The sequence below is a fragment of the Rhodobacter sp. 24-YEA-8 genome, assembly GCF_900105075.1.
Classification (GTDB): domain Bacteria; phylum Pseudomonadota; class Alphaproteobacteria; order Rhodobacterales; family Rhodobacteraceae; genus Pseudogemmobacter.
Map to the genome: position 1 here is coordinate 385,001 of NZ_FNSK01000001.1, position 57,298 is coordinate 442,298.

Genomic DNA, 57,298 nt, shown 5'->3' on the forward strand with positions numbered 1-57,298 from the left:
GAGGTCCGAACCAACACCCGTTGAAAAGGGTCTGGATGACTTGTGGCTAGGGGTGAAAGGCTAATCAAACCTGGAGATAGCTGGTTCTCCGCGAAAGCTATTTAGGTAGCGCCTCGGACGAATACCATCGGGGGTAGAGCACTGGATGGGCAATGGGGTCCCACAGACTTACTGAGCCTAACCAAACTCCGAATACCGATGAGTAATATCCGGGAGACACACGGCGGGTGCTAACGTCCGTCGTGAAGAGGGAAACAACCCTGACCTGCAGCTAAGGCCCCTAATTCATGGCTAAGTGGGAAAGCATGTGAGACGGCCAAAACAACCAGGAGGTTGGCTTAGAAGCAGCCATCCTTTAAAGATAGCGTAACAGCTCACTGGTCTAGATAAGCTGTCTTGCGGCGAAGATGTATCGGGGCTCAAGCCATGAGCCGAAGCTCGGGATGCACAGCGATGTGCGTGGTAGCGGAGCGTTCTGTGATATAGAACGCTGTCTCTTGTTGATCCTTATGGGACCAACGCAGAGACACTGTTCTTTCTGTGAAGCCGGGCTGTAAGGCATCCGGTGGAGAGATCAGAAGTGAGAATGTTGACATGAGTAGCGACAAAGAGGGTGAGAGACCCTCTCGCCGAAAGTCCAAGGGTTCCTGCTTAAAGCTAATCTGAGCAGGGTAAGCCGGCCCCTAAGGCGAGGCCGAAAGGCGTAGTCGATGGGAACACGGTTAATATTCCGTGGCCAGGAGGATGTGACGGATCTCGAAGATTGTCTTCCCTTATCGGATTGGGAAGGCCGTTCAGAGGTTCCTGGAAATAGCCCTCCATCAGACCGTACCCTAAACCGACACAGGTGGACAGGTAGAGTATACCAAGGCGCTTGAGAGAACCACGTTTAAGGAACTCGGCAAAATGCTCCCGTAAGTTCGCGAGAAGGGAGCCCCGTCTGTACGCAAGTATGGGCGGGGGGCACAATCCAGGGGGTGGCGACTGTTTACTTAAAACACAGGGCTCTGCGAAGTCGTAAGACGACGTATAGGGTCTGACGCCTGCCCGGTGCCGGAAGGTTAAAAGGAGGGGTGCAAGCTCTGAATTGAAGCCCCGGTAAACGGCGGCCGTAACTATAACGGTCCTAAGGTAGCGAAATTCCTTGTCGGGTAAGTTCCGACCTGCACGAATGGCGTAACGATCTCCCCGCTGTCTCAAACGTGGACTCAGCGAAATTGAACTGTGTGTCAAGATGCACACTACCCGCGGTTAGACGGAAAGACCCCATGAACCTTTACTCTAGCTTTGCATTGGCATCAGGAATGTGATGTGCAGGATAGGTGGTAGGCATTGAAACTTGGACGCCAGTCTGAGTGGAGCCATCCTTGAGATACCACCCTTCGCCTTCTTGATGTCTAACCGCGGCCCGTTATCCGGGTCCGGGACCCTGCATGGTGGGGAGTTTGACTGGGGCGGTCGCCTCCCAAATCGTAACGGAGGCGCGCGAAGGTTGGCTCAGACCGGTCGGAAATCGGTCGTTGAGTGCAATGGCAGAAGCCAGCCTGACTGCGAGACTGACAAGTCGAGCAGAGACGAAAGTCGGCCATAGTGATCCGGTGGTCCCAAGTGGGAGGGCCATCGCTCAACGGATAAAAGGTACTCTGGGGATAACAGGCTGATGATGCCCAAGAGTCCATATCGACGGCATCGTTTGGCACCTCGATGTCGGCTCATCTCATCCTGGGGCCGGAGCAGGTCCCAAGGGTACGGCTGTTCGCCGTTTAAAGAGGTACGTGAGCTGGGTTTAGAACGTCGTGAGACAGTTCGGTCCCTATCTGCCGTGGGTGCAGGAGGCTTGAGAAGAGTTGACCCTAGTACGAGAGGACCGGGTTGAACGAACCACTGGTGGACCTGTTATCGTGCCAACGGTAGTGCAGGGTAGCTATGTTCGGACAGGATAAACGCTGAAGGCATCTAAGCGTGAAGCCCCCTTCAAAACTAGGCCTCCCTTGAGGGCCGTGGTAGACCACCACGTCGATAGGCCAGAGGTGTAAGTGCGGTAACGCATTCAGCTGACTGGTACTAATTGCCCGATTGGCTTGATTTGATCCGGTAAAAGCAAGGCAAAAACCTTAGCTCACCGACAGACAGCCATATACAAGCACCAAAAGTCGCACAGACCTGAACAATACATCGATGTTCGCCAGTCAATACTGGCAAGTCTCTGTTCCGGTTTGGTGGTCATAGTGGTGGCTAAACACCCGATCCCATCCCGAACTCGGCCGTTAAGGGCCTCTACGCCAATGGTACTGCGTCTCAAGACGTGGGAGAGTAGGTAACCGCCAAACCTGATCAGAGACTTCTCTCTCCAATACGATGAAAATAAACCCCTCCAAATAACCCGGATGGGGCGCCAAAAAGGCAACAGACGCGGGGTGGAGCAGCCAGGTAGCTCGTCAGGCTCATAACCTGAAGGTCACAGGTTCAAATCCTGTCCCCGCAACCATCTCAAATTGCACACCGCCCGCCCCATCGGCGGGCTTTTTGCGTTCCAGCGCAATCGTCAGAATGCCCGCCAGATCGCCCCGTACTTCGATCTGCAGCTCGCCGCTCACGGGGTCTGGCGTCAGCACGATCTCCTTCACCAGTGAGCGCAGAACATCGGCGGCACTCATGCGCCGTGCCTCGCAATCCTCCTGCAGGGCCGCATAGAGTTCTTCGACCTGAGCGCGGTAGTGATGCGCCATGTTCGGGTGCAGCAGGGGAGGGGGCTGGTCCGCTTCGGTGACTTGTGCTTGCAGCTGCTTTTGCCGGACCTCCAGGTCCTTCATCTGCTTCATCATCCGCGTGGGCGCACCCGCCGCGCAGGAACGCGAAGCCGTGGAAGACCGTCACCGCCGGCGCAATTGCCCGCAACGAAGCGCTGCGGGCATCCAAATACCTCGGACGCGCTTTGTGGCGAAAATGGAGCGGTTGTCACCGCCGGAGCCGCGCCGAAACGAAAATGCACTGTCTGAAGCTCTTGGGGCAGCGCCTCATGGCGCGGGACTTGGATCGCCAAGTCGCTGAGCTACTGGTCCCTATCGCCGTCCTGAACGGCTACACCGCTCTCGGCATACCCGTCACAAAGGCCGTGGGATAAGTCCGTCTCGGGATAGGCGAGGCTCGACCTTCAGCTGATTTGGGCAACACAGCCATGTGGCAGGGACGGAATGATGAAAGCAACAAGCTGACATTGTTAGAGCGCGAAAGTGATTTTCATGGTTGCTCTTGATATCTGCTCAAGTAATAAATTGAATAATGTTGGCGGGGAATCCACCCCGCCGCTGGTGGCCCGCCGGGCTGTCGGCCGCCCGACCGTCAGGAGCAAAGACCCCCGATCCATGACCCACGCCCTCGGTATCCGCGAGAACCTGCGGCCCTTCCTGGAACAGCTTCTGCAGGTGTTCTTCGTCGGCCTGACCATCGGCTTGCAGCGCACGGTGATCCCGGCGCTGGCCGAAACTGAGTTCGGGGTGGCCAGAGGCTCGATGCTGGCGCTTTTCGGCTTCATCGTCTCCTTCGGGATCGTGAAGGGCGCGATGAACTTTGTCTCGGGCCGCATATCCGAGCGGGTCGGGCGCAAGCGGGTACTGATCTGGGGCTGGCTGATCGCGCTGCCGATCCCGTTCATCATCCTCTGGGCGCCGAGTTGGGGCTGGATCGTGGCCGCGAACGTGTTGCTGGGCGTCAACCAGGGCTTTTGCTGGTCGATGACCGTGACCGGCAAGATGGACATCGTGCGCGCCGACCAGCGCGGCATCGCCACCGGGGTCAACGAGTTCGCCGGCTATGGTGCGGTGGCTCTGGCCGGGCTTCTCACCGGCTATCTCGCCAGCAGCTTCGATCCGCGCCTGAGCCTGTTCTTCTTCGGCCTGGTCGTCACACTTCTCGCGCTGGTCGCCGCCGTGCTGGCCTTCACAGAGACCCTACCCTTCGCCCGGGCCGAGGCCGCGCGGCATAAGGCCGGCACGGTCACGGGACCGCGCGCCCGCTATGTCGAGGGACCGGAACACCCGACCTCGGGCCAGATCTTCGCGCTGGTCACATGGCAGAACCGCAGCTTCATGGCGCTATCGCAGGCCGGCAGCGTGGAAAAGTTCGTGGATGCGCTGGTCTGGGCGCTGGTGCCGGTGTTCCTGATCGGCAAGGGCGCAAGCCTGATCGAGATCGGCTGGATCACCGGCATCTACGGCTTCGTCTGGGGCGGCAGCCAGCTCTGGACCGGGCCGCTCTCCGATCGGATCGGGCGCAAGGTGCCGATCGTCCTGGGCTTTTTCATCTGCGCGGCGGGTGTGCTGGCCTTCCCATTCCTGACCGGCGTGGCAGCCTGGGGCATCGCGGCCGCAGTGATCGGGGTCGGCATGGCGCTGCTCTACCCGACGCTGATCGCAGCGATGGGCGATATTGCATCTCCGGCCTGGCGCGGCTCGGCCCTTGGCGTCTACCGCTTCTGGCGAGACCTCGGCTATGCCATCGGCGCCCTGGCGATGGGGCTGATCGCCGATGCCTCGGGGATGCCGGAGGCCGGGTTCTGGTTCACCGGGATCGCCATGGCCGTCTCCGGTCTGTGGCTGGTCCTGGGCATGGAAGAAACCCATCCCCGCATCAATCCCGCGCCCGAACCGGCGCTTTGATCCCCTGAACCGAGGCTTGTCATGAAGCATCTGCTGATCCTGAACGACGCGCCCTACGGCAGCGAACGCAGCTACAACGGCCTGCGGCTGGTGAATGCGCTGGCCAAGCAGGATGCCGGGGGCGAGGTCACGGTGTTCCTGATGGCCGATGCGGTCGCCTGCGCGAAGGCCGGCCAGAAAACCCCCGACGGGTTCTACAATATCGAAATGATGTTGCGGCGTTTCGGTAGCGCCGGGGGGCGCGTGTTGCTCTGCGGCACCTGCATGGATGCACGTGGGCTGACCGAGGCGGAGCTGATGCCGAATACCTCCCGCTCGACCTTGGATGAACTGGCCGCAGTGACGCTGGCCGCCGACAAGGTGATGGTGTTCTGATGGCAGAAGACAGGCTCACCCCCGAGGCCCTAGCCACCGATCCCGACCGTTATGTGCTGATCGATGTGCGCGGCGCGGAAGAGTATGCCGCCGGCCATGTGGATGGCGCCCTGCATATCCCGCTGGCCGATCTGACCGCGCGGCTGGCCGAAATCCCGACGAGTCGCTCAGTCGTCACCGTCTGGGGCAAAGGCGGCGGTCGCTCAGCAGAAGGGGCGGCGATCCTGCGGGATTCCGGCCGATCCGATGCGCGCTGGCTTGAAGGCGGCGCGAACGGGTGGTCGTCGCGGAAGGATCAGACAGACTGAACCGCGCGCCCATCTGCCCTCCACTCGGGCAGGCCGCCCGCCATCCGGCGGGCGGTCAGGCCCATGGCACGCAGCCGTGCCACCGCCTGATCGGACAGAATGCAATAGGGACCGCGGCAATAGGCGACGATCGCGCGCCCGCCCGCGTCACGCACCGCTCCGGCCAGCGCATCAAGCTGAGCATTGCGTGCGCCGGGGATATGGCCTGCGTTAAACTCGTCATCGGGGCGCAGGTCGAGCAGGATGACCCGATCCTCTGCCAACGCCCGTTCCAGATCGTCGCGGTCCATGGCCGTGGGCGGTTCCTCGCCCCCGGAAAGCCCCCTCAGAATCGCCTCCACCTCGGCCAGGTTCCGCTCGGCCACCTGTCGGATCTGGTCCATCAGCACGAGGATGCGGTCGTCGGTCAACCGATAGATCACATGGTTACCGTCGCGGCGCGAGGCGACCAGCCCGGCGCGGCGCAACTGCTGAAGGTGCTGCGAGCAGTTGGCCACGGAAATCCCGATCCGCTCGGCCAGGGCCTCCACCCCGCGCTCGACCTGGGCAAGCTGTTCGAGAATCGCAAGGCGATGCGGCGCCGACATCGCGCGGGCGATCGTGGCGAATTCTTCCAGCAGGGCGGCCTTGGGTGGAGAGGTCATCGGGGCTCGCTGTTCAAGAGATCGCTTGAATCATAGGGGCATGATGGCCGGGCGGCAAGCCGTTGGTCGTCCTGTCGATGCAATGTGGCGATCTGCCGGGGGCGTTGACAAATCGATCTCAAGAAAACTATCACTCAATTTAAGAATTGAATGATGATTCTGAACCCCAGCCCAAGAGATCACGGAGACCCTGTCGATGATCCGCAACCCGATGCACCGGCAGGTGCTTCTCCTCGCCTCGGCGCAGGCCCTTTTCCAGACTGTTTCGGTGCTGGTGATGACCATCGGCGGGCTCGCGGGGGCGCAGATCACCCCGCGCCCGGAACTGGCAACGATGCCCATCGCAGCGATGTTCCTCGGCACCGCGCTGATGACCTTTCCGGCCTCGCATTTCATGGCGAAGGCGGGCCGGCGTGCGGGTTTCCTGCTCGGCGCGGCCCTCGGCATCGCCGGCGGCGTGATCGCGGCGACGGGCATCTGGATGGCGCACCTTTATCTTCTGTCGCTCGGCACTCTCCTGGTCGGAGCTTATCAGGCCTTCGCGCAATTCTACCGCTTCGCCGCCAGCGAGGTGGCCGATGATGCCTTCCGGCCCCGGGCGATTTCGCTGGTCATGGCGGGCGGTGTGGTCGCGGCGCTGCTCGGGCCGCTGCTCGGGCGGATCGGCGGGCCGCTGATGGAGCCGGCCTATGTCGGTTCGTTCCTGATCCTCGCCGTGGTCTCGCTGATCGCGGCGGGGGTGCTGACCGCTCTCAGGATGCCGGATGCCAAGGCCGATCACGTCGATCCCCAGCAGGGCCGTCCGTGGGGCGAAATCGTCACCCAGCCAGGCTATCTGGTGGCACCTTCGAGCTTCTGGGCGACAACCTGCCTAATGTCGGGATCACCACAACCTTCCTGCTCGGCTCGGAGATCAACCGGCTGGCCGAGGTGCTGACCGACCGCACCCGGATCGTGTTCTTCGAGACGCCGACCAACCCGCAGATGGAGATCATCAACATCGCCGAGGCGGTAAAGGTGGCCAAGGCCGCTGGCGCTCTGGTCGTGGTGGACAACACCTTCGCTTCGCCGATCAACCAGTCGCCTCTGGAGGCTGGCGTCGATCTGGTGATCCATTCGACCACCAAATACCTCGGCGGCCACAGCGACCTGACCGGCGGCGTGGTGATCGGGCGGGGCGAGCTGCTGACCCCGATCTGGACCTGGCGCAAGAACCTCGGCCAGATGATGGCACCCGAGGTGGCCTTCCTGCTGATGCGTAGCCTGCGCACCCTCGCCGTGCGGGTGCGGCACCAGAACGACTCCGCGCTGGCGGTGGCGAAGTTCCTGCAAACCCACCCCAGAGTGAAGCGCGTCAATTATCCCGGTCTGCCCGACTTCCCCGGTCACAACGTCGCCGCCACGCAGATGAGCGGTTTCGGCGGCATGATCAGCTTCGTCTATGATGGCGATGCGGCCGCCACGGCGGCGGCGGTGGACAAGCTCAAATGCTTCACCATCGCGGCCAGCCTAGGCGGGGTCGAAAGTCTGGTCACCCAGCCGATCACCACCACCCATCATGGCGTGACCCCCGAGGAACGCGTCCGGCGCGGCATTGCAGACAGTATGGTGCGCCTCTCGGTCGGGCTGGAGGATGCAGAGGACCTGATCGATGATCTGAGGCAGGCGCTGGACTAACCTGTTTCGATGGACGGCAAATGAGAAGGCGAAGCAGGTTATGGCAATCGAGCTTCGCCACCTTCGTTTCTTCGTTTCCGCAGCTGAGCATGGCAGCTTCCGAAAAGCGGGAACCGCCCTCGACCTCTCGCAGTCGGCGATAAGTCGGGGTATCGCCGACCTTGAAGATCAGATCGGCGCATCACTTTTCACTGGCACACTTGGGGCGTGTCACAGACCTATGCCGGTCAACGCTTCCTACGCAGAACCCGTAAAGCCATGAGGACGATCGGTGAGGGCACTCGCGAAGTCGCGACTGCTGGACGGTCAGAAGATGGTTGCGTTGGCATTGGCATCTATTCGTCCATCGCCTCGGGGTTCTTGGCAGAATTGCTCAGCAGCTATGGGCCGTTCCACAGCGGGGTCAGAATTGAGATGATCGACGGCAATCCGTCCGAACATGTTTCAGCGATCCAACAGATACGACTGGACGTCGCTTTCATCACCGGAACTCACGACTGGCGCAGTGAGCTACTCCCCGATGCTTGGACAGTTTTCGAGGATGTTTAAGCTACTGCCTGTGCCTGCCGGTCGGTTTCGATGCTGTTGAAGTATGAGCTACTCCCCGGAAATCGGACAGTGACGGAAGCTACGATCTGACGTTTGCTGGTCTCCACGGACGAGGAGATCAGGCATGCGAAAACGCAGGAACCATGACGCGGGCTTCAAGGCGCGCGTGGCACTTGAGGCCATCAAGGGCGAGCGCACTGTGTCGGAGTTGGCGGCCGAATACGGCGTGCATCCGACGATGATCCATCAATGGAAGAAATCGCTGCTCGACGGGGCTGCGGACATCTTCGAGCGCGGCGGCAAGAAGCCCGCGACGGAGGTGGATGAAGAGACGGTCCGGTCATTGCACGCCAAGATCGGGGAGCTGGCTGTCGCCAACGATTTTTTGTCACGAAAGCTCAAGCCGTGGAGCGGAAAGTGAGGCGTGGGATGATCGAACGGGACCACCCTGCACTGTCGATCGGGGCGCAGTGCCGCCTGCTGTCGATCTCGCGCTCGTCGTTCTGCCACGAGCCGGCTGGAGAGACTGATCAGAACCTCGGCCTGATGCAGCTGATCGACCGGCAGTTCATGGATACGCCCTTCTACGGCGTCCGGCAGATGACCTGGCATCTGCAAAACGAGGGGCACGGCGTGAACCAGAAGCGCATCCGGCGGCTGATGCGGCTCATGCGTTTGATGCCGATTTACCAGAAGCCCAACACCAGCAAGCCGAGAAAGGGCCACAAGACCTATCCCTACCTGCTGGGCGGGCTGCGGGTCGATCGCCCCGGTCAGGTCTGGTGCGCCGACATTACCTATCTCCCGATGCGGCGGGGGTTTCTGTATCTGGTCGCCATCATGGACTGGTTCACGCGCAAAGTTCTGGCCTGGCGCATATCGAACACCCTGGAAGCGGACTTCTGCGTCGAGGCGTTGAACGAGGCCATCCACCGGTTCGGCGCGCCCACAATCATGAACACTGACCAAGGCAGCCAGTTCACGTCCTTCGCTTGGACAGATCGGCTGAAACGCGTCGGAACCCTTCAAGAACGGTTGCCAGGATCGCTGGGGCGGATCTGTCACACGTGACCGAACTCGCCTACGATCCATGATCAGAGCCGCACAAAATACGCGGATGTTTCGACCTTTTCACATTAAGTGACCGCTCGCATCAATATTCCCGTTGCGAATATTTCGATTTCAGGCATTTTGACCCATATAAGAACAGGGCGCCTGAAGCGTCCGAAACACGAGGCAAAACCCGAAGGACTGATCCCATGAACGCACTTCCCGCAGAGGCGTTCTCTGAGCGACTCCCCAGCAAGGTGGAGATCGCAAACGCCGACCAACTGCGCCGCATCCTCGTCGGCACCCTCGACGAAGAAGGCCGCACAACCCTGAACCTCGCCACCGAACCCGGTGAGATTGCCCAGGTCACTCTGACCCCCGCCATCGCCCAGACCTTTCTGGACGTGCTGCGTCTGATTGCCAGCGGCAAGGGTTTCCGCGTGATCCCGGTGAATGCACAGCTGACCACGCAAGAGGCGGCTGATCTGCTGAACGTATCCCGGCCGTTCCTCATTAAGCTGCTTGAGGAGGGGGCGATTCCGTTCACAAAGGCCAACCGTCATCGCCGGGTCAGTGCAGAGGCTCTGCTGGCCTATAAGGCAGAACGCGATGCCAGGCGGGCACAAGCCCTGTCCGACATGGCAGCCTTTGACGCTGAGGAAGGCTTGCTTTGAGCGACCGCGCCGACCGGTTCACCGTTATCCTCGATACGGACGTGCTGGTCGGCGCGCTCGTGCGCAATATCATCCTGAGCTTCGCCGAGGCGGGCCTTTTCCGCGCGCGATGGTCGAGCACCACGATCCACGGGGAGTTGGAACCGGCCATCATGCGAGCAGCGAATCTCGCCCCTGAGAAAGCGGCGCTGCAACGAGAGCGGATCGAGGTGGCATTCCCGGAAGCGGAGATCGCGGAAGATCCTGCTCTCGTGGCGAGCCTGTCCCTGCCGGACCCTGACGACCGGCACATCTTTGCGGCGGCGATTCAGACCAAGGCCGCGCTGATCGTGACGAACAACCTCAAGGACTTTCCGCAGGAGGCGCTCGGGGCGCACCAGATCGAGCCTATCTCGGCAGACAGCTTCATCGCGGATTGCATCGACCTTGCAGGGCCGGAGGCGATTGCCGTCTTGCGCAACCTTCGCGAGCGGTTCAAGCGGCCCGAGATGGACGCGGAAGGCTTCCTGCGCCTCGTCGAGGAACGCGGGCTGAGCCAGACGGCGACCATGCTTCAGGAATACCGCCCGCTTCTCTGATCGCCGGGCGTTTGGGCAAACCCCAACAACAACCACTACTTTTCCGATCTGAAAATCTGGTGAAAACGCCCCCGGTTTGGGGGGCGAATTACCCGTGTGCGGATCTTCACCGGGAAGGACCCGCGCAACCCCAGCCTGATCGTTAAGCGAGTTAAGGCTTTGATTTTGGTTAAGGGGGGCGGCACCTGCGGGGTGCGAATTACCCGCGTGCGAACCCCGTTCTGGAAGGACCCGCGCCATCAGATCCGCAGCCCGGCGCGCAAAAGGTCCTGTTCCTGCACCAATCCGCCCTGGATCATGCAAGCCGCCACCTCAGCGCTGATCCCGGTCGGCGGGATATAGGCCCCAGACTTCACCTTCTTGGCCCAGAAAGCCGCTGCGTCTCGCACTGCATCCGAGCGCGCGGCCACCGGGGTATCTGCCTGGTAGTCCTCCCAGCGGCGCTGATCGAGCCAGTTGTCGGCATAGGCCACATACTGAGCCTTGTTCCCGGCATTCTCTGCCCGATATCGCTCTGCTGCCTGCACGATCACGTCAGGATGGATGCCAGCGGCTACAGCCTGAGTGAACAGCTTCTCAGCCCTCTTCCGATCCCTCTGCCTCGGGTGAGCCTTCCAGAATTTCTCAAAGCCATCTGGCGTGTGTGCGGCATCGCCGCCGACACAAGGTTCCCCTATCATTCGTGTTTTCCGTTTCTTGCTCTGGTACCGTTCTTTCCTGGACCGTGCGCCCGGGGCCGATACTATGCGCGAACCGGAGGCCATGGGCCCCGTGGGCGGCGTATATTGCTTTGAAGTGAAGAACAGCTTTTCCCCGCGGCAAGGGCAGAGTGCCATCCACTGCACCAGGCGTATTGACGCAACTCTGGGGTGCCGCCTTTGGTCCTGAAGTCGTTAACTTTCGGTCCGGCCGTGTCTCAGCGTGCCGGGACGAATTCCGTCAAAGTCCCGAATCATGCAGGCGCTTACTGGTCAGATCGCGATGCCAGGGGGAGGGGGCGCCCGGGATGGAAGAGATCACCCACCACGCAGTCTGCGGCAGTGACACTATCCTGAAACAGGGCGCAGATCTGACTGCGTCAGGCCAACGGGATCCTGCGTAAGGCGAGCGCATGTTCTGCAATGGCAGAACTCGATCGCCGGTCCAGGTGATGGTTGCTTTCTGCATTAGTGCCTGTACTCGCAGGATAGTCGGTTGGCGAGCCAGTATCTCTCAGCAACCCCTCACAGGATCGCCCGTACCTGTGGCGTTCACCTGCGCGACCTTCGCGAGCCAATCAGGAGCATCCCACGAACCGTTACAGCGGCCAGCCACTGTGCAGGTCCGGCAACTGAAGCCATGGCCGCGTCACCAACCGCAATCAGCCTTCGGCAAACCCGGCGCGGTTAAACCCGCCAAGGCCGGTCACTCGCAGCAAGCGTGCGACGCGGGTAGTGGCGTGGCCGAGTGCGATGACAGGTGTGATGCCAAACGGAGCCTTCAGGGCGAGCGAGGGCGGCAATGCGGCATCGCTGTAATCGCGCAGTCGGGCGCGCTTCACTGATCGGACGCCAGACAGGCACAACGGGGCGCGGTGTGCAAAAAGCCGGCCCGACATCGGGCCGGCTTTGAGAATGAGGAGAAAACCCTGCGCCGGAGCGACCCGCGGATCTTTGGAGACCGGGATCGGAATGCTCAGGATGCGCCGTGTTATCTGAGCAAGGCGTAGCAACAGCCGGGCAGCATCTTCGTAGTTACGTCTCAGGCGCTCTCAGACAGGGAGGTCAATAGCCGCTTTTACGGATCAGGAGGTTCAGACGCTTGGTCAGCTCTTCTGAATTACCGACGATGCTCATGTCTGAGCAGACCTGATAGGCGATATAGCTTGCCTGATCGCGCGGCATTTTCGGGCGAACTTCCTGAATGAAATCAATAAAAGCTGTATGGGTCTCGTTGATGATAGCCCAGTGCGGCATCGGGCCGCGATTGCAGGGCTGATCGAAAACCCGGGAATTTTGTGCGACTGCGGGAACAGCAAGGCAGGCGACCGCGGCCGCAACTGTCACGATTTTGTACATTCTGGCACTCCGGTCTCTGGATAGATGTCCGCGAGACTCTTGCGCTCTGGAAGGGAGTGAGTCCAGCAAATTGCTGGTAAATTCATGCTTTCAACGTGGAAACTAACTGGCGCGTGAACGGAAACGGCCAGCGCGCAGGCTATGATGCCGGGGATCCCAGGTGGTTTGCCCTGCCTGCCGGGGCACGTTTGCCCGTGGAACAGGAGGGCTTAGCCTCGCTGCACAACCTTGCGGATGATTGTGGCGCAGATGTGTCATTGTCTGGGCGAGTTTCGGACAGGACAAGACGTCACTGGCGCGGCGGCGTACCCGTCGCGCAGAATGAAATTCCCCAACCTGTCGCGATTGCCGGCAGAATGACTTGAATTTCCGGCTCCGGGCCAGTATCTCGGCGCGAATGGCCGCCAGGACCGGAGCTTTCAAAAGCTTTCTGACCGGGGCGGTTTTGGGAATTATCTCGGGATACCGCAGTCATGGCGACGACCAATCCTCTTCAGTTCCTTCAGCAGGTTCGCGGCGAAGTGGGCAAGATCCACTGGCCGAAGCGCCGTGAGGTGGTGCTGACGACGATCATGGTCTTCATCCTCTCGGCGCTGGCGGCGACCTTTTTCAGCCTTACGGATCTGGCGATCCGCTGGGGGCTGGAGCTGATCATCGGCGTCTGACCGGGGATGGGCGGGCGGCCCGGACGGGCCGCCGGGCAGGCCGGTACGCCGGTTAGGACTTGATCGGGGCGGCGTGAGCGGATATTCCGCGCCGACGTCTCGGTCACGGGCGCGCATCGATTCGGGATGCGCGCTGTTTTTTGTTCGGAGCGGCAGGCGGATCGGCAGTTTGCAGATCGGGTCGGCAACAGGAATTCGGGAGGCAATCCTCCCAGGCAGTCAGAAGGTGGAAGCGAGACCATGGCAAAACGCTGGTATTCGGTGAGCGTCCTCTCGAACTTCGAGAAGAAGGTTGCCGAGCAGATCCGGACCGCCGTGGACGAAGCGGCCCTGCAGGAAGAAATCGACGAGATCCTCGTGCCCACCGAAGAGGTGATCGAGGTGCGTCGCGGCAAGAAGGTGACGTCTGAACGTCGCATCATGCCCGGCTATGTGCTGGTGCATATGGAAATGACCTCGCGCGGGTATCACCTGATATCGTCGATCAACCGCGTCACCGGCTTCCTTGGCCCTCAGGGCAAGCCGATGCCGATGCGGGATGCCGAGGTTGCCGGGATGCAAAGCAACAGCGCCCAGAAGGGCGAAGTCGCGCCGAGGAACCTGATCCGGTTCGATATCGGCGAGAAGGTCAAGGTTACCGACGGGCCGTTCGACGGCTTTGAAGGGATGGTCGAAGAGGTGGATGAGGCGGAAAGCCGTCTCAAGGTCTCGGTTTCGATCTTCGGCCGGGCAACCCCGGTCGAGCTGGAATTCACTCAGGTCGTGAAGTTCTGACCTTCGGGTCCTGAGTGTATCGCGCGGAAGGCGAGCGCCTGTTTCAGAGGGCTGAACCAGGTGACGGACCGGACCGCTAAACGCGCCTCCATGAGGGCGGCGCCGTGAAAAGGAGAAGGCCAGATGGCCAAGAAGATTATGGGCAGCCTCAAGCTGCAGGTGAAAGCGCAACAGGCGAACCCGTCGCCGCCCGTCGGCCCGGCTCTGGGTCAGCGCGGTCTGAACATCATGATGTTCGTCAAGGAATTCAACGCGAAATCCGCTGACTTCCCGCCGGGAACCCCGATCCCGACCATCATCACCTATTACCAGGACAAGTCGTTCAGCCTCGAGCTGAAGACGCCCCCGGCCGCTTTCCTCGTGAAAGAAGCCGCTGGCCTGAAGCCGGTCGGCAAGCGTAACCGCACCAAAGGGTCGGACAAGCCGGGCCGCACCGTGGCCGGTACGATCACCGCAGCACAGCTGCGCAAGATCGCAGAGACCAAGATGAAAGATCTCAACGCCAATTCCGTGGAAGCGGCGATGAACATCATCCTGGGCTCGGCCCGGTCCTGCGGCATCGAAGTGAAGGGCTGATCGACATGGCAAAGCTCGCAAAACGTGTGAAGAAGGCGCAAGAGGCTTTCGCTGGCAAGGATCTGCTGGCTGTTGAAGCCGCGGTCGCGCTGATCAAATCGGCTGCTTCGGCGAAATTCGACGAAACGCTGGAAATCGCGATGAACCTGGGCGTCGACCCGCGTCACGCAGACCAGATGGTCCGCGGCGTGGTTCAGCTGCCGAACGGCACCGGTAAAACCGTGCGCGTCGCAGTTTTCGCCCGTGGCGCCAAGGCTGATGAAGCCAAAGCTGCCGGTGCGGAAATCGTCGGTGCAGAAGACCTGCTGGAGAAAATCCAGGGCGGCATGCTCGATTTCGATCGCTGCATCGCAACCCCGGACATGATGCCGCTGGTTGGCCGTCTCGGTAAAGTTCTCGGCCCGCGCAACCTGATGCCGAACCCGAAAGTCGGGACGGTGACGATGGATGTCGCAACCGCTGTGACCAATGCCAAAGGCGGCGAAGTCCAGTTCAAGGTCGAAAAGGCCGGCGTGATCCATGCAGGTATCGGCAAGGTTTCGTTCACCGAGGAGAAGCTGGCTGAAAACGTCCGCGCCTTCGTTGACGCTGTGACCAAAGCCCGCCCGGCTGGTGCCAAGGGCACCTATGTGAAGAAAGTTTCGCTTTCCTCGACCATGGGCCCGGGCGTCTCGCTCGACCTCGCGACCACCGCTTAAGCCTGAACTGGCGCGAATACTGAATGCAAAGCCGCTGCCCTTTCCGGGTGGCGGCTTTCCCTTTTCCAGCGCTCCGTATCTGGCTGATTGCGGAAGCCTCCGGCGGGGATATTTAGAGACAGATGAAATCGGCATTCATCTGTCCTTAAATATCCCGGGGGTAAGCGGCGCAGCCGCGAGGGGGCAGGGCCCCCTTCTTCCGTTCGCCGCAGGTGGGATGGCAGAAAGCCTGCCACACCATCTTGGCTTCGCAGTCACAACAAGGTAGAGACAGCACCTGTTGGGGCTGCGTGATTCGTCACTCAGCCCCAACACGCTTTGTCCGAGAAGGCTGGTGGCGCGCAAACGCCTTAATTTCCGGCCTGAGATGGAGTTCGGGACGATTTTTTCCGGGGCTTGCCTCGGGTGATTTTGGCTCTCGGGACGACATCATGGACCCGAATGCTCTGGCCGCGAGGACAGGGCTGACTTGAGCCGGGGGAAACCCCAAACTTGGAGTGAAACTGTGGATAGAGCCCAGAAAGAGAAATTGGTCGAGGATCTCGGCCAGATCTTTGAAAGCTCTGGCGTCGTAGTGGTTGCCCATTACGAAGGCATGACGGTTAAGCAGATGCAGGATCTCCGCGCGCGCATGCGTGTCGTGGGTGGGTCCGTTCGCGTTGCCAAGAACACGCTCGCCAAAATCGCCCTCGAGGGGAAAGCCATCGCCAAGATGGGTGACCTGCTTACGGGTATGACTGTGCTGACCTTCTCGGAAGATCCCGTGGCTGCGGCCAAGGTCTCTGAGAGCTATGCCAAGGATAACGAGCGTTTCGTGATCCTCGGCGGCGCTATGGGTGGCACGGTTCTGGACCCTGTCGGTGTCAAAGCCGTCGCATCGCTGCCGTCGCGCGAAGAGCTGCTTGCTCAGATCGCGTCGATGATCGGTGCGCCTGCTTCGAACATCGCCGGTGCCATTGGCGCGCCTGCTTCGAACATCGCTGGTATCCTGTCGACCATCGAGGACAAAGCCGCGGCCTGAGGCCCCGGCATTGCCCAATGTCTTTCGTAGGGTTGATCAACATCGCGTTGGACCCCATCTTAACTGAACGGAATGTGAAAAATGGCTGATCTTAAAGCTCTCGCCGAACAAATCGTTGGCCTGACCCTCCTGCAAGCTCAGGAACTGAAGACCATCCTGAAAGACGAATACGGCATCGAGCCGGCTGCTGGCGGCGCTGTTGTCGTGGCTGGCCCGGCTGCTGCAGCTGAAGCCGTCGAAGAAAAAACCGAATTCGACGTCGTGCTCGTCGAAGCCGGCGCAAACAAAATCAACGTCATCAAAGAAGTCCGCGGCATCACCGGCCTGGGCCTCGTTGAAGCGAAAAACCTCGTTGAAGCCGGCGGCAAAGTCAAAGAAGGCGCTGCCAAAGCTGACGCAGAGGAAATCAAGAAGAAGCTTGAAGCTGCTGGCGCCAAAGTCGAGCTCAAGTAATCTGGCTTGCGGGTTGCCCCGCAGCTTTGATTTTCAGGCAGGGGGCGGAGCAATCCGCCTCCTGCCATTCGCGTCCTGAAAGGGGATTTTACGAAATCCTCTCTCCGGGTGCGGTATCGGTTCGGGAGCCGTCTGACGGGACAGATGGCAGGTATGGAACCGGATATCCCCTCTCGCCAGTTGGCGTGTGCCTGTGCCCCGACGGGTCGCGCGCCGGCGAAACGATGAAAGGTGACCACGAACATGGCGCAAGCTTATGTTGGCCAGAAGCGTATCCGCCGCTATTACGGCAAGATCCGCGAAGTCCTCGAGATGCCGAACCTTATCGAGGTTCAGAAATCCTCCTATGATCTCTTCCTCAATTCGGGTGACGGCGAAAAGCCGCATGACGATGAGGGCATCCAGGGCACGTTCCAGTCGGTCTTCCCGATCAAGGATTTCAACGAGACCGCTGTTCTCGAATTCGTCCGTTACGAGCTGGAAAAGCCGAAATACGACGTCGATGAATGTATGCAGCGTGACCTGACCTATGCGGCGCCGCTGAAGGTGACGCTGCGCCTGATCGTGTTTGATATCGACGAGACCACCGGCAATAAGTCGGTGAAAGACATCAAGGAACAAGACGTCTATATGGGCGATATGCCCCTGATGACGCCGAACGGTACGTTCATCGTGAACGGCACCGAGCGCGTGATCGTCAGCCAGATGCACCGCTCCCCGGGCGTGTTCTTCGACCATGACAAGGGCAAGACCCATTCCTCGGGCAAGCTGCTGTTTGCCTGCCGGATCATTCCCTATCGCGGTTCCTGGCTGGATTTCGAATTCGACGCCAAGGATATCGTCTTCGCCCGTATCGACCGCCGCCGCAAACTGCCGGTGACGACGCTGCTTTACGCGCTTGGTCTCGACCAGGACGCGATCATGAAGGCCTATTACGACACGGTCACCTTCAAATATGTGAAGAACAAGGGCTGGGTCACGCGCTTCTTCCCGGAACGCGTCCGTGGCACCCGTCCGACCTATGACCTTGTCGATGCTGCGACCGGCGAAGTGATCCTGAAAGCGGGTGAGAAAGTCACGCCGCGCATGGTCAAGAAATGGCTGGACGAGGGCGAGGTTACCGAGCTTCTGGTGCCGTTCGACCATATCATGGGCCGCTTTGTCGCCAATGATATCGTGGATGAGGAAAACGGCGCGATCTGGGCCGAGGCCGGCGATGAGCTGACCTGGGAACTGGACCGGGACGGCGAAGTCAAGGGCGGTACGGTGAAAACCCTGCTCGACCAGGGCGTGACCGAGATCCCGGTGCTCGACATCGACAATATCAATGTCGGTCCCTATATGCGCAACACCATGGCCGCCGATAAGAACTGGGGCCGTGATACCGCGCTGATGGATATCTATCGCGTGATGCGTCCGGGCGAGCCGCCGACTGTTGAAGCGGCGTCGAGCCTCTTTGACACGCTGTTCTTCGACAAAGACCGTTATGATCTCTCGGCTGTTGGCCGGGTGAAAATGAACATGCGTCTTGACGTCGACAAGCCCGACACCCAGCGGACGCTGGACCGTGACGATATCATCAAGTGCATCAAGGCACTGGTTGAGCTCCGCGACGGCAAGGGCGAGATCGACGATATCGACCACCTCGGCAACCGCCGGGTGCGCTCGGTCGGCGAGCTGATGGAAAATCAGTATCGCGTCGGTCTGCTCCGCATGGAGCGCGCGATCAAAGAGCGTATGTCCTCGGTCGAGATCGACACGATCATGCCGCAGGATCTGATCAACGCGAAACCCGCGGCAGCAGCTGTCCGTGAATTCTTCGGCTCGTCGCAGCTGTCGCAGTTCATGGACCAGACCAACCCGCTGTCGGAAGTCACCCATAAGCGCCGTCTCTCGGCTCTTGGGCCGGGCGGTCTGACGCGCGAGCGCGCAGGCTTTGAGGTTCGCGACGTTCACCCGACCCACTACGGCCGGATGTGCCCGATTGAAACGCCGGAAGGTCAGAACATCGGTCTGATCAACTCGCTGGCAACCTTTGCTCGCGTCAACAAGTATGGCTTCATCGAGACCCCGTATCGCAAGGTCATCGACAACAAGGTGACCGATGAAGTCGTCTATATGTCGGCAACCGAAGAGATGCGGCACACCGTTGCGCAGGCCAACGCATCGCAGGATGCGGAAGGTCACTTTACCGACGACCTGATTTCGTCGCGTAAGGGCGGCGAATTCATGCTGAACCCGCCGGATGCTGTCGATCTGATCGACGTTTCGCCGAAACAGCTGGTCTCGGTCGCGGCATCGCTGATCCCGTTCCTTGAAAATGACGACGCCAACCGCGCTCTGATGGGCTCGAACATGCAACGTCAGGCGGTTCCGCTCTTGCAATCCGACGCGCCTTTCGTGGGCACGGGGATCGAGGCCGTGGTTGCGCGCGACTCCGGGGCTGCCATCATGGCGCGTCGTTCGGGCGTGATCGACCAGGTCGACGCACAGCGTATCGTTATCCGTGCGACCGAACTCCTGGAGCCGGGCGAGCCGGGCGTCGACATCTACCGTCTGCGCAAGTTCAAGCGTTCGAACCAGTCGTCCTGCATCAACCAACGTCCGCTGGTGAAGGTGGGCGACCGGGTGACCCGTGGCGAGGTGGTGGCAGACGGCCCCTGCACCGATATGGGTGAACTGGCGCTTGGCCGGAACGTGATCGTGGCCTTCATGCCCTGGAACGGGTATAACTACGAGGACTCGATCCTGATTTCCGAGCGGATCCTCAAGGATGACGTCTTCACCTCGATCCATATCGAGGAATATGAAGTCGCCGCCCGCGATACCAAGCTTGGGCCGGAAGAGATCACCCGCGACATCCCGAACGTCGGTGAGGAAGCTCTGCGCAACCTCGACGAAGCGGGCATCGTCTATATCGGTGCCGAAGTGCAGCCGGGCGATATCCTTGTCGGCAAGATCACCCCGAAGGGCGAAAGCCCGATGACGCCGGAAGAAAAGCTTCTGCGCGCCATCTTCGGTGAAAAAGCGTCTGACGTGCGCGATACCTCGCTGCGTCTGCCGCCGGGTGCCTATGGTACCATCGTCGAAGTGCGGGTCTTCAACCGTCACGGCGTCGACAAGGACGAACGTGCGCTGCAGATCGAGCGTGAGGAAGTCGAACGCCTCGCCCGCGACCGCGACGACGAAATGACCATCCTGGAGCGCAATATCTATTCGCGCCTCAAGGCCCTGATCATTGGCCGCGAAGCTGTCAAAGGCCCGAAAGGCGTCCGCGCCGGTTCGACCATTGACGAAGAACTCCTCGGCACTCTGAGCCGTGGCCAGTGGTGGCAGCTTGCTGTCGCCGAAGAGGCCCAGGCGAAAGAGATCGAGGCGCTTCACGACCAGTATGAGTCCCAGAAACGCGCTCTGACCGCACGTTTCGAAGATAAGGTCGAGAAGGTCCGGCGCGGTGATGATCTGCCTCCGGGCGTGATGAAGATGGTCAAAGTCTTCGTCGCGGTGAAGCGTAAGCTGCAACCGGGCGATAAGATGGCCGGTCGTCACGGCAACAAGGGTGTTATCTCGAAGGTGGTCCCGCAAGAGGATATGCCCTTCCTGGCTGACGGCACCCCGGTTGACCTCGTGCTGAACCCGCTCGGCGTGCCGTCGCGGATGAACGTCGGGCAGATCCTCGAGACGCATATGGGCTGGGCCGCGCGCGGTCTGGGTCTGCGCATCGATGACGCGCTGCAGGACTTCCGCCGCTCCGGTGACCTGACCCCGGTCAAGGAAGCCATGCGTTTCGCTTACGGCGACGAGACCTATGACGAAGCCTTTGGTGAGGCCTCGGACGAAGACCTGATCGAGAGCGCTCGCACGGTCACCCGTGGTGTGCCGATCGCGACCCCGGTCTTCGACGGTGCCAAGGAAGCGGATGTGAACGACGCGCTGCGCCGTGCCGGTTTCGACACTTCGGGTCAGTCGGATGTCTTTGACGGCCGTTCGGGCGAGAAGTTCCAGCGCAAGGTCACCGTGGGCGTGAAATACATGCTCAAGCTGCACCACCTGGTCGATGACAAGCTGCACGCGCGTTCGACCGGTCCGTATTCGCTTGTCACGCAGCAGCCGCTGGGTGGTAAGGCGCAATTCGGTGGTCAGCGTCTCGGGGAGATGGAGGTCTGGGCTCTGGAAGCCTACGGCGCCGCCTATACCCTGCAGGAGATGCTGACGGTGAAGTCGGATGACGTCGCGGGCCGGACCAAGGTCTATGAATCGATCGTCAAGGGCGAGGACAACTTCGAGGCCGGTGTGCCTGAGAGCTTCAACGTTCTCGTGAAGGAAGTCCGCGGCCTCGGCCTGAACATGGAACTCCTGGATGCGGAAGAGGAGTGACCGGAATTTTAAGGAAAATTCCGGGCCGGTTTCTTCAAAGAAACCGGCGCCACCCCTCTGACCGCAACCTCCTGATTGGGAAGATCAAATGAACCAGGAACTGACGAACAATCCGTTCAACCCGGTCGCGCCGGTCAAGACGTTTGACGAGATCAAGGTCTCACTGGCGTCGCCGGAGCGTATTCTCTCATGGTCCTACGGCGAGATCAAAAAGCCGGAAACCATCAACTACCGGACTTTTAAGCCCGAGCGCGACGGTCTGTTCTGCGCCCGGATTTTCGGGCCGATCAAAGACTATGAATGCCTTTGCGGCAAATATAAGCGGATGAAGTATCGCGGCGTTGTCTGCGAGAAATGCGGTGTGGAAGTCACGCTGCAAAAGGTCCGCCGTGAGCGCATGGGCCATATCGAGCTGGCCGCACCCGTTGCGCATATCTGGTTCCTGAAGTCGCTTCCGTCCCGGATCGGCCTCATGCTGGACATGACGCTGCGGGATCTGGAACGCATCCTCTACTTCGAAAACTATGTCGTTATCGAGCCGGGTCTGACCGATCTGACCTATGGCCAGCTGATGACCGAGGATGAGTATCTCGACGCTCAGGACCAGTATGGCGCTGACGCTTTCACCGCGAATATCGGTGCTGAGGCGATCCGCGAAATGCTGGCCGCGATTGATCTGGGCCAGCTGGCCGAGACCCTTCGCGAAGAGCTGAAGGAAGCCACCGGCGAGCTGAAGCCCAAGAAGATCATCAAGCGTCTGAAGATCGTCGAAAGCTTCTACGAATCCGGCAACCGCCCGGAATGGATGATCCTGACCGTGCTTCCGGTGATCCCGCCGGAACTGCGTCCGCTCGTCCCGCTGGATGGTGGCCGTTTCGCGACCTCGGATCTGAACGACCTCTATCGCCGCGTCATCAACCGGAACAACCGGCTGAAGCGCCTGATCGAGCTGCGTGCGCCCGACATCATCGTCCGCAACGAAAAGCGGATGCTGCAGGAAGCCGTCGACGCGCTGTTCGACAACGGCCGTCGTGGCCGCGTGATCACCGGGACCAACAAACGCCCGCTGAAATCGCTGTCGGACATGCTGAAAGGTAAGCAGGGCCGCTTCCGTCAGAACTTGCTCGGTAAGCGTGTCGACTTCTCGGGCCGTTCGGTGATCGTGACCGGGCCGGAGCTGAAGCTGCACCAATGCGGTCTGCCGAAGAAGATGGCGCTCGAGCTCTTCAAGCCCTTCATCTATTCGCGCCTTGAAGCCAAAGGGCTTTCGAGCACCGTGAAACAGGCGAAGAAGCTCGTTGAGAAAGAGCGTCCGGAAGTCTGGGATATCCTTGATGAGGTTATCCGCGAGCACCCGGTCCTTCTGAACCGCGCGCCGACGCTGCACCGTCTGGGCATCCAGGCGTTCGAGCCGATCCTGATTGAAGGCAAGGCGATCCAGCTGCACCCGCTGGTCTGTTCGGCCTTCAACGCCGACTTCGACGGCGACCAGATGGCTGTTCACGTTCCCCTCTCGCTGGAAGCCCAGCTTGAGGCCCGCGTTCTCATGATGTCGACGAACAACGTTCTGTCGCCCGCCAACGGCGCGCCGATCATTGTTCCGTCGCAGGATATGGTTCTCGGGATCTATTACGTGACCATGCAGCGCGAAGGCATGAAGGGCGAGGGCGGTCTTTACCGCGATATCGACGAAGTCGAACACGCCCTTGCCGCTGGCGAGCTGCATCTGCATGCCAAAATCACTGCCCGCCTCAAGCAGGTCGATGAGGAAGGCAATATCGTCTGGAAGCGCTATGAGACGACGCCCGGCCGCCTGCGTCTGGGCAACATCCTGCCGCAAAACGCCAAGGCGCCGTTTGAACTGGTGAACCGTCTTCTGCGTAAGAAAGATGTGCAGACCGTCATCGACACCGTCTACCGCTACTGCGGTCAGAAAGAGTCGGTGATCTTCTGTGACCAGATCATGGGTCTCGGCTTCCGCGAGGCGTTCAAAGCCGGCATCTCTTTCGGCAAGGACGACATGGTCATCGCCGACAACAAATGGGACATCGTCAATGCGACGAAAGCCCTGGTTGCCGATTTTGAACAGCAGTATCTCGACGGCCTGATCACTCAGGGCGAGAAATACAACAAAGTCGTCGACGCCTGGTCGAAGTGCAACGACAAGGTGACCGAGGGCATGATGTCCACGATCTCGGCCACCAAATACGACGACAATGGCGCCGAGAAGGAACCGAACTCGGTCTATATGATGGCCCATTCCGGTGCCCGGGGTTCGGTCACGCAGATGAAGCAGCTGGGTGGGATGCGCGGCCTGATGGCCAAGCCGAACGGCGAGATCATCGAGACGCCGATCATCTCGAACTTCAAGGAAGGTCTGACCGTTCTTGAATACTTCAACTCGACCCACGGCGCCCGGAAGGGTCTGTCGGATACCGCTCTGAAGACGGCGAACTCGGGTTATCTGACCCGCCGTCTGGTTGACGTGGCGCAGGATTGCATCGTTCGCGTGCATGATTGCGGCACCGAGAACTCGATCACTGCTTCGGCAGCCGTCAAGGAAGGCCAGGAAACCGCTCCGCTCTCGGAACGGGTGCTGGGCCGTGTCGTGGCGGAAGACATCATGATCCCGGGCACCGATGAGGTGCTGATCGCCAAGGGGGAACTGATCGACGAGCGCAAGGCAGATCTGGTCGGCAAGTATAACGTACCTGTCGCCCGTATCCGCAGCCCGCTGACCTGTGAGGCCGAGGAAGGCGTTTGCGCCCAGTGCTATGGTCGCGACCTTGCCCGCGGTACTCAGGTGAATATCGGTGAAGCGGTCGGCATCATCGCCGCCCAGTCCATCGGTGAGCCGGGCACGCAGCTGACGATGCGGACCTTCCACATCGGCGGTGTTGCGCAAGGCGGCCAGCAGTCGTTCCTTGAAGCAAGCCAAGAGGGCAAGATCGAGTTCCGCAACGCGAACCTCCTTCTGAACGTCGCAGGCGAGCAGGTGGTGATCGGCCGGAACATGTCCATCGCGATCATCGACGCCAATGGCGACGAGCGCGCGGTGCACAAGCTGACCTATGGCGCCAAACTTCACGTGAAGGATGGCGAAGAGGTCAAGCGTGGCCATAAGCTGTTCGAATGGGACCCCTTCAACCTGCTGATCGTGGCTGAAAAGGCCGGTGTGGCGCGGTTCAAGGACCTGATCAACGGCATCTCGGTTCGCGAAGACACCGATGACGCAACCGGCATGACGCAGAAGATCGTGTCTGACTGGCGTGCGGCACCGCGCGGCTCGGATCTCAAGCCCGAGATCCTGGTGGTGAACCCGGAAACGGGCGAACCGGTGCGCGGCGACAGCGGCAACCCGATCCAGTATGCGATGTCGGTGGATGCGGTTCTCTCGATCGAAGACGGTCAGGAACTGCGCCCGGGCGATATCGTGGCGCGTATTCCGCGCGAAGGCACCAAGACGAAGGACATCACCGGGGGTCTTCCCCGCGTGGCGGAACTCTTCGAGGCGCGTCGCCCGAAAGATCACGCAATCATCGCGGAAGCCGATGGTTATGTGCGCTTTGGCAAGGACTACAAGAACAAGCGCCGCATCACGGTCGAGCCGGTGGACGAGACCCTTCAGTCGATGGAATATATGGTGCCCAAGGGCAAACATATCCCTGTCCAGGAAGGCGATTTCGTCCAGAAGGGCGACTATATCATGGACGGGAACCCCGCGCCGCATGACATCCTGCGCATTATGGGTGTCGAAGCGCTGGCAAACTACATGATCGACGAGGTCCAGGACGTCTATCGTCTGCAGGGCGTGAAGATCAACGACAAGCATATCGAGGTTATCGTGCGGCAGATGCTGCAGAAACTCGAAGTGCTGGATTCGGGCGATACCACGCTGCTGAAAGGCGAGCAGGTCGAGCGCCAGGAGCTGGAGGAAGAAAACCTCAAAGCCCGTGGCCGCGGTCTGCGCGAGGCGAAAGCCGAGCCGGTTCTGCTGGGGATCACCAAGGCGTCGCTGCAGACCCGCAGCTTCATCTCGGCGGCTTCCTTCCAGGAGACGACCCGCGTCCTTACCGAGGCGTCCGTTCAGGGCAAGCGCGACAAGCTGCAGGGCCTGAAAGAGAACGTCATCGTGGGCCGTCTGATCCCGGCCGGCACCGGTGGGGCCACGCGCCGCGTGAAGTCCATCGCGTCCGAGCGCGACTCGACGGTGATCGAGGCACGCCGCAGCGAGGCGGAAACCGCCGCCGCTCTGGCCGCACCGATCCCGGCTGCGCAGCCTGATCTGGCCAGCGTGATCGTCGACGATCTGGAAAGCCGGGATTGATCCCCGGCTCACTGGCCCTGGCGCCGGTGAAGTGATCTCTGGCCCCGCCCGGACAACCGGGCGGGGCCTTTTCTGTCTCCACCCTCCGGGCACTGAACCGGGGCAAGACCGGACATCCCGTATTGGCAGGGCCTGACCCTTCGCGCTGCCCGATTGTGGGCCGTGCCCTGGTCAGGTGGTCCCGGCCTTTCCCCCCTGCGGGTATGTGGAACGTGGCGCCGCCGGGGGCTGATATCGCTGCGCTGAGCCCGGTTGATCCGGGCATGTTCATGTTTCCCCGAATTGTCGCATCGCGGGCTTTCATTCCCGGCCAGTCCGCCAGCCATGTTGCACCAGTGCCCCGCCGGCGCAGAGTTGAGCACCGGCCCCTGGCAGTCATGACCCGGGCCGATATAAAGCGGAGGGGTCCGCATCCTGCCCTTCCAAAACGAGCTGAAACCTGACAGAGGGCAGGGCGAGCAGAATTGAGGCGCCCGACATCATGCCAGTGAGTGACAAGACGCGCGGTATTGCCCTGATGTTGCTGGCCATGCTCGCCTTCGCGATCAATGACACGATCATCAAGCTTTTGCTGGCCGATATGCCCTTGCCGCAGGCGATGGTGGTGCGCGGCGTGCCGGCCTGCACCATGCTGGGGCTGCTGGCCTGGCGGGCGGGGGCCTTCTCACACCTGCCGAAGGGGAGGGACCGCAAATTCCTGATCCTGCGCAGTTTCGGCGAAGTGGCGGGAACGCTGACCTTCCTTGGCGCTCTGACGCATATGCAACTGGCCAATGTCACAGCCATCCTGCAATCGGTGCCGCTGGCCGCGACGGCGGCGGCTGCCCTGTTTCTGGGCGAAAAGGTCGGCTGGCGTCGCGCGCTTGCGGTGGCCATCGGCTTCATCGGGGTGCTGATCGTGATCCGCCCGGGCGAGGACGGGCTGGATCCCTGGGCGTTCCTGGTGCTCCTGTCTGTGGCTTGCGTGGTCTGCCGCGATCTGATCACCCGGCAGATCAGCCGCGATGTGTCGGCGGCGCTGGTCGGGCTTGGCGCGGCGATCACGGTATTGACGCTGAGCATCGTCTGGTCGGCCTTTGTGCCATGGCAGCCGGTGACGCCGCGCCATCTGCTGCTGGCGCTTGTCGGCGGGTTCTTTATGACGATGGCATTCGTCTCGCTGGTGGGCGCTTTGCAGTCCGGAGATGTCAGCATGACGGCGCCCTTGCGGTACAGCCAGCTCTTATGGGCAACGCTGCTCGGCTGGCTGGTCTTTGACCATCTGCCCGATATTGTGACCCTTGCAGGGGCGGCGCTGATCGTGGCCTCCGGGGTCTTTACCATCCTGCGCGAGGCCCGGCGCAACAGGTGAATTCTGCCCGGTTCCTTTGGCCCGGGCGCCTGTGCCACGGGCGGGGGCGCAGTTGACACCAGGGGCGATTCCACCTATAGCCCGCTCACCCTTGCGGGGCTGCCATGTGCCGCCAGGGTCAGAGCGTCCTGAAATTCAGGGCCGGACCACGTCCGATCCTCTGCAGAAATACCCGCGTCATCCACCTTATCGGCGGATGAATGCGGTTTTTGTGTTTTGCGATTCGCGCAATGCACTCGAGAAGCGGCGCACCATAAGGCATAGGGTGCGAGTATCGAAACGAGGAACGTGAATGCCGACGATTCAACAGCTTATCCGGAAACCCCGGGAAGATAAGCCGAGCAAGTCCAAGTCCCAGCACCTGGAATCCTGCCCGCAAAAGCGTGGGGTTTGTACCCGCGTTTACACCACGACCCCGAAGAAGCCTAACTCCGCTATGCGGAAAGTGGCCAAGGTTCGTCTGACGAACGGCTTCGAAGTCATCTCCTACATCCCCGGCGAAAAGCACAACCTGCAAGAGCACAGCGTTGTTCTGATCCGCGGCGGCCGCGTCAAAGACCTTCCGGGTGTCCGTTACCACATCCTCCGGGGTGTTCTGGATACCCAGGGCGTCAAAGACCGTCGTCAGCGTCGTTCGAAGTACGGCGCCAAGCGTCCGAAGTGATCCAGGAGAGGTAGAGAGACATGTCCCGTCGTCACGCCGCAGAGAAGCGCGAAATTCTCCCGGACGCCAAATATGGCGACCGCGTTCTGACCAAATTCATGAACAACCTGATGCTGGATGGCAAAAAGTCGGTCGCCGAGTCGATCGTCTATGGTGCCCTGACCCGCGTCGAAGGCCGCCTGAAGCGCTCGCCGATCGAAGCCTTCCACGAAGCGCTCGACAATGTGAAGCCTTCGGTCGAAGTCCGGTCGCGCCGCGTTGGTGGTGCAACCTACCAGGTTCCGGTCGAAGTCCGCACCGAGCGCCGCGAAGCGCTCGCGATCCGCTGGCTGATCATCGCTGCCCGCAAGCGCAACGAGAACACCATGGAAGAGCGTCTGGCAGCTGAGCTGTCCGATGCCGTCAATGGCCGCGGCACTGCCGTGAAAAAGCGCGAAGACACCCACAAGATGGCCGACGCGAACAAAGCGTTCAGCCATTACCGCTGGTAAGGGGGCCAAATGGCACGCGACTATCCGCTTAATCTCTATCGTAACTTCGGCATCATGGCCCACATCGATGCCGGCAAGACGACCACGACCGAGCGTATTCTTTTCTATACCGGCAAGAACCACAAAATGGGCGAGACGCATGATGGCGCCTCGACCATGGACTGGATGGAACAGGAGCAGGAACGGGGGATCACCATCACCTCGGCTGCCACCACCACCTTCTGGGAAAAGACCTACGACGGCACCGCGGCGACCTCGCCGAAGCACCGCTTCAACATCATCGACACCCCCGGCCACGTTGACTTCACCATCGAAGTCGAACGTTCGCTGGCAGTTCTCGATGGCGCGGTCTGCCTTCTCGACGGTAACGCCGGTGTGGAGCCGCAAACCGAAACGGTGTGGCGTCAGGCCGACCGTTACGGCGTGCCGCGCATCGTGTTCGTCAACAAGATGGACAAGATCGGCGCTGACTTCCAGAAGTGCCTCGACATGATCAAAGACCGCACCGGCGCGACCACCGCGCCGATCGCGTTCCCGATCGGTGCCGAGGACCATCTGGAAGGTATCGTTGACCTCGTCACGATGGAAGAATGGGTCTGGGAAGGCGACGATGTCGGCGCATCCTGGGCGCACCGTCCGATCCGTGACGACCTGAAAAAAGAAGCCGAGACCCGTCGCGCGACTCTCGTCGAGCTTGCAGTCGAGCAGGACGATGCTGCGATGGAAGCTTACCTCGAAGGCAAAGAGCCTTCGCAGGACGAGCTGCGCGCGCTGATCCGCAAGGGCACCCTGGCGATGGCATTCGTGCCGGTTCTGGGCGGTTCTGCGTTCAAAAACAAAGGCGTGCAGGCTCTGCTGAACGCTGTTGTCGATTATCTGCCTTCGCCGCTGGACGTGAAACCCTATATGGGCTTCGCACCGGGCGACGAGACCGAGACCCGCAACATCCAGCGTACCGCAGACGATGCCCAGCCCTTCTCGGGTCTGGCGTTCAAGATCATGAACGACCCCTTCGTCGGCTCGCTGACCTTCACCCGTCTCTATTCGGGCGTGATGAAAAAAGGCGACAGCCTGCTCAATTCGACCAAAGGTCGCAAAGAGCGCGTTGGCCGTATGATGATGATGCACGCCATCGAGCGTGAGGAAATCACCGAAGCCTTCGCCGGCGACATCATCGCGCTTGGCGGTCTGAAAGAGACCACCACCGGCGATACGCTCTGCGATCCGGCAAACCCGGTCGTTCTGGAAACCATGACCTTCCCGGTCCCGGTTATCGAGATCGCCGTCGAGCCGAAAACCAAGGCTGACCAGGAAAAGATGGGCATCGCTCTTGCCCGTCTGGCTGCCGAAGACCCCTCCTTCCGGGTTGAAACCGATCAGGAATCGGGCCAGACCATCATGAAGGGCATGGGCGAACTTCACCTCGACATCCTCGTCGACCGTATGCGTCGCGAGTTCAAGGTCGAGGCGAATATCGGTGCACCGCAGGTGGCTTATCGTGAGACGATCTCGCAGCAGCATGAGATCGACTACACGCATAAGAAACAGACCGGTGGTACGGGTCAGTTCGCACGCGTCAAGCTGGTGATCACGCCGACCGAGCCGGGCGAAGGCTACTCCTTCGAGTCGAAAATCGTTGGTGGTGCTGTTCCGAAGGAATACATCCCCGGCGTCGAAAAAGGCATCAAATCCGTCATGGATTCGGGCCCGCTGGCAGGCTTCCCGGTGATCGACTTCAAAGTCGCTCTCATCGACGGTGCTTTCCACGACGTCGACTCCTCGGTTCTCGCCTTCGAAATCGCAGCGCGTGCAGCAATGCGTGACGGTCTGAAGAAAGCCGGCGCGAAACTGCTTGAGCCGGTGATGAAAGTCGAAGTGGTGACTCCGGAAGAATATACCGGCGGCATCATCGGCGATCTGACCTCGCGTCGCGGCATGGTTCAGGGGCAAGACACCCGGGGCAATGCAAACGTGATCAACGCGATGGTCCCGCTGGCGAATATGTTCGGCTATATCAACAACCTGCGTTCCATGTCTTCGGGCCGCGCGGTGTTCTCGATGGAATTCCACCATTATGACGCCGTGCCGGAAAACCTGAGCCAGGAAATCCAGAAGAAACACGCCTGATCCGGCGGGAGGGCGTCCGCGCCCTCCACCCCCCAAATGCCGCGAAACTCGCGGAGCAAGAATTTGAAGGAGTTGCCAAATGGCAAAGGCAAAGTTTGAACGGAACAAACCGCACGTCAACATCGGCACGATCGGCCACGTTGACCACGGCAAGACGACCCTGACGGCCGCGATCACCAAATATTTCGGTGACTTCAAAGCCTATGACCAGATCGACGGTGCTCCGGAAGAGCGCGCCCGCGGCATCACGATCTCGACCGCTCACGTTGAGTATGAGTCGGAAACGCGTCACTACGCTCACGTTGACTGCCCCGGCCACGCCGACTACGTCAAAAACATGATCACCGGTGCTGCCCAGATGGACGGCGCGATCCTCGTTGTGAACGCCGCTGACGGCCCGATGCCGCAGACCCGCGAGCACATCCTGCTCGGCCGCCAGGTGGGTATCCCCTACATGGTCGTCTATATGAACAAGGTCGACCAGGTCGATGACCCGGAACTGCTGGAACTCGTCGAGATGGAAATCCGCGAGCTTCTTTCGTCCTACGAATACCCGGGCGACGATATTCCGATCATCAAAGGCTCGGCTCTGGCTGCGATGAACGGCACCAATCCGGAAATCGGCGAGAACTCGATCCGCGAGCTGATCGCGGCTGTCGACGCCTATATCCCGACCCCGGAGCGCGCTGTTGACCAGCCCTTCCTGATGCCGATCGAAGACGTGTTCTCGATCTCGGGCCGCGGCACCGTTGTGACCGGTCGTATCGAGCGCGGCGTAATCAACGTCGGCGACGAAGTCGAGATCGTCGGCATCCGCCCGACCTCGAAATCGACCTGCACCGGTGTCGAGATGTTCCGCAAGCTGCTCGACCGCGGTGAAGCCGGCGACAATATCGGCGCGCTGCTGCGTGGCGTCGACCGTGACGGCGTCGAGCGTGGTCAGGTTCTGTGCAAGCCGAAATCGGTTCTGCCGCACACCACTTTCGAAGCTGAGGCCTATATCCTCACCAAGGAAGAGGGTGGCCGTCACACGCCGTTCTTCGCGAACTACCGTCCACAATTCTACTTCCGCACCACGGACGTGACCGGCATGGTCAAGCTTCCGGAAGGCACCGAAATGGTGATGCCGGGCGACAACCTGAAGTTCGAAGTCGAGCTGATCGCGCCGATCGCTATGGAAGAAAAACTGCGCTTCGCAATCCGCGAAGGCGGCCGCACCGTTGGTGCAGGCGTCGTTGCGAAAATCATCAAGTGATCTGAAGCCTTCGGGCTTTGTGATCCAGAGGCCGCCCTTCGGGGCGGCCTTTTTCATTGCAAGCCCCGGGCGGGGGGAGCCCGCAGGTGCCAGAGGCTATGCCTCGTTACAATTTAGCGCCAGGATAGCCTGGCCTGATTTTTGTGCGGAGGTTTTCATGCGCCTTTCGATTCTGGCTGTACTGACCCTGTCCCTTATGCCGTTGCCCGTCGCGGCCGAGACCGTGTTGCGGGTGATGAGTTTCAATATCTGGGGCGGGGGCGTGAATGAGGATAAGGACGTCTCGGAGACGGTCGCTGCCATCCGTGCCGCAGGCGCAGATATCGTGGGTCTGCAGGAGACCCGGGCAGAGCCTGAGGATTGCAGTGCCGAATCCTGCGATGCGACCGGTCACTCTGTGGCAAAGGCAATTGCCCAGGCGCTTGGCTGGCACTGGTACGATCAGGAGGGCGGGGCGCCGGCGCTCTGGGCCAATGCGGTGATCTCACGCTATCCGATTGGCGAGGCCAGCCCGCATGAGCTTGGTGTCAGGATTGATGTGGAGGGGAGGGCGGTCTGGCTCTTCAATATCCATCTCGATGATGAACCCTATCAGCCCTACCAACTGCTCGGGATTGAATATGGCCCGGCGCCATTCCTGACCACGGGGGAAGAGGCGGCGGATTGGGCGCGGCGGACCCGGGCCAGCGGGATGGATTTGCTGGAGAAAGATCTGAAATCCGCAGAGGGTGCGCCGGCGGTGTTCGTGACCGGTGATTTCAATGAGCCGTCCTGGCTGGACTGGACCGGGGCTGCGGTGGAGCAGGGCACGCATCCGGTTGTGGTCGAATGGCCGGCGACGAAGCGGCTCGCCGATCTTGGCTTTACCGACGCCTATCGCGCGATCTTTCCCGATCCTGTCGCAAAGCCTGCTTTCACCTGGGCACCGCGTTATGACGAGGCGGCCACGGATGACCACCCGGACCGGATCGACCAATTGCTGGCAAAAGGCGAAGGGCTGCGGGTCATTGATGCTGCCATCATTGGTGAAGATGGGCCGCGCAGCGATATTGTTGTGATGCCCTGGCCCTCGGATCACCGGGCGGTGGTTGCGGAATTCGCCTTCTGACCCCTGCCGGGCGGTGTTCGCCCGGGGGTGGACCCCGGGCAAAGGCTTCGGAGCGAAGCTCAGCTATCGCAGGCTTCGACCGGCGTGCGGACCTCATAAGTCACCTTGCCGGTCATCCCTTCGGGCATCGGCTGCGGGTCAAGCCAGATGTCGATATCGCAGCCATCGGTGTCGATTTCCCATTTCACGCTGCCATCTTCGGCGTGGCGTTCATATTCAAGCCCGTCGATGGGGCGCCCGCCGAGACGCTCGGCCACGGCCTCGCTGGCGAGGATGGTCTGCATCTGCTCGATCCGGTCGAAATAGGGCGGCAGGGCGGCCAGGGCCGGCAGGCTGCCAAGCACGATGACGGCGGCGGCGAGGGGAATGGTGCGGGACATGAATGCTCCTTTGAAAGCGTTCTTTCAGTGATAGCCGCCAGGCCTGTGATTGTAAGGCAGGATTGCGTCAGAAGCGAAAACCCGCCAGCGGGTGCGGCGGGTTTTCAGGGTGAGTTGCGGGTAAGTCAGTGGCCGAGGATCTGGCTCAGGAAAAGCTTGGTGCGCTCGGATTGCGGGTTCGAGAAGAACTCTTTCGGCGCATTCTGTTCGACGATCTGGCCCTGATCCATGAACACAACGCGGTTTGCCACGGCCTGGGCAAAACCCATTTCATGGGTGACGCAAAGCATGGTCATGCCCTCTTCCGCGAGCTCGATCATGGTGTCGAGTACCTCTTTGATCATCTCTGGGTCGAGGGCCGAGGTCGGCTCGTCAAAGAGCATGATCCTGGGGCGCATGCACAAAGACCGCGCAATGGCGACCCGTTGTTGCTGGCCCCCCGACAACTGGCCCGGATATTTCAGCGCCTGATCCGGGATCTTCACCTTGGTCAGGAAATGCATCGCGGTTTCTTCGGCCTGTTTTTTCGGGATCTTGCGAACCCAGATCGGCGCGAGCGTCAGGTTTTCCAGCACCGTCAGATGCGGGAACAGGTTGAAATGCTGGAATACCATCCCGACCTCAGAGCGCACCTTGTCGATATTCTTGAGGTCATTGGTCAGTTCGGTGCCGTCGACGATGATATTGCCGGACTGGTGTTCCTCCAGCCGGTTGATGCAGCGGATCATCGTTGATTTCCCGGACCCCGAAGGGCCGCAGATCACGATCCGCTCGCCGCGTGCCACCGTCAGGTCGATATCGCGCAAGACATGGAACTGGCCGTACCATTTGTTCATCTTGCGGATTTCGATCGCGATTTCGCCCGGGACGTCCGGGATCTTCTGTGCCTGGCTCATGATGCGTCCTTAGCGATGGTCTGTCTTCAGCTTGCGTTCAAGATACATAGAGTATCGTGACATACCAAAGCAGATAATGAAGAAGATGGCGCCGACGAATATATAGGGCTCCCAGTAGATACCCTTCCAGTTGATGTCGGCGCGCACGGTGGTGGTAACGCCCCTCAGCGGGTCGAGAAGACCGACGAAGGAGACCAGGGTCGTATCCTTGAAGAGCCCGATAAAGGTCGAGACAATGCCGGGGATCGAGATCTTCAGGGCCTGGGGCATGATGATCAGGCGCTGCGCCTGCCAATAGGTCAGACCAAGACTGTCACCGGCCTCATACTGTCCGCGCGGCAGGGCGGCGAGACCGCCCCGGATCACCTCGGCCAGATAGGCGGCCGAGAAGAGCGATGCGAGGATGATCACCCGCAGGATCAGGTCGAAATTGGTCTGCGGCGGCAGGAAATACTGCAGAAGCAGGGAAGCAGTGAAGAGGAGGGTGATCAGCGGCACCCCCCGGATGAACTCGATAAAGCCGATCGAGAGCATCTTCATCAGCCACATGTCCGATCTGCGCCCAAGCGCCAGCATGATGCCGAGAGGCAGCGAGGCCGCGATGGCCGTGACCCCGATGATCAGGGCCAGCAAGAAACCCCCGATCATATTGGAGCCGACCGGCGCAATCGTCAGCGGCAGGTCGGTTGCCATATAGGAAACCATCTTCGGTGCCTGGTACAAAAGCCAGCCACCGCCCGCGAGCAGCCCGGCGAGAACGCCGATCACGACCGACCGGTTGCGCGCCGCGACAAAGACCAGCGCGAAGGCAAACAGCGCGCCGAGGCTGATCATCGCCGCCCAGGCGGGCAGGGTCTCATAGCCGAAAAGCCGGGCGAGGTCGGTGAGATTGTAGTTCAGTACCGCGCTGATCACATACATCACCGCGAGCAGGAGCCAGATCGCCGCCGTCAGCAGCATCACGACGAAAGAGGCGAGGGCACCGAAAGCCATGGCCAGGATATTCCCGCCCTGGCCAAAGCCCTGCCAGAAAGTTGCCATGCGCAGCCGCGCAAAGAAATCGGTCGAGATGGCATCGCTGTAATTGATCACCACCGAGGCCACCCAGGCCGCGGCCAGGGCCACGACCAGCGCAAAGGCATCATTCAGCCATTTATTGGGGTTGTTGTAATAGAGCCGGGCCACCAGGGCACCAAGCGCTATGGCCAGCAGCTGCGTGACCGGTGACCAGAACGACCCGCCCCAGATCAGCCAGATCGAGATGAAAGGGAAAAGCCCGGTCACCCAGATCAGCGCCGCCGGGCGCAGGCTCGCCGTTACCCAGATCACCGCGAAAATTGCGGCAGTCGCGGCAAAGGCAAGGCTGTTTGCGGATATCGCGTAAAGCGCGGCAAGGGTCGCGATACCCGCGAAACCGACCATATGGGCGCTCTTGCGGTCTTTCCAGAACAGGATCGGTGCCAGCGCGGCAAAGAGCAGCCCGCCGGTGAGCACCGGGCGCCAGTATTGCTCGGGCGGGAAAAAGCCGAACAGGAACTGGTGCCAGCGCGCTTTGATCACTGCCCAGCAGGCGCCGCTTTCACCGCCCGCTGCCGCGACGATCTCGCGGCATTCCGCCAGCGAATTGGCGTTCCAGACCGAATGCCACCACCAGGGGAAGGCTGTCCAGATCATCCAGATCGTCACCAGAAGCCCGGCAAAGGTCAAAAGCGTATTGACCGGCGAAGAGATCAGGTTCTCGCGCAGCCATTTAACCGCTCCCGCCTCACGCAGTGGCGGCGGCGCCGGGCGCAGCATTTCCTCGCGGACCCAGAGATGCGAAGTCTCGGTCATCTCAGCGCTCCTTCAGCTTTACGGCAGAGTTGAAGGCATTCATGCCCGAGGAAATGATCAGGCTGATTGTCAGATAAATCAGCATCATCAGGAGCATACATTCTAGCTCGCGCCCGGTCTGGTTCAGCGTGATGCCGCCCAGCGTGCCCCGCAGATCAAGGTAAGAGACCGCGATCCCCAGCGAGGTGTTTTTCGTGAGGTTCAGATATTGGCTGATCAGCGGCGGGATGATCACCCGCAGGGCCTGAGGCAGGATCACCAGCTTCATCGTGCGGCCCGGGCGGAGGCCAAGGGCAGCGGCAGCCTCGGATTGCCCGCGCGAAATGGCCTGGATCCCCGCCCGCACGATCTCGGCGATGAAGGCCGAGGTATAGAGCGAGAGCGCAATCAGGAGCGCGGTGAAGGAATGCATCACCTGGATGCCGCCCTGGAAGTTGAAGCCCTGGCTCACGCCCTGATCATTCACCGGAAAGCCCGGCAGCTCCCAATGCAGGCCAAGCGCGGTCAGCAAAATGACCAGGGGCAGGAAGAGGATCAGGAGCGAGATCCACCAGGTCGTCGGGCGGCGGCCGGTCTCTTCCTGAAGTTTGTTGGCGCGCCGGGTGACCGAGCGATTTGCAAGCACCGACACGATGATCACAGCCAGCACCGCCAGCACCGAGAAATTCACCGGCACAGAGGCGATTTCCGTACCGCCGAGCGGGCGGTCCAGCAGCGGCGATGGGATATTGGTGCCGCGATTGGTCAATGCGATGGAATCGAAGAAGAATTTCGAGGCCGCGGGCTCTGTGGGCCCGATGGCGCTGGCCTCGCTTTCGGCCAGAACCGGCGAGAGTGAAGGGCTGAACACGGTCAGGGCCGCGATGATCCACAAAATCGCCGGAACGGCTGTGATCAGCGCCGCCTTACCGGCGTCAAACCGGCTGCGGGCATATTGCCAGGCCGCGCCGGTAATACCGATAAAGGCGAGCAGCCAGAGCAGGAAGGCCGGTGAGGAAACCTGCAGGCCGGAAAGGCGCGCCGCAAGCCCATAGCCACCGGCCCTGGCCTCCAGCCCTTCCAGCGCGGCCCGGCTTTCAAGGATTGCAGGCGTGATCTTGAAGGCCGCCGGCGCCGGCATGGTCTCGGAGATCACCACGAAGGTCAGAAGGATCCACAAAAGCAGCGGCACATTGCGGAAGATCTCGACATAGACCGTCATCAGCCGCGAAATCAGCCAGTTGTTCGACAGCCGCAGGATCCCCACGATCACGCCGATCACCGTGGCCAGAATACAGCCGAAAAACGCCACAACCAGCGTGTTCAGAAGCCCGATGATAACCGCGCGGCCATGGGTGGAATCGTTGGTATAGGGGATCAGGGTCTGCTCGATATCATATCCGGCCCTGACCCAGAGAAAGCCGAAATTGATGTCCTTTCCCTTGGCGTCAAGGTTGCGGATCACATTATCCGTCAGCCAGCCGATGAAGAGCAGGAAGAGTATAAGTGCGATCACCTGGAGCGTGATGGCACGGAAACGGGTGTCATAAATCAGCATCGAAAGGCGAAAGCCGCCCTTCGACGCCTCCGCCCGACTGGTGGCAAAGGCCATGAATTCCCCCTGAGCCCGACCGCCTCCGGCTTTTGCCGGTTATGGTACTGCCGCAATCGGGCAGTCCGTGGTCGTGATTGTTCTGAGTGTTTGATCTTAAAGAACTGGGGGCGCGCCTTTCGGACGCGCCCCCGGGGCAGATCAGCGCATCGGCCAGGCGTATTGCAGCCCGCCTTGCGTCCAGAGCGCATTCAGACCGCGCGCCAGACCGATCGGAGTACCGGTTCCGAGATTTGCTTCAAAAATCTCCCCATAATTGCCGTTGGCGGCAATCGCACGTTTCGCCCAGTCATTGTCGAGACCGAACATCTTGCCCATTTCGCCTTCAAGTCCAAGCAGACGGCGGATTTCGGGGTCAGTGGAGGAGCCGGCGACCTCTTCGATATTGGCTTTGGTGATGCCTTTTTCTTCGGCGATCAGCAGCGAGTTATAGGTCCAGCGCACAATATCGCCCCAGACATTGTCCCCATGGCGCACGGCCGGCCCGAGCGGCTCTTTCGAGATGATCTCGGGAAGGATGATGTGGTTTTCGGCATCCGCCATGGTTGCACGACCAGCCGCCAGGCCCGACGCGTCGGTCGTATAAGTGTCGCAGGCGCCGGCGAGATACTGGCGTTGCGCCTCAGAGTCGTCCTGAACCGTGACCGGGGTATAGGTCATGTTATTCGCCTTGAAAAAGTCGGCAAGGTTCAGTTCGGTAGTGGTGCCGGTCTGGATGCAGACAGTGGCGCCTTCGAGTTCCTTGGCCGAAGAAACGCCCAGGTCTTTTTTGACCATGAAGCCTTGGCCGTCATAATAATTGATGCCGACAAAATCGAATTTCAGGTCAACGTCACGGGTGAAGGTTGCGGTCGAGTTGCGGACAAGCAGATCGACCTCACCCGAGGCCAGCGCGGTAAAGCGCGTCTCGCCGGTGGTAGGAACAAATTTCACCTTGGTCGGGTCGCCAAGCACGGCGGCGGCAACCGCGCGGCACAGATCGACGTCAAAGCCGACCCAGGTGCCATTCGCATCCGCCATGCCAAAGCCGGTGAGGCCAACATTGACGCCGCAATTCAATTCGCCGCGCGCCTTAACATCATCGAGCGTGGCCGCACTGGCAGCGCCTGCGAGCATGGTGCTGGCCGCCAGCGCGCCGATGATTGCTGATTTCTTCATAATTACCTCTTCCTGAGCTGCCGCCATCGGCCGGGCCGCGGCGGGGGTGTCGCCTGACTGTTCGCAGGCTGTCTCTCGGGTCTTTGATCGCCCGATGAGCATATTTTCAGAGCAAGGTCGCTTATCGGTCAATAGCCGAGGTACGAATGCGGGAAAATCGCCGTTTTTCCGGGCGTTGTGCCGGAAAAATGCTGCTCAGATCAGCTTTCCCGGGAAATCAGCCTGAATTGTTACCCGCACAATCCGTAGAATCGCCAAGCAAAGTCAAAGGCCGCCCGCTTCACGGCCTCAGTTGCGGCGGCGTCCTCATCGACGCCCCATTGCTCGCTTTGCCAGCTTTCATCGAGGCGCGAGGCCTCCCAGGCTTGCCCGGCGTCAATCCTGCCGGAGATCAGCGCCAGCGCAAGCACCAGCGAGCCGGAAATCGCCACCAGATCGTGGAAGGCGGTGAGGCGGAAATTGTCCAGCGCGGCAACTTCGGCGGTCAGCCGGGCGAGGCTTGCCGCAGGCTGCGCCACCGGCACCACGCCGGCGGTCACGGCAAGTGGCGCCTGCAGGCTCTTGGCCGCCCAGTCGAGGATCGGGTTCCAGACCTCGGCCTGGCGGGTGACAAGGGCAAGCGGGCGCTCGGCGCGGTAGCACAGCAGGTCGGTCTCGCCGTAGGCCGCGAGCATGGTCACCACGGCCTCGCGCTGCTGGCTGAGCTTGTCGACCGCCGAATTGGCCGAGCGGGTCGCCGGCATCGATTCGGGATCGATCTTGCCCTGTTGCGCCTCCCACTCCGTGGCGATCAGGTCCGCCAGCGCCCGCGTCGGCACGATCAGCGGCGCCTTTTGCGGCGTGCGGATCGGTCGACCATCCAGATGGACGGTGAAGCCGCCATCGGCTTCGGCAAGGCGTGTCTCTTTCCAGAACCGTTTCGGGGCCCAGGCCGACATCTCAGCGCCCTCCGAAGGTTTTGAACGGATCAGAGGGGACGTCGTCTTCCTTCCAGTCCAGGGCTTTCCAGGTGCGTTTCATATGGTCGGGCAATGGCGCCTGGAAGAGCATCTCTTTTTTGGTGATCGGATGTTCAAACCCGATGGACCGCGCATGAAGATGCAGCTTTTTCGACAGATCCCCGCCGATGCCCGCCCCCCAGCCATCGCCCGCATTTTCCATATCGCCGCCGCCATATTTTCCATCCCCCAGAATGGGATGGCCGATTTCCGCCATATGGGCGCGCAGCTGGTGGGTGCGGCCCGTCACCGGCTCCAGCGCCATCCAGCTCAGCCTTGTGCCAAGGAACCAGAGGGTGAAGTAATCGGTCTGGCTGCGTTTCGCGTCCGGGTAATCCTTGGCCTGAGCGGGGTGAATGGCGATCATTTTCTCGCCTTCGCCGCCCCGGCCACGGCCTGGCGCCTTCATCAGGTGGAACTTGATCGAACCCTGCTTGGGATGCGGCACGCCGGCGACCACGGCCCAGTATATCTTGCGGGTCAGCCGGTGGCGCAGCGCCTCGGACAGCGCGCGCGCGACGCGGTCGGTCCGCGCCAGCAGGAGGATCCCCGAAGTGTCTTTATCCAGCCGGTGCACCAGCTTCGGCCGGTCCTTATAGCCGAATTTCAGTGCCTCGGTCAGCCCGTCGACATGGCGGTCACCCTGGCCCGACCCCCCTTGCGAGGGCAGGCCCGGCGGCTTGTTCAGCACGATGATATGTTCGTCTTTCCACAGCACCGCGGCCTGGATCATCTTTGCATCGGCATCCGAGACGCCTTTGGTCTGTTCGCGCACCGGCGCCTCGGCCGCGGGGAGGGGGGGGACGCGGATCGTCTCGCCCGGCTGTACCCGGTCTGCCGCCTTTGCCCGCCCGCCTTCGATGCGGATCTGGCCGGTGCGGCACATCTTTTCGATATTACCCTGGGTCAGCTGCGAAAAGCGCTTTTTCAGCCAGCGGTCCAGCCGCTGTTCGCCATCATCTTCGGTGACCTGGATCAGTTGAACGCCGCTCATGAAAGCTGCCTCGCTAAAGTAACGCCGAGGAAGACGGCGAAGAGTGAAAAGAAGACCGAAACCGCGACATATGCCAGCGCTTCGGCGAGGCGGCCTATTTCGATAAGTTTCAGTGTGTCGAGTGAGAAGGCGGAAAAGGTGGTGAAACCGCCGAGAAGGCCGGTCATCACCACCGGGCCGAGCAAGAGGCGCTGGCTCAGCATGACCCAGGCGAGACCGATCAGAAAGCTGCCGGTGATATTGATGGCCGCGACGGCCCAGGGCGCGCCGAAAAGGGAAATGATCAGATGGCGCAGCACAGTGCCGGCGGCCCCCCCAAGAGCGAGGGCAAAGAGGCCAGAATAATGCATCATTTCTTCCCCCTTATCAGCGGGTTTTCTGCGGCGGGCTTTCCCTTTTGCAACATTTTATCAAATTCCGGGTCAGAGCCGGGCACCGGATCATAACCCGCGCCCCCCCAGGGATGGCAGCGGCAAAGCCGATATGCGGTAAGCCATCCGCCCTTAAGGCCGCCATGCCGTGACAAGGCCTCCATCGCATAGGCCGAGCAGGTCGGCTGAAACCGGCAGCCATGCCCGACCCAGGGGCTCAGAAGCAGCCGGTAGCCGCGCACGGGCAGCGAGACGAGGAAGGCGAGGGGGGTCATTGCCCTGCTCCGGCGGGTGGTGGCACTGGCCCGGTCGCAGAGTCGCGCGGCGGCTTTGGCGCCCTCTCTCGATGAACCGAGGCGAAGGCCTCGCGCAGATCGCTTACCATGTCACTGAAAACGCGGGAGAGAGTTGCCTCTGGCCGCGCCACCAGAACGTAGTCCCAGCCGTCGCGACCAAGCTCGGGCAAAACGGCCCGCGCCACTTCTCGCATCCGCCGTTTGGCCCGGTTGCGCGCCACCGCATTGCCGATCTTCTTCGAAGCGGTAAAGCCGATCCGCGTGACCTGATCGCCATCGCGCCGGTCGCGGGCCTGAAGCAGGAAAGATGATGTCCCTTGACGCCGCGCCGAAGCGGCTTTCAGGAAATCTTTACGCTGCGGGATGACCACAAGCGCCGAACTGTTTGATTTGTGCAATTCCGTCACGGACTCTTCCCATCTGCGGGCAGTTGGATGTTCCAAAACGGAAACCGCCGGAGGCTTTTCGGGCTGTCCGGCAAATTGCCTCATACCCTTTGCCTCCGGCGGTGCCATTATCCGTTCCTCCGGCCCTGCAGGTGCAGGGCGGTGGCAGATCAGGCCGAAAGAACCTTGCGGCCTTTGGCGCGGCGGGCAGCCAGCACGAGACGGCCACCTTTGGTGGCCATGCGGGCGCGGAAGCCGTGGCGACGGGCGCGAACCAGCTTCGAGGGTTGATAGGTGCGCTTCATTGCGGCATTCCTTCTGCGTTTGTTGTGGCCAGGGGCCTGTTTCCAGGCCTTTCGGCCATATCTCGCGGCCTCGCGGCCATATCTCAGTCGGATGCCTGTCGCTGCCTTCCCACTGCGCCTGGACGGCGCGGGATTCGCGGACGTTGATCCTGAAGCCCGGCCTATAGGGGCAGCCGGCGCCCAAGTCAACGTATCCTGACAGGAAACCCTGCTGTTCTGGCGTTGTTTTGCAGCTTTTACATGGGTCTTCCCATACTGTCCAACCTGCCCGCGATTTGCTAGATATTTTCAGGAACGGGCGGATCATGCGGATCCCCGCCGCGCACGGCCCGCCGAAACGGGGCGAAAGCCTCTGGCGGGACTGCAGCGGGCGGCAAACCGGGGCGGCAGAACAGACGGCCAGCGCGGAAGGCCAGGCCGAAGGAGGGACGGGTGACGCAGAGGCAAAGCGGGCGGCGGTTTTTGCGGACCTTGTCCGGCCGTTTCCTCATGCTGACGGTCATTTTCGTCCTTCTGGCCGATGTGCTGATCTTTGTTCCCTCGCTTGCCCGCTACCGCGCTGATTTTCTGCTGGAACGCTTGCGTCAGGCGCAGATCGCGGTGCTGACACAACTGGCCTCGGACAGCGGCGTCTCGCCTGAACTCGAGGCGGAACTGCTTGCCAATGCCGGGGTCTATAACGTGGTGTTGCGGCGTGATGATATCCGTCAGCTGGTGCTGTCCTCGCCGGTGCCGGAACCGGTCCATGCCGATTACGACCTGCGGCTTTCGGGCCCCTGGGAGCTGATCCGCGATGCTCTGTCGACGCTGTTCGACGCCGAGCACCGGGTGGTGCGGGTGATTGGCAGCCCGGTCCAGGAGGGCGGCCAGCTGATCGAGATCACCATGCCGCAAGAGCCGTTGCGCAAGGCGATGCTGCTATACGCCTGGCGGCTCCTGCTGTTTTCGGCGCTGATCTCGGCGGTGATGGCGGTGCTTTTGTTCCTCGCGGCGCAGCGGCTGATCGTGCATCCGATTCGGCGCGTGGTACTGCATATGAAGGCCTATGCCGAGGCGCCCGAAGATGCGCGCACAGTGATCGAACCCTCGGCCCGGGTCGAGGAATTGCGTGAGGCCGAGGAGATGCTGGCCACCATGCAGCGTCAGCTCACCGGCGCGCTGAAACAGCGGGAACGGCTGGCGCAGCTTGGCGGCGCGGTGGCAAAGATCAGCCATGATCTGCGGAACATCCTGACCACGGCGCAGCTGTTCGCCGACCGGATTGAGGGCAGCGCCGATCCGGTCGTGGCACGCTCTGCGCCGAAACTGGTCAATTCGATCAGCCGCGCGGTGAGCCTTTGCGAGGCGACGCTGACTTTCGGTAAGGCAGAAGAGGCGCCGCCGCAGCTGACGCGTTTTCCGCTGGCCGTGCTGGTGAATGAGGTGATCGAAGGCGAGGGGCTGTCCAGCGGCGAAGAACTGCCGCCCGCGGCTCTGGTGACCTCACTTACAGATATCGCAGCGAATCTCTCGCTTCGCGCCGATCGCGAACAGCTTTACCGCGTAATATCGAACCTGATCCGGAATGCGCGGCAGGCGATCGAGGCGACCGGCCAGGCCGGCACGATCGAGATCTCCGCCGGAGAGAGTGATTCTGAATGGTGGATCAGGGTGGGTGATACCGGCCCGGGCCTGCCGCCAAAGGCGCGCGAGCATCTTTTTGCGGCCTTCCAGGGCGGCGTGCGCAAGGGCGGCACCGGGCTTGGCCTCGCGATTTCCTCCGAGTTGGTGCGCGGCCATGGCGGCCGGATCGAGCTTTTGCACAGCGATTCCGAGGGAACGGAGTTCATGATCCACCTCCCGAAGATAGCGCTTGTCATCGATCCGCAGCAAATCGAGTGAGGCTGCATTTTGTCTCTTGCATCCCCCCGCCGCGCCCTCTAGATACCGGCCTCACAGCGGACCCATAGCTCAGCTGGATAGAGCACCAGACTACGAATCTGGGGGTCGGGCGTTCGAATCGCTCTGGGTCCGCCATAGAATTCATTGTAAACTCCAGGCAAAACTGCCTTTTGCGTCACGAAATTGCCTCGTGGCGCGGTTCGGCATGTCTGGGATTCGGTTCAGTGCCGTTGTGGCGAGAGGCGTTCCCGCTTCACAGGCAACATGCTCACCCAGGCCCTTCCCGCACCATCACGAGGCTGCCTTCGCCCCAGATCGCTTTGAACCGCGCTGGTTACGAAGTGGCAGACCGAAGCAAACGCGACGCAATGTCTCTTGCCCCAGAAGAACCCACAGACTGACCAGCAGAATAAGGCCTACGGCCAATCCCTCGTCGTTTGGTCCGTGCCGCCAAAGTTCGCTCCCGCCGAGATTGAGCTCGGCGATCCGGGCGATGACGAAGGTGGCCACCGCAACCTGCACAATCCAGCAAGCCTGAACCCACCGCTCATAGCGTGCTTCTCCAAGGCCTGTCTGAATTTCCATCTCCGACGAAGACGGTGATGCCTTCCAAGCCACACTTATGGGCTCATCGACGCCTTGAGCGGCAGGCACAACCTCAGACGGTATGCCGTCACTAGTGCTTGGGACCGGCAAGGAAAAAGCTGTCTCCTCTTCAAGAGGCGATACCACGACCACCTCATCTTCGCTGAGGTCGTCACTAACGAGAACGCTGACGGCTTCGCCGCCGGGCAATGCAGCTTCGGGCTCGGGAGGGGTTTCCAAGAGTTGAGCCCGCTCCAGCAGCCCCGACGGGAGTTTGTGCAGGCCGCGTTCATACTTTTCATAGGTCGAAGGAATCAGGCCAAGAAGCGGCGCAAAGCTGTGCTGCGTGTGCCCAAGCCTCAAGCGAATCTGCCGCAGCTTTCGTCGCCCGTCTGATTCGAATTTTGGCCTTTTCAGTCGCCCCCTCACCGCGCGCACTCCTCCGCATGCCAGCTGTTACGGCAGCATAGCACCTTTTTTCATTTGGAGCTAAAGTGCCGAGTCTTTTAACGAAAGCCGCCATATCCGACCAGAATCCGACCAGTGCATGAAGCTCTTAAGCGGGTGTTCAGGCTTGCCAAGCCCAGTTTGTGGCCTGTTGAATTCGGGCTATTAGCAATTGCGAAAGCGCGAGCGTAGAGCCCAAATGTCTACAAATCCCCGGCAAGCATTTGAAAACCATGAGCGCCTAAAGGCGGAGCTGCGCATTCGCGGCACATCCCTGGCGCAGATTGGTCGTGACCTAGGGATCTCCGGGACATCGATGTCGCTTGTGGGCCTTGGAAAACATCGCTCAAAACGAGTCGAGCGCGCCATCGCCGAAGCACTCGGGACAACGCCGGAAAAGCTTTACCCGGAGCGGTACAGGGAGGGTGGCGCATGACCTAGCAGACACTCGAAGTAGAAAAGGCCCCGAGGGCTGGAACCGCTCAAGGCCTTTCGAGATGTAGTCGAGTAGGACCCGCTACATCTCCATCATGACTCAAACAGAAACGCCGGTCAATCTCGCAGTCAAACTGCGGGCCGGTTTTCATCGCCATCATGACAAGGAGAACCCCTGTCGCTGCAACCGCAGTCGCAGGGCCTGAGCAACCATGCATCACGACACCCCATATCAGCCGCCTCTGCGCAGCCGCGCGACACGAAGCTTTGCTGCACGATCCAAGTCCAGCGTGCGCGGTTTTCTTTTTGCCCATCTGCGCGCACAAGACCGCCCGCGCCAGATCATTTATGAAAGCAATCTCGAGCGTCGAGTCCTGCTGACGTTTCTGGCGCGTCGTGACCTCGTCGACATCTGGGATCAGCCAACGGCGATCCCGTTTGCCACGTCAGGCGGAACGCTGCGCCATCATACGCCAGATTTCCTCGCGTTTCTTGATACAGGACTTCGTTTGGCTATTGCAGTGAAGCCTCAGGCATCTGTCGAGCGTCTCCGGTTCAGAGAAGAACTTGCTCAGGTGCGCGGCGCGATGTCACCGGCATATGCCGATGAGCTTTTGCTGGTCACGGACGCCGATCTGAACGATGCAGACGTGCGCAACGCCGAACTTTTGCACATTGCCCGGCATACTGTAGATGTGGACGCGATCCGAACAATCTGCACCTTTCTGGCTGACCTGAAGGGCGCGCGAACCTTTGCCGAAGTTCTGGAACAGAGTGGCCTTGCTGAACGCGGCTGGGCTGCACTGATCTGTGCCATAAACGCCGGAGAAGCCACCATTGATCCTGGGCGCAGAATCGCCAGCCAGACACTCGTCTATCCGCGAGGTGTCAAATGAACCGCCCGCTTGTTGGTCCGACTGATGCCGTCCGCATCAAGGGGCAGGTATTTGCGTTCATCGCAAATGACGAGACGGGCGGGCGGCTCGTGCCGGTTGGCGGCAACGCAGACGAGATGCACGTAACCACCAGTGAACTAAACGAAATTCTGTGCTCCCAAACTGCCTGGGTGGAACATCGCTATTTCGGTGAGGCGCAGGCTAAGCGCCGCGCGGTGGCGGGCCATCAAGTGCTTACCACGCTGCCCGAGACCGAGCGCGAATTGATCATGTGGAAGGTCAGGTGCTGCGAGGTGTTTCTGGCAGCTGAGCGTGATGGCGAGGTTAGCCGCACAGACGCAAGCTTTTCGGCATTTCTGCCAATACTTGAAAAACGCGTCCGAGATGGGGCGGCAGACGGCGCTCGAAAAACCGGCCTGCGAGCGGGCGACCTGCTGAGCCATCGCAGGTCACCTAGTCTTCGCAGTCTGTTGAGCTGGGTGCGCATCTGGGAGCCGCACAAGGACCCTCTCTTGCTGTTAAAGCGGTCACGATATGCGGGGCGCAATGCTGTGCGCTTGGGGCGTGACGAGGATCAGGTTATCCAGTCGTGCCTGCCGAATTACCTGCATCCCAATCGTCCATCTCAGTCTCATGTGGTTCAGGACGTTCATGCCGAGATCCGCAGACAAAATGCTGTTCGGTCAGAGCAAGGGCTGCCGCCGTTACGAATGCCGTCGGCGAGCTCCGTGCGCAGGCGCATCGCGGCACTAGGTCGGTTCGAGGTGACAGCGTCGAGGGAAGGCCTTGCCGTTGCCAAGGGGCGCTATGGGCCGGTGGGGCGGGGGCTCGATGTCGAGGTTCCCCTTGAACGGGTGGAAATGGATGAATGGAAGGTGGACCTTCTCGCGATCCTTGAGGCCGCCGGAATCGAGCCGACCGCTGATCAGCGCAGGGACATGGCGCTTGGTCGCTATTTCCTCTGTGTGGCAATCGACTGCGCTACCCGTTGCATTTTGGGTATAAAACTTGCCGCGAGCGCCTCCACCGCCGATGCGCTCGCGACACTCTGGCTGGCGCTCACCGATAAAAGCAACATGGCACGGGCTCTGGGCTGTCGCGCGGGATGGCATCAATCTGGCCATATCACGCAGGTCGTCGTGGATAACGGCAGCTCTTTCGTCAGTTCCGAGTTCAAGGCGGCTGTAGCTGATTTGGGGATCGGCTATGATGTCATGCCCGCTGGCGTTCCAAAGCTTCGGGGGCGGATCGAGCGGATGATGCGCACTTTCGCGCAGAACATGATGCCGTTCATGACAGGACGGACGTTCTCAAACCCAGTCGAGCGCGGCGATTATCCGTCAGAAGCTTTTGCAGTGCATACCGCACAAGATCTGGTTGATGCCTTTGTACGCTATATCGTTGATAACTACCATCAGCGCGAGCATCAGGGCCTGGACTACAACAGTCCTGCGCAGAGCTGGGAAGCGGCGACCAAGACCTACCCGGTGCCACAAGCGCCCAATCGGCATACACTGCGCGCGATACTTGGGCTGGAAGTCCGACGAAAATCAGGCAGACACGGCATCCAGTTGATGAAGCTGCGCTTCCATTCCGAGGAACTGGCCCGTCGTTTCGAACGCCATGGCGGCGAAGATATGCTGCTGCGCGTCGACCCTGAGGATTTAGGGTACATTTCTTGCTGGATGGACGATGCATGGCACGTTCTTGCCTGCACAAGCGCTGACATGCGCGGCGTTCCGGTGGAGAGCTGGAAACGGGCCGTGCTGGAAGCCTATCAAAGTAATCGCTCCGCCGCCCGCTCTGGACAGCTTCTTGTCGATGACGCGATCCTTGGCCTTCGGGAGATAGACGAAACCGCGCGCGCACGTCGTCGCCTTGGCCCCATCAACCTGAGCGCGGAAGAGTTGGAGCGCGCAGAGCGAAATCTCTTCCTCGGCGTTCGTTTTGATGGCGGGCAAGATAGCGAAGCTGACCCTCTACGGATTCCCGGACAAGCGATTGGACTGAAGGTGCCGTCAGCACCAAATCCACGTCTCCCAACCCCCGATGATGTTGGTGATGGTGATGTGGACTGGAGGTTCAGCGATGAGGAATGATCCATCTACACGGGCCGTCATCCAGGACCTTAGGGGAGCGTTCATCCCCAACGAGGCATTTAACGCGCTCAAAGACTTGTTCGAAACCATGTTGGACCAGCGGCGCGCCGATCTCGCTGCGGGGCGTTTAACAAATGTCCGAAGTATCGCGCTGGTCGGGGGATCGGGCAGTGGTAAATCAACACTGATAAGGCATCTGCGTGAATCGCGCAGTGATCTGGTCATTGCCGAGGGTGAAGCCCCCTGTGAGTTTGCATCACAGCTGGTGCCGTCTCCGGCGACAATGAAGTTCGTGGGTACGGCGATTTTGCACGCCCTCGGCTATCCACTGGCCCGGGACAAATCCGCGCCGGTCATCTGGGGGATGGTCGCTGATCAGCTCCAACGGCGAAAAACGCTTTTCCTGCATCTGGATGAGGCGCAGGATTTGGCACGCTTCCAGACAGATCGAGAACGGCAGTCTGTCGTCAACACCCTGAAGTCTATGATGGAAAACAGGACGTGGCCGGTGAGCCTGATCCTTTCCGGCACGCCTGAACTCAAGAAGATAATCAATCAGGACCCGCAGCTTGCGAGGAGGATTTACCCCGTGGCGATACCCCGGCTGACGGTTCCCCGTCATGTGAATGCCGTGGTGGAGTTGACCCGTCGATATGCCGAACGTGGTACTCTGACAGTGGGTGCAGATTTGGCAGGGGATGAGTTTGCGCGCAGGCTGTTGCATGCTGGAGACTATGAGTTCGGGCTGGTTGCCGAAATCATAGTACAGGCGGCCTGTCGCGCGCTTGGTGTCCGGGGGCGGGGGGCAGCCCTTACTCTCGAAGACTTTGGCCATGCTTACAGAGAACGTACCGGCGCGGCTCCGATGCTGAACCCGTTTCTTGCGACCGACTTCGTCGCGATAAATGTCCGACGCATTTTGGACGACCCGCAATGAACCGTCTCGGCCTGCGCATCCCGTTAATAGACAGGGAAATGCCCTCTTCCTTGGTATCTCGCCTGGCGCGCCTTCATGGCACGAACCCCCGCGACTTTTGTTCCGATATGGGGCTGCAATGGCCCCATATCTGTTCTGCGCATCCTGAGCAGCTGTCGCGATTGGCAAAGCTTGCAGATGTCAGCTTGTTCCGGCTTCTCCGGTGGAGCGGTCCGTTGGTCAGCCCTTGTCGCTATCGGGTTGGATACGAGATCGCAAGCACAGGAGTATTCCGCCGTGCGGTGACCCGCATCTGCCCGCGCTGCGTGGTGGAGGGGCAAGCAAAAGGCTTGCATGCCGGGCCGTTTCAAAGGGTCGAATGGCTGGTGCAGAGCATTCATGTTTGCTCCGATCATCACACAGCCCTGCTGAAGCTGCCGAATGCGCGGCATGCGCACGACACATACGATCTCCTGACCCAGATCGAGCGCCATCAGGGGATAATCCAGAGGGCGGCAGATTCAGATGGATCAACATTTCCGACGGGGTTTGAGGATTACGTCCTCAGCCGGATTCAGGGGCGCGCGGCAACAAGCTGGCTCACGCCCTTAGAATTGCAACATATGCACCGGGGATGCCTGACCCTCGGCGCGGCGTTACTTTTCGGGTCCTCAAAAAACAGCACGGCGCTCGATGTCGTGCAAAGCAGGGCAGCGCTGGACCGAGGCTATAGCGTGTTGCGGAGCGGACCGGCACAGCTTCTGGCCGCGCTGACAGAGCTCAAGAAGGCATACCAGACGGAAAGACCCTACTTTTCAACCGACATGGGCGATTTCTACACTTGGCTAAAGGAGGAGGTCGAAGAGCCAAAGCTTCAGGAAATGCGCCATGCCGTGCGGAACTTTATCACCGAGAATTACCCTCTCCGCTCCGGGATGAAAATTCTGGGCGAAGAAATCTCAATGGGGAGACGGATGACCTTTTCTGACGCCCGGCAAGTCTCCGGCATTGCTCGTGCACGGATGGCGACAACTTTGGGCCACCTTCGCCCCGCCAGCCGGAATACCGCTGGAACTGTCACCGATGTCAGCGTCGAGGACATCCAGACGGTAGATGCATTCTGGCGCAATCACAGCAATCTCAAGGATGCGGCAGAACGCCTTGGCTTGCATCCTGCGCAGATTAAGGCGTTTATCGAGGTAGGCGTGCTGGAGGCTGTCCGCCTGAGTTCCGCCCTGCGATACGTAACCAACGCATCGATTGATGCTGTCTTGGTGATGGTTTCCAACGCGCCGGTCGACCATCCGAACTCAGAGCTTCTCCCCATAGCCGAGTTTAGCCAAAGTCGTTGCATTTCAATGGCCCGGGTGGTGTGCGCGGCGCTGGATGGCAAAATAATAGATGTTCGCCGCAACCCAGACCTTTCTGGCATCAGGTCCCTACTGATCGATAACGGGCAGTTGCCAATCAGGCAGCGGCGAAGGCACAAGATGGATATGTCGGTCACCGAGGCCGCCGAGCATCTTCAGATCGGTGCGATGGGGGTGCGAGCGCTGCGTGATTCTGGCTACCTTGTGCAAGTGCATCGCAGAAACCCCGATACTAACCATCAACGGGCGTTTATCACTGTTGAGAGCATCAGCCGGTTCGAAGTCGAGTGCGAGACCCTAGGCCAGTTGGCAACCCGTATGGGCGTTCGCTCTATGCACCTAGCGAAATGGCTCGATAATGCTGGTATAGACCCAGTGGCGACAAAGGGACGTATGGTTCGAGTCTATCGCCGGGCGGAGCTGCCCGGATATCTGGGATGCACCTCGCCCCATGCTGAAAAGGACTACGCCCATGCAACATGACCTGCATCCGGATAGCCACGAGTTAGACGATTGGGCCATCTACGGACCAAAAGATCCTCAGATCTCCACACTGGTTGCGCGTCTGGCATTCCGTCACCGTATGCGGGTCAAGGACATCGAAGCCGTGATTGTTACCTCGCTACGAGAGCAACTGGCGAAGGAAGAGGCAAGGCAGGGTGCGGATGGGGAGCCGGGATGATGGTACGAGAAGGTAGAGAAGGGCGGAAAGCTGACGGAAGGCGGCGCGGCATCGCGCGCGCGGCGGGCCTGGGAAAGCGGTCGGTCGTCTGTGGCGCAGGGATGGCCCTACCCCGCACCGCGTCTTGGGCGGAGGCTGCTCGTTCCCTGCGTCCTAGCCGACCGACCGATATGCACAGGAGCTCGTAATACCCTTTGCTGCATTTCTGAACGCCCGAGTAAAAGCTGCGCCCTGCGTACAGAAGGTGATGACAGAAGACACGCTCATGTGTGTAGTATGCCACGATATAAGAAAGATCCGCACCACCCGAGGGCAATGTGCGCAACGACCAATACCACGACTCAATGAGTTTCGATTGCTCGAGACTCACAATCTAGCGCAAGAATTCTGCCACCTCTTTCATGCTACGATGCATAATATACGGGCTGCAACCTTCTAATCAGCAACTTAAACTCACTCCCCTGATCCTGCCAGTTAGTGTGGCGCAATCGCAACATTAGATCTTCAAAGCTGCTCTTCGAAAGGCGCGTTCCCCCTAGCTTCTTGGAAAAGGTTTCCCAACGCAAAGTCTGGTCGACAGATTTGCAAGAGAGAAAATCACAGAAGATTAAATAGTCCTCGGCGTTGATCTTCGGGTCGCAATCTGCGCTGCTCAAGAATTCAGAGATTCTTTTGCAAAATTTCTCCCTTCTTTCGTTTTCTTCGGCTGCGTCGTGGTGCTGAAGATCAGTCGGAGAAACGCTATTCATATAATGGAGTGCGCAGATGACCGAAAAGTAGCCTTCATGCCTTCCCTCAAGTATGTTTTCTATTAAACTTTGCGTGCTCTCTTGCTCACAGAAGGAAACAGGATCGACCATAAGGCCAACCAAGAATGTATTGAGGATTTCCAAGGGCAGGGGCGCGCTCTTACTATCGTAATTACTTGCTAGAAGCTGGCTGAGTTCATAAGCGATATGGGCCTTAAGCGCTAAGCGCTCGGAATTGGGAAACACACCAACTAGGGAAACAATTTTCCTCAATAGAAACGCAGATCGTATGATGGGCGGAACCCGAAAGTCGACTGAGATCAGGTAAAAGATAATCCGAACGGTCAGTTTGATGCGCCCAAACAATTCCTCTAGGGCAAGGTCCATATGCTCGTGGCCCAACTCGAGCTTCCCAAGCCGACTTATAATCCTGTCGATTGCCGAGAAAACTTCCGAGAAAGAGTTGACAAAAGCCTGGCGCTCAGATCCACCCAAGAAACGCAACGCATCAAGTGCTTTCCGGCCCGATCTTTGCGCTTCAAGGGTGATAGACGGCTTTTGCTCATCAATTTTTATATCCTCGCCGAGTGCTCGTTCCAGAACCTCACATACCTCACCGACCTCATGTTTCACACGAGAGATTCGGGTTACAAATGGCCGCTGAAGGTCTTCGCGCTTTTCGGAATTCAGGAATAATTTATACTCCTCTAGGCTGTCCGCCAGTAGATCTTCTAGGATATTAAGTGTGTCGACACTCTTAGCAAACAGGTGAAAGTCATCGACATACCGTCGAATTACGTAATCCTTCTCTGATGCGAATCCCCGCAATGCGGCGCGCCGCTCCAAGTCAAGGTCGACACGTTGGAGTAGGATTTCCGCAAAAATACGAGACACTTCAGGCCCGACAACAATACCTGCAGTTTCATTATAGTTTGCCTTCTGCATCACTGTATCAAATTGCTGCTCGAACGAGTACTGATTTGCATTCCTCTTCGAGAAAGACTTATCCTTCTGGGCCCAGGAAATAGAGTGCGTATAGATATTGAAGAAGCACCTAGATACGTCGAGTGTTCTAAGGTGACTAAATCGGCTCTCGAGTCGGACGAGTTCATTTGACGAGAAGAAGAGGTTGAGAAGAAGATATTTCTTATAGGCGAAGAAGGATGGGGAATACTCTGTACCAATTGCCTCGCCAAAATTCTGATCAGGCAGGCCAAGCGCCCATCTTTTCCTAATATTCGTGGTGCTTCCTTTCAGATAAATCTTCTGGGTTGCTGCTGGGTGCCGCAAGGAGAATGTACTCCGGGCACATGACTGAACGATAGAATTTTCAAAGTCCGCGATGAACTTCGCAATTTTCAGTTGATGTGCAGGGTGAATGATCGCGAGGGTGTTCCTTGTACGGTGCGACCTATTTATCTTGTATAGAAATGGCTTCGTGAACTCGGAGTTCTCATGCCTCAACTGGTCGACAAATTTACGTTGCTGCGCCGGGAGTTCGTCAATTTTCAACTCGGAAAGGAATAAATTATCGTTCGTGAACCCGAGCGGTAGCTCATAAGGTAGAGTTTCGGTGAGAATAGCTCTGAGCTCGCGCAGGCGAGTATCAATATTACTCATGCCCCCAAACCTTGCAAATCTGTCCAACCCTCGCTCTCGTGTAGCGTTTTATTATCTTCTTCTTAAAGCCCTGCGCGAAGGAGATTGCAGCGAGCTCAGCTTTGGCGCCTGGAGGCAGGATGGATACCTTCGAGGAAAATTCGCTGTTTGATCCGAAGAGTGCATTTTTCAAGACAACATCCAGAGCAACTAATTCGTGAGCATTATGGTCTCTGAAAGTTCGACCGTTCTTTGATGCAGGATAGTGACCACAACGGGAGTAATTGTAATGAATTCCAGTTCTAATTTTTTGCTTCCGCGCACCTCTAGTGTGCCGAGTTTTGTATACCGATTGATTTGCACTCAAGTAATTTATGCGATCGATCAAGAGCTTTTCGTCGCCATCCCGCACGAATGCGTGGAGGGACAAGAAAAGCCGAGTCTTTCTCTTTTTCAGCTTCGCCTCAGCAATAGAAATATCGAACTGCCGCGAAGCGTATTTTGAAACCTTACCTTGCGCTGCAATCTCGTAGCCAAGATATGTATACTTTGAGACCGGTATAATCTCCGTAGGCTTTAATTTCATTAAAGCGTCAACTGAGCACGTCTCTGTCTTCTCATTCAGCTCGAGCCCAATTTCTCCTAGCTCTCGCTTAATAATAGGGATAATTTCCACGTTTGGCAGCGAGAAGATGATCATGTCATCGGCATAGCGAAAATACCGGTGAACGCCGTGCGTCTTTCGTATGATCTGATCGAAGCGACGAAGCGCAATCTCTGCAAGAACAGCACTCAAAGCTAGCCCTCGCGGGGCAACATTCCGCGGAATGGATCCCGCGACATATATTTGTCTCAACACGGCCTTGACGCTTGGGTTTGTTCTCGTGTCAACCAAGAGCTGCCTAACAATTAGCTCGGCATCCAATCTTTCGTAAAACGACTTTATGTCGCATTTGCTGACTAGGTAAGGTGTTGCCTCGCTCGTCGCTTCGATGATACCGTTCAGAATATCTTCACGATTTGGCAGGCTGATGCCGCACTGCTTCCTTAGTCGCCGATATGTTGCCCTTAATATTAGGTCTGTCTCAATATCGGCAGCGAAATAGATCGTTTTCCCGGACTTATCGATCTTATTGCTTATTGCTAAGTTGGGTGGCGCCGAGGCCGCACGATTCGCTGCCGAGGCAACTATCGCGTCGATGTTCTTCTCCACATCAACCTGCCACTTTCCCGAATCGCCTACACGAAAGTGTTGCTTCAGTGCATCCTCTACATAGGGAGATCGTATCATGCCTAACTACTTGTGGGAGATGGGAGTTTTGATCGCACGTCAGTTATTTATCTCAGCATACTTTCGCTCGGCTTCCAAGTCCGGATTGTAGCTCATTTGCCGCGCCGGTCGTCGCGTCGACCAGTCTGCGGTGAGGGCGATAAGCGGAGCTTGGATTGATCATTGTTCGAGGGATTTCTTATGCGAATCCCTACGAAAACAACACTGCAGCGCTGACCTCGTGGCAACGAACTTCTGCGCCGAGCTTCGAGCGACGGCTTCCACGAATGCGGCAATGCCGCATGCTGGCGGGGTGACTGACTGCAAAGGGCCGTTCGTTACGCCCTACGGATCGTCTTGGTGCTCACCTTGAAAAGGCCCGCAATCTCGTTGACGGGCCGCACTTCTTCGTCGCGCATACGCCTAACCTCACCCAGTTGTGCCGCGTTTAGCGCCCGTGGGCGACCGCCGATCTTTCCGCGCTTTCTTGCAGCCTCAAGCCCTTCGCGCGTGCGCTCCGAAATACGCTCGCGTTCGAACTGTGCGATGCTGGTGAGCTACTCCCCGATGCTTGGACAGTTTTCGAGGATGTTTAAGCTACTGCCTGTGCCTGCCGGTCGGTTTCGATGCTGTTGAAGTAGACCACGGCGGGGGGCAACCCGCCATGGGCAGTGTGTGGCCGCCGATGGTTATAGAAGCTGACCCAGGATCCGATTGCGGCCTTTGCCTGAGACCCGGTCTCCCAGGCATGCAGATAGACGCATTCGTATTTCAGGGACCGCCACAGGCGCTCGATGAAGACATTGTCGATGCACCGCCCCTTGCCGTCCATCGAGATGCGGGTTCCGACGCGTTTCAGCCGATCTGTCCAAGCGAAGGACGTGAACTGGCTGCCTTGGTCAGTGTTCATGATTGTGGGCGCGCCGAACCGGTGGATGGCCTCGTTCAACGCCTCGACGCAGAAGTCCGCTTCCAGGGTGTTCGATATGCGCCAGGCCAGAACTTTGCGCGTGAACCAGTCCATGATGGCGACCAGATACAGAAACCCCCGCCGCATCGGGAGATAGGTAATGTCGGCGCACCAGACCTGACCGGGGCGATCGACCCGCAGCCCGCCCAGCAGGTAGGGATAGGTCTTGTGGCCCTTTCTCGGCTTGCTGGTGTTGGGCTTCTGGTAAATCGGCATCAAACGCATGAGCCGCATCAGCCGCCGGATGCGCTTCTGGTTCACGCCGTGCCCCTCGTTTTGCAGATGCCAGGTCATCTGCCGGACGCCGTAGAAGGGCGTATCCATGAACTGCCGGTCGATCAGCTGCATCAGGCCGAGGTTCTGATCAGTCTCTCCAGCCGGCTCGTGGCAGAACGACGAGCGCGAGATCGACAGCAGGCGGCACTGCGCCCCGATCGACAGTGCAGGGTGGTCCCGTTCGATCATCCCACGCCTCACTTTCCGCTCCACGGCTTGAGCTTTCGTGACAAAAAATCGTTGGCGACAGCCAGCTCCCCGATCTTGGCGTGCAATGACCGGACCGTCTCTTCATCCACCTCCGTCGCGGGCTTCTTGCCGCCGCGCTCGAAGATGTCCGCAGCCCCGTCGAGCAGCGATTTCTTCCATTGATGGATCATCGTCGGATGCACGCCGTATTCGGCCGCCAACTCCGACACAGTGCGCTCGCCCTTGATGGCCTCAAGTGCCACGCGCGCCTTGAAGCCCGCGTCATGGTTCCTGCGTTTTCGCATGCCTGATCTCCTCGTCCGTGGAGACCAGCAAACGTCAGATCGTAGCTTCCGTCACTGTCCGATTTCCAGGGAGTAGCTCACCCTCACAAAATAGTCAGCTTGGGCGAGGCAGGGTGGAAGCGCTTGGTGTTGCGCGCCGCCAGCTTTGGCAGAAACTCCGGTTAGCTTTGGCAGGAAAATTTTATGGTCAGGGTCTTAACTCTGCGTCAGCTCCCGCATGTATCCCGACAGCTATCTTCCACGGGCTCGGCGGGGAGGCTGCAGCATGATCGCACACCGGCCTCATCAGCCTGCTGCGGCGTCACATGCCCCGGATCGCGTTGATCACGTTGCGCGCCATCAATGCGTCGCCGAGGCGGTTGGGATGCAGGCCATCGGTAAGGAATTTCGCGGCGTCGACACGCGCGAAAGGCACATAGTTGTCGATCAGATCCAGGGTGTTGTCTTGTGCCGCCTCCAGCAGCATTTGCCGAATGTCGCTCATGCTGCATTTGAAGGCGGGCGGGCCGTCGATGGTCGGGCGATTGGCGCACATCATGATCAGTTTGGCGGTGGGCGAGAGGACTTTCACCGTGTCGATCAGGGCCTGAACGTGGCCGCGCGTCTCAGAGAGGGTGTAGGACAGATCCGGTCGCTTGCCGCGATCATTGGTGCCTTGCTGGATGAAGATGAACCCATCCTCGGCATCTATCGCCAGACCATCGCCATAGCCGCCCGAGGTCATCATATTGTTGCGATAGGTCATAGAGGATGTGCCGTTGATCCCCTGATTGGAGATCACGATCTTGCGGCGGAATTCGATCCAGTAAGTGTAGAGCGTCTGTGGTGACCCGCCCCCGGCTTTGTACACCGTACGGATCTCGATATCTGCAGCAACGGTATGGGCGGCAAGGGCATGGTGGCGGCCGGTGATCGCGGTACTGCCATCCTCGCCCAGCGTGGTCGAATAGACGCCGCCAAGCTG

Annotated in this window: 50 protein-coding genes, 2 tRNA genes, 2 rRNA genes and 3 pseudogenes (2 of these 57 cut by a window edge); 36 read left to right on the forward strand and 21 right to left on the reverse strand. The window is 59.9% G+C overall.

Annotated elements, in window-relative coordinates; translation table 11 throughout:
* From BLW25_RS01935 to BLW25_RS01970, 7 genes and pseudogenes are all read left to right on the forward strand, one after another.
* Positions 1-2,089: ribosomal RNA gene (locus tag BLW25_RS01935) — 23S ribosomal RNA — on the forward strand; it begins 748 nt to the left of the window's first position.
* A gap of 126 nt (positions 2,090-2,215) precedes the next feature.
* Positions 2,216-2,330, forward strand: a 5S ribosomal RNA gene (gene rrf, locus BLW25_RS01940).
* A gap of 81 nt (positions 2,331-2,411) precedes the next feature.
* A tRNA-Met gene (locus tag BLW25_RS01945) sits at positions 2,412-2,488 on the forward strand.
* Positions 2,489-2,839: 351 nt separating this feature from the next.
* Positions 2,840-3,124: pseudogene (locus BLW25_RS01955) on the forward strand (IS5/IS1182 family transposase); the annotation flags it as partial.
* 241 nt (positions 3,125-3,365) lie between these two features.
* Positions 3,366-4,658: an MFS transporter gene (locus BLW25_RS01960; protein ID WP_092895849.1), complete on the forward strand. Its 1,293-nt coding sequence runs from the start codon at positions 3,366-3,368 to the stop codon at positions 4,656-4,658.
* A 21-nt stretch (positions 4,659-4,679) separates the two neighbouring features.
* Positions 4,680-5,033, forward strand: coding sequence for a DsrE/DsrF/TusD sulfur relay family protein (locus BLW25_RS01965; RefSeq protein ID WP_092895851.1), 354 nt, complete (start codon positions 4,680-4,682; stop codon positions 5,031-5,033).
* Positions 5,033-5,341, forward strand: coding sequence for a rhodanese-like domain-containing protein (locus BLW25_RS01970; protein WP_092895853.1), 309 nt, complete (start codon positions 5,033-5,035; stop codon positions 5,339-5,341). The genes BLW25_RS01965 and BLW25_RS01970 overlap by 1 nt, the downstream gene beginning before the upstream one ends.
* On the opposite strand, the gene BLW25_RS01975 is transcribed toward BLW25_RS01970, so the two are convergent.
* Positions 5,329-5,985, reverse strand: a complete 657-nt coding sequence (locus BLW25_RS01975) for an ArsR/SmtB family transcription factor (protein ID WP_092895855.1) — start codon at positions 5,983-5,985, stop codon at positions 5,329-5,331. The genes BLW25_RS01970 and BLW25_RS01975 overlap by 13 nt on opposite strands.
* Positions 5,986-6,181: 196 nt before the next feature.
* Here BLW25_RS01975 and BLW25_RS24840 point away from each other — a divergent pair, with 196 nt between their 5' ends.
* From BLW25_RS24840 to BLW25_RS02010, 7 genes are all read left to right on the forward strand, one after another.
* Positions 6,182-6,922, forward strand: a complete 741-nt coding sequence (locus BLW25_RS24840; protein ID WP_092901344.1) for an MFS transporter — start codon at positions 6,182-6,184, stop codon at positions 6,920-6,922.
* Positions 6,868-7,662 (forward strand): trans-sulfuration enzyme family protein, encoded by a 795-nt coding sequence (locus BLW25_RS01985; protein ID WP_253188519.1) that lies wholly within the window; start codon positions 6,868-6,870, stop codon positions 7,660-7,662. Before BLW25_RS24840 ends, BLW25_RS01985 begins: the two co-directional genes overlap by 55 nt.
* 40 nt (positions 7,663-7,702) lie before the next feature.
* Complete coding sequence (locus tag BLW25_RS25290; RefSeq protein WP_216279313.1) at positions 7,703-7,924, forward strand: helix-turn-helix domain-containing protein; 222 nt, start codon at positions 7,703-7,705, stop codon at positions 7,922-7,924.
* 411 nt (positions 7,925-8,335) lie between these two features.
* The gene (locus tag BLW25_RS01995) at positions 8,336-8,632 is read left to right on the forward strand and encodes a transposase (protein WP_092895859.1); all 297 of its coding nucleotides are present in this window, start codon (positions 8,336-8,338) and stop codon (positions 8,630-8,632) included.
* An 8-nt stretch (positions 8,633-8,640) separates the two neighbouring features.
* On the forward strand, positions 8,641-9,282 hold the full coding sequence (locus tag BLW25_RS02000) for an IS3 family transposase (RefSeq protein WP_092895861.1): 642 nt from the start codon (positions 8,641-8,643) through the stop codon (positions 9,280-9,282).
* Positions 9,283-9,470: 188 nt separating this feature from the next.
* Positions 9,471-9,935 carry a helix-turn-helix domain-containing protein gene (locus tag BLW25_RS02005; RefSeq protein ID WP_092895863.1) on the forward strand — a complete coding sequence of 155 codons (465 nt, stop codon included), beginning with the start codon at positions 9,471-9,473 and terminating at the stop codon, positions 9,933-9,935.
* Positions 9,932-10,513, forward strand: coding sequence for a PIN domain-containing protein (locus tag BLW25_RS02010; RefSeq protein WP_092895865.1), 582 nt, complete (start codon positions 9,932-9,934; stop codon positions 10,511-10,513). The genes BLW25_RS02005 and BLW25_RS02010 overlap by 4 nt, the downstream gene beginning before the upstream one ends.
* 239 nt (positions 10,514-10,752) lie before the next feature.
* On the opposite strand, the gene BLW25_RS23835 is transcribed toward BLW25_RS02010, so the two are convergent.
* The 3 genes from BLW25_RS23835 to BLW25_RS02020 all read right to left on the reverse strand — a co-directional run bounded on the left by BLW25_RS23835 (position 10,753) and on the right by BLW25_RS02020 (position 12,570).
* Positions 10,753-10,986: a hypothetical protein gene (locus BLW25_RS23835; RefSeq protein ID WP_143040414.1), complete on the reverse strand. Its 234-nt coding sequence runs from the start codon at positions 10,984-10,986 to the stop codon at positions 10,753-10,755.
* An 887-nt stretch (positions 10,987-11,873) separates the two neighbouring features.
* On the reverse strand, positions 11,874-12,053 hold the full coding sequence (locus BLW25_RS23840; protein ID WP_143040415.1) for a hypothetical protein: 180 nt from the start codon (positions 12,051-12,053) through the stop codon (positions 11,874-11,876).
* A gap of 223 nt (positions 12,054-12,276) precedes the next feature.
* Positions 12,277-12,570 (reverse strand): hypothetical protein, encoded by a 294-nt coding sequence (locus BLW25_RS02020; protein WP_092895869.1) that lies wholly within the window; start codon positions 12,568-12,570, stop codon positions 12,277-12,279.
* 473 nt (positions 12,571-13,043) lie between these two features.
* Between BLW25_RS02020 and secE the strand changes: the two genes are divergently transcribed.
* The 14 genes from secE (at position 13,044) to BLW25_RS02090 (ending at position 32,457) form a co-directional block, all read left to right on the forward strand.
* On the forward strand, positions 13,044-13,235 hold the full coding sequence (gene secE, locus BLW25_RS02025) for a preprotein translocase subunit SecE (protein ID WP_092895871.1): 192 nt from the start codon (positions 13,044-13,046) through the stop codon (positions 13,233-13,235).
* Between the two features lie 240 nt (positions 13,236-13,475).
* Complete coding sequence (gene nusG / locus BLW25_RS02030; protein WP_092895873.1) at positions 13,476-14,009, forward strand: transcription termination/antitermination protein NusG; 534 nt, start codon at positions 13,476-13,478, stop codon at positions 14,007-14,009.
* Positions 14,010-14,132: 123 nt separating this feature from the next.
* Positions 14,133-14,585 (forward strand): 50S ribosomal protein L11, encoded by a 453-nt coding sequence (gene rplK / locus BLW25_RS02035; protein ID WP_092895875.1) that lies wholly within the window; start codon positions 14,133-14,135, stop codon positions 14,583-14,585.
* A gap of 5 nt (positions 14,586-14,590) precedes the next feature.
* The gene (rplA, locus tag BLW25_RS02040; protein ID WP_092895877.1) at positions 14,591-15,283 is read left to right on the forward strand and encodes a 50S ribosomal protein L1; all 693 of its coding nucleotides are present in this window, start codon (positions 14,591-14,593) and stop codon (positions 15,281-15,283) included.
* Positions 15,284-15,788: 505 nt separating this feature from the next.
* On the forward strand, positions 15,789-16,304 hold the full coding sequence (rplJ, locus tag BLW25_RS02045) for a 50S ribosomal protein L10 (RefSeq protein WP_092895879.1): 516 nt from the start codon (positions 15,789-15,791) through the stop codon (positions 16,302-16,304).
* Between the two features lie 81 nt (positions 16,305-16,385).
* Complete coding sequence (gene rplL / locus BLW25_RS02050; RefSeq protein ID WP_092895881.1) at positions 16,386-16,757, forward strand: 50S ribosomal protein L7/L12; 372 nt, start codon at positions 16,386-16,388, stop codon at positions 16,755-16,757.
* A gap of 243 nt (positions 16,758-17,000) precedes the next feature.
* Positions 17,001-21,134 carry a DNA-directed RNA polymerase subunit beta gene (gene rpoB / locus BLW25_RS02055; RefSeq protein WP_092895883.1) on the forward strand — a complete coding sequence of 1,378 codons (4,134 nt, stop codon included), beginning with the start codon at positions 17,001-17,003 and terminating at the stop codon, positions 21,132-21,134.
* 88 nt (positions 21,135-21,222) lie between these two features.
* Positions 21,223-25,461 (forward strand): DNA-directed RNA polymerase subunit beta', encoded by a 4,239-nt coding sequence (gene rpoC / locus BLW25_RS02060; RefSeq protein WP_092895885.1) that lies wholly within the window; start codon positions 21,223-21,225, stop codon positions 25,459-25,461.
* Between the two features lie 481 nt (positions 25,462-25,942).
* Positions 25,943-26,812 carry a DMT family transporter gene (locus tag BLW25_RS02065; protein ID WP_092895887.1) on the forward strand — a complete coding sequence of 290 codons (870 nt, stop codon included), beginning with the start codon at positions 25,943-25,945 and terminating at the stop codon, positions 26,810-26,812.
* Positions 26,813-27,104: 292 nt separating this feature from the next.
* A complete protein-coding gene (gene rpsL, locus BLW25_RS02070; RefSeq protein WP_092895889.1) occupies positions 27,105-27,476 on the forward strand; it encodes a 30S ribosomal protein S12 in 372 nt (123 codons plus the stop codon).
* Between the two features lie 20 nt (positions 27,477-27,496).
* Complete coding sequence (gene rpsG / locus BLW25_RS02075) at positions 27,497-27,967, forward strand: 30S ribosomal protein S7 (protein ID WP_092895891.1); 471 nt, start codon at positions 27,497-27,499, stop codon at positions 27,965-27,967.
* A 9-nt stretch (positions 27,968-27,976) separates the two neighbouring features.
* Complete coding sequence (fusA, locus tag BLW25_RS02080; protein ID WP_092895893.1) at positions 27,977-30,094, forward strand: elongation factor G; 2,118 nt, start codon at positions 27,977-27,979, stop codon at positions 30,092-30,094.
* A 79-nt stretch (positions 30,095-30,173) separates the two neighbouring features.
* Entirely contained in the window at positions 30,174-31,349 is a 1,176-nt protein-coding gene (tuf, locus tag BLW25_RS02085; protein WP_092895895.1) for an elongation factor Tu, read from the forward strand.
* A 157-nt stretch (positions 31,350-31,506) separates the two neighbouring features.
* Positions 31,507-32,457: an endonuclease/exonuclease/phosphatase family protein gene (locus tag BLW25_RS02090; RefSeq protein ID WP_092895897.1), complete on the forward strand. Its 951-nt coding sequence runs from the start codon at positions 31,507-31,509 to the stop codon at positions 32,455-32,457.
* A gap of 59 nt (positions 32,458-32,516) precedes the next feature.
* On the opposite strand, the gene BLW25_RS02095 is transcribed toward BLW25_RS02090, so the two are convergent.
* From BLW25_RS02095 to rpmH, 11 genes and pseudogenes are all read right to left on the reverse strand, one after another.
* Positions 32,517-32,837, reverse strand: coding sequence for a hypothetical protein (locus tag BLW25_RS02095; RefSeq protein WP_092895899.1), 321 nt, complete (start codon positions 32,835-32,837; stop codon positions 32,517-32,519).
* Positions 32,838-32,962: 125 nt separating this feature from the next.
* On the reverse strand, positions 32,963-33,733 hold the full coding sequence (locus tag BLW25_RS02100) for an amino acid ABC transporter ATP-binding protein (protein WP_092895901.1): 771 nt from the start codon (positions 33,731-33,733) through the stop codon (positions 32,963-32,965).
* Positions 33,734-33,742: 9 nt separating this feature from the next.
* Positions 33,743-34,387: pseudogene (locus BLW25_RS24845) on the reverse strand (amino acid ABC transporter permease); the annotation flags it as partial.
* Between the two features lie 1,180 nt (positions 34,388-35,567).
* Complete coding sequence (locus BLW25_RS02110; RefSeq protein WP_092895903.1) at positions 35,568-37,157, reverse strand: amino acid ABC transporter permease; 1,590 nt, start codon at positions 37,155-37,157, stop codon at positions 35,568-35,570.
* Positions 37,158-37,298: 141 nt separating this feature from the next.
* Entirely contained in the window at positions 37,299-38,315 is a 1,017-nt protein-coding gene (locus tag BLW25_RS02115) for an amino acid ABC transporter substrate-binding protein (RefSeq protein WP_092895905.1), read from the reverse strand.
* A gap of 230 nt (positions 38,316-38,545) precedes the next feature.
* On the reverse strand, positions 38,546-39,253 hold the full coding sequence (locus BLW25_RS02120; protein WP_092895907.1) for an ATP12 family chaperone protein: 708 nt from the start codon (positions 39,251-39,253) through the stop codon (positions 38,546-38,548).
* 1 nt (position 39,254) lies between these two features.
* Positions 39,255-40,307, reverse strand: coding sequence for an RluA family pseudouridine synthase (locus BLW25_RS02125; RefSeq protein ID WP_092895909.1), 1,053 nt, complete (start codon positions 40,305-40,307; stop codon positions 39,255-39,257).
* Complete coding sequence (locus BLW25_RS02130; protein ID WP_092895911.1) at positions 40,304-40,660, reverse strand: fluoride efflux transporter FluC; 357 nt, start codon at positions 40,658-40,660, stop codon at positions 40,304-40,306. Before BLW25_RS02130 ends, BLW25_RS02125 begins: the two co-directional genes overlap by 4 nt.
* Positions 40,657-40,953: a membrane protein insertion efficiency factor YidD gene (gene yidD, locus BLW25_RS02135; protein ID WP_092895913.1), complete on the reverse strand. Its 297-nt coding sequence runs from the start codon at positions 40,951-40,953 to the stop codon at positions 40,657-40,659. The genes BLW25_RS02130 and yidD overlap by 4 nt, the downstream gene beginning before the upstream one ends.
* On the reverse strand, positions 40,950-41,489 hold the full coding sequence (gene rnpA, locus BLW25_RS02140; RefSeq protein WP_092895915.1) for a ribonuclease P protein component: 540 nt from the start codon (positions 41,487-41,489) through the stop codon (positions 40,950-40,952). Before rnpA ends, yidD begins: the two co-directional genes overlap by 4 nt.
* Before the next feature lie 41 nt (positions 41,490-41,530).
* Positions 41,531-41,665, reverse strand: a complete 135-nt coding sequence (gene rpmH / locus BLW25_RS02145; protein WP_092895917.1) for a 50S ribosomal protein L34 — start codon at positions 41,663-41,665, stop codon at positions 41,531-41,533.
* A gap of 489 nt (positions 41,666-42,154) precedes the next feature.
* Between rpmH and BLW25_RS02155 the strand changes: the two genes are divergently transcribed.
* Together BLW25_RS02155 and BLW25_RS02160 are read left to right on the forward strand one after the other, a co-directional pair.
* Complete coding sequence (locus BLW25_RS02155; protein ID WP_092895921.1) at positions 42,155-43,546, forward strand: sensor histidine kinase; 1,392 nt, start codon at positions 42,155-42,157, stop codon at positions 43,544-43,546.
* 58 nt (positions 43,547-43,604) lie between these two features.
* Positions 43,605-43,681: transfer RNA gene (locus tag BLW25_RS02160), tRNA-Arg, on the forward strand.
* 156 nt (positions 43,682-43,837) lie between these two features.
* On the opposite strand, the gene BLW25_RS02165 is transcribed toward BLW25_RS02160, so the two are convergent.
* Positions 43,838-44,560 carry a helix-turn-helix domain-containing protein gene (locus BLW25_RS02165; protein WP_092895923.1) on the reverse strand — a complete coding sequence of 241 codons (723 nt, stop codon included), beginning with the start codon at positions 44,558-44,560 and terminating at the stop codon, positions 43,838-43,840.
* Positions 44,561-44,777: 217 nt separating this feature from the next.
* Here BLW25_RS02165 and BLW25_RS25295 point away from each other — a divergent pair, with 217 nt between their 5' ends.
* The 6 genes from BLW25_RS25295 to BLW25_RS02195 all read left to right on the forward strand — a co-directional run bounded on the left by BLW25_RS25295 (position 44,778) and on the right by BLW25_RS02195 (position 50,976).
* A complete protein-coding gene (locus BLW25_RS25295; protein ID WP_092895925.1) occupies positions 44,778-45,014 on the forward strand; it encodes a helix-turn-helix domain-containing protein in 237 nt (78 codons plus the stop codon).
* Positions 45,015-45,225: 211 nt separating this feature from the next.
* Positions 45,226-45,909 (forward strand): TnsA endonuclease N-terminal domain-containing protein, encoded by a 684-nt coding sequence (locus BLW25_RS02175; protein ID WP_143040416.1) that lies wholly within the window; start codon positions 45,226-45,228, stop codon positions 45,907-45,909.
* The gene (locus tag BLW25_RS02180) at positions 45,906-48,008 is read left to right on the forward strand and encodes a Mu transposase C-terminal domain-containing protein (protein ID WP_092895929.1); all 2,103 of its coding nucleotides are present in this window, start codon (positions 45,906-45,908) and stop codon (positions 48,006-48,008) included. The genes BLW25_RS02175 and BLW25_RS02180 overlap by 4 nt, the downstream gene beginning before the upstream one ends.
* Positions 47,998-48,945 carry a TniB family NTP-binding protein gene (locus BLW25_RS02185; RefSeq protein WP_171909455.1) on the forward strand — a complete coding sequence of 316 codons (948 nt, stop codon included), beginning with the start codon at positions 47,998-48,000 and terminating at the stop codon, positions 48,943-48,945. The genes BLW25_RS02180 and BLW25_RS02185 overlap by 11 nt, the downstream gene beginning before the upstream one ends.
* Positions 48,942-50,777, forward strand: coding sequence for a TniQ family protein (locus BLW25_RS02190; RefSeq protein WP_092895931.1), 1,836 nt, complete (start codon positions 48,942-48,944; stop codon positions 50,775-50,777). Before BLW25_RS02185 ends, BLW25_RS02190 begins: the two co-directional genes overlap by 4 nt.
* Positions 50,767-50,976, forward strand: a complete 210-nt coding sequence (locus BLW25_RS02195) for a hypothetical protein (RefSeq protein WP_092895933.1) — start codon at positions 50,767-50,769, stop codon at positions 50,974-50,976. Before BLW25_RS02190 ends, BLW25_RS02195 begins: the two co-directional genes overlap by 11 nt.
* Before the next feature lie 404 nt (positions 50,977-51,380).
* Here BLW25_RS02195 and drt3b read toward each other — a convergent pair whose 3' ends face one another.
* The 5 genes and pseudogenes from drt3b to BLW25_RS02220 form a co-directional block, all read right to left on the reverse strand.
* Positions 51,381-53,345 carry an antiviral reverse transcriptase Drt3b gene (gene drt3b, locus BLW25_RS02200; protein ID WP_092895935.1) on the reverse strand — a complete coding sequence of 655 codons (1,965 nt, stop codon included), beginning with the start codon at positions 53,343-53,345 and terminating at the stop codon, positions 51,381-51,383.
* The gene (gene drt3a, locus BLW25_RS02205; RefSeq protein ID WP_092895937.1) at positions 53,338-54,615 is read right to left on the reverse strand and encodes an antiviral reverse transcriptase Drt3a; all 1,278 of its coding nucleotides are present in this window, start codon (positions 54,613-54,615) and stop codon (positions 53,338-53,340) included. The genes drt3b and drt3a overlap by 8 nt, the downstream gene beginning before the upstream one ends.
* 317 nt (positions 54,616-54,932) lie before the next feature.
* Positions 54,933-55,142 carry a helix-turn-helix domain-containing protein gene (locus BLW25_RS02210; protein ID WP_143040532.1) on the reverse strand — a complete coding sequence of 70 codons (210 nt, stop codon included), beginning with the start codon at positions 55,140-55,142 and terminating at the stop codon, positions 54,933-54,935.
* A gap of 44 nt (positions 55,143-55,186) precedes the next feature.
* Positions 55,187-56,334: pseudogene (locus BLW25_RS02215) on the reverse strand (IS3 family transposase).
* A gap of 301 nt (positions 56,335-56,635) precedes the next feature.
* Positions 56,636-57,298 carry the 3' portion of an SGNH/GDSL hydrolase family protein gene (locus BLW25_RS02220; protein WP_171909456.1) on the reverse strand. The gene runs 900 nt beyond the window's last position, so only the last 663 of its 1,563 coding nucleotides appear in the window; its start codon lies off the right edge, out of view; the stop codon is at positions 56,636-56,638.

What these genes read in the sequence shown, in the direction of transcription:
- BLW25_RS01960 (WP_092895849.1), top strand. Translation starts at nt 3,366, where the DNA reads ATGACCCACGCCCTCGGTATCCGCGAGAACCTGCGGCCCTTCCTGGAA.
- BLW25_RS01965 (WP_092895851.1), top strand. Translation starts at nt 4,680, where the DNA reads ATGAAGCATCTGCTGATCCTGAACGACGCGCCCTACGGCAGCGAACGC.
- BLW25_RS01970 (WP_092895853.1), top strand. Translation starts at nt 5,033, where the DNA reads ATGGCAGAAGACAGGCTCACCCCCGAGGCCCTAGCCACCGATCCCGAC.
- BLW25_RS01975 (WP_092895855.1), bottom strand. Translation starts at nt 5,985, where the DNA reads ATGACCTCTCCACCCAAGGCCGCCCTGCTGGAAGAATTCGCCACGATC.
- BLW25_RS24840 (WP_092901344.1), top strand. Translation starts at nt 6,182, where the DNA reads ATGATCCGCAACCCGATGCACCGGCAGGTGCTTCTCCTCGCCTCGGCG.
- BLW25_RS25290 (WP_216279313.1), top strand. Translation starts at nt 7,703, where the DNA reads ATGGCAATCGAGCTTCGCCACCTTCGTTTCTTCGTTTCCGCAGCTGAG.
- BLW25_RS01995 (WP_092895859.1), top strand. Translation starts at nt 8,336, where the DNA reads ATGCGAAAACGCAGGAACCATGACGCGGGCTTCAAGGCGCGCGTGGCA.
- BLW25_RS02000 (WP_092895861.1), top strand. Translation starts at nt 8,641, where the DNA reads ATGATCGAACGGGACCACCCTGCACTGTCGATCGGGGCGCAGTGCCGC.
- BLW25_RS02005 (WP_092895863.1), top strand. Translation starts at nt 9,471, where the DNA reads ATGAACGCACTTCCCGCAGAGGCGTTCTCTGAGCGACTCCCCAGCAAG.
- BLW25_RS02020 (WP_092895869.1), bottom strand. Translation starts at nt 12,570, where the DNA reads ATGTACAAAATCGTGACAGTTGCGGCCGCGGTCGCCTGCCTTGCTGTT.
- secE (WP_092895871.1), top strand. Translation starts at nt 13,044, where the DNA reads ATGGCGACGACCAATCCTCTTCAGTTCCTTCAGCAGGTTCGCGGCGAA.
- nusG (WP_092895873.1), top strand. Translation starts at nt 13,476, where the DNA reads ATGGCAAAACGCTGGTATTCGGTGAGCGTCCTCTCGAACTTCGAGAAG.
- rplK (WP_092895875.1), top strand. Translation starts at nt 14,133, where the DNA reads ATGGCCAAGAAGATTATGGGCAGCCTCAAGCTGCAGGTGAAAGCGCAA.
- rplA (WP_092895877.1), top strand. Translation starts at nt 14,591, where the DNA reads ATGGCAAAGCTCGCAAAACGTGTGAAGAAGGCGCAAGAGGCTTTCGCT.
- rplL (WP_092895881.1), top strand. Translation starts at nt 16,386, where the DNA reads ATGGCTGATCTTAAAGCTCTCGCCGAACAAATCGTTGGCCTGACCCTC.
- rpoB (WP_092895883.1), top strand. Translation starts at nt 17,001, where the DNA reads ATGGCGCAAGCTTATGTTGGCCAGAAGCGTATCCGCCGCTATTACGGC.
- rpoC (WP_092895885.1), top strand. Translation starts at nt 21,223, where the DNA reads ATGAACCAGGAACTGACGAACAATCCGTTCAACCCGGTCGCGCCGGTC.
- BLW25_RS02065 (WP_092895887.1), top strand. Translation starts at nt 25,943, where the DNA reads ATGCCAGTGAGTGACAAGACGCGCGGTATTGCCCTGATGTTGCTGGCC.
- rpsL (WP_092895889.1), top strand. Translation starts at nt 27,105, where the DNA reads ATGCCGACGATTCAACAGCTTATCCGGAAACCCCGGGAAGATAAGCCG.
- rpsG (WP_092895891.1), top strand. Translation starts at nt 27,497, where the DNA reads ATGTCCCGTCGTCACGCCGCAGAGAAGCGCGAAATTCTCCCGGACGCC.
- fusA (WP_092895893.1), top strand. Translation starts at nt 27,977, where the DNA reads ATGGCACGCGACTATCCGCTTAATCTCTATCGTAACTTCGGCATCATG.
- tuf (WP_092895895.1), top strand. Translation starts at nt 30,174, where the DNA reads ATGGCAAAGGCAAAGTTTGAACGGAACAAACCGCACGTCAACATCGGC.
- BLW25_RS02090 (WP_092895897.1), top strand. Translation starts at nt 31,507, where the DNA reads ATGCGCCTTTCGATTCTGGCTGTACTGACCCTGTCCCTTATGCCGTTG.
- BLW25_RS02095 (WP_092895899.1), bottom strand. Translation starts at nt 32,837, where the DNA reads ATGTCCCGCACCATTCCCCTCGCCGCCGCCGTCATCGTGCTTGGCAGC.
- BLW25_RS02100 (WP_092895901.1), bottom strand. Translation starts at nt 33,733, where the DNA reads ATGAGCCAGGCACAGAAGATCCCGGACGTCCCGGGCGAAATCGCGATC.
- BLW25_RS02110 (WP_092895903.1), bottom strand. Translation starts at nt 37,157, where the DNA reads ATGGCCTTTGCCACCAGTCGGGCGGAGGCGTCGAAGGGCGGCTTTCGC.
- BLW25_RS02115 (WP_092895905.1), bottom strand. Translation starts at nt 38,315, where the DNA reads ATGAAGAAATCAGCAATCATCGGCGCGCTGGCGGCCAGCACCATGCTC.
- BLW25_RS02120 (WP_092895907.1), bottom strand. Translation starts at nt 39,253, where the DNA reads ATGTCGGCCTGGGCCCCGAAACGGTTCTGGAAAGAGACACGCCTTGCC.
- BLW25_RS02125 (WP_092895909.1), bottom strand. Translation starts at nt 40,307, where the DNA reads ATGAGCGGCGTTCAACTGATCCAGGTCACCGAAGATGATGGCGAACAG.
- BLW25_RS02130 (WP_092895911.1), bottom strand. Translation starts at nt 40,660, where the DNA reads ATGATGCATTATTCTGGCCTCTTTGCCCTCGCTCTTGGGGGGGCCGCC.
- yidD (WP_092895913.1), bottom strand. Translation starts at nt 40,953, where the DNA reads ATGACCCCCCTCGCCTTCCTCGTCTCGCTGCCCGTGCGCGGCTACCGG.
- rnpA (WP_092895915.1), bottom strand. Translation starts at nt 41,489, where the DNA reads ATGGCACCGCCGGAGGCAAAGGGTATGAGGCAATTTGCCGGACAGCCC.
- rpmH (WP_092895917.1), bottom strand. Translation starts at nt 41,665, where the DNA reads ATGAAGCGCACCTATCAACCCTCGAAGCTGGTTCGCGCCCGTCGCCAC.
- BLW25_RS02155 (WP_092895921.1), top strand. Translation starts at nt 42,155, where the DNA reads ATGCTGACGGTCATTTTCGTCCTTCTGGCCGATGTGCTGATCTTTGTT.
- BLW25_RS25295 (WP_092895925.1), top strand. Translation starts at nt 44,778, where the DNA reads ATGTCTACAAATCCCCGGCAAGCATTTGAAAACCATGAGCGCCTAAAG.
- BLW25_RS02175 (WP_143040416.1), top strand. Translation starts at nt 45,226, where the DNA reads ATGCATCACGACACCCCATATCAGCCGCCTCTGCGCAGCCGCGCGACA.
- BLW25_RS02180 (WP_092895929.1), top strand. Translation starts at nt 45,906, where the DNA reads ATGAACCGCCCGCTTGTTGGTCCGACTGATGCCGTCCGCATCAAGGGG.
- BLW25_RS02185 (WP_171909455.1), top strand. Translation starts at nt 47,998, where the DNA reads ATGAGGAATGATCCATCTACACGGGCCGTCATCCAGGACCTTAGGGGA.
- BLW25_RS02190 (WP_092895931.1), top strand. Translation starts at nt 48,942, where the DNA reads ATGAACCGTCTCGGCCTGCGCATCCCGTTAATAGACAGGGAAATGCCC.
- BLW25_RS02195 (WP_092895933.1), top strand. Translation starts at nt 50,767, where the DNA reads ATGCAACATGACCTGCATCCGGATAGCCACGAGTTAGACGATTGGGCC.
- drt3b (WP_092895935.1), bottom strand. Translation starts at nt 53,345, where the DNA reads ATGAGTAATATTGATACTCGCCTGCGCGAGCTCAGAGCTATTCTCACC.
- drt3a (WP_092895937.1), bottom strand. Translation starts at nt 54,615, where the DNA reads ATGATACGATCTCCCTATGTAGAGGATGCACTGAAGCAACACTTTCGT.